Annotated in this window: 51 protein-coding genes (2 of these 51 running past the window's edge); 42 read left to right on the forward strand and 9 right to left on the reverse strand. The window is 68.8% G+C overall.

From position 1 onward, the window contains the following. On the reverse strand, window positions 1-1,903 hold the 5' portion of the coding sequence (clpA, locus tag ACP93_RS05660; RefSeq protein WP_048489792.1) for an ATP-dependent Clp protease ATP-binding subunit ClpA. It extends 380 nt beyond the left edge of the window; the window shows 1,903 of its 2,283 coding nt (coding positions 1-1,903); the start codon lies at window positions 1,901-1,903; the stop codon falls past the left edge of the window. Between the two features lie 123 nt (window positions 1,904-2,026). After that, a complete protein-coding gene (clpS, locus tag ACP93_RS05665; protein WP_019796528.1) occupies window positions 2,027-2,347 on the reverse strand; it encodes an ATP-dependent Clp protease adapter ClpS in 321 nt (106 codons plus the stop codon). A 76-nt stretch (window positions 2,348-2,423) separates the two neighbouring features. On the opposite strand from clpS, the gene ACP93_RS05670 reads away from it, so the two are divergent. From ACP93_RS05670 to ACP93_RS05695, 6 genes are all read left to right on the forward strand, one after another. Further along, window positions 2,424-2,927 carry a hypothetical protein gene (locus ACP93_RS05670; RefSeq protein ID WP_048489793.1) on the forward strand — a complete coding sequence of 168 codons (504 nt, stop codon included), beginning with the start codon at window positions 2,424-2,426 and terminating at the stop codon, window positions 2,925-2,927. Further along, the gene (locus tag ACP93_RS05675) at window positions 2,927-3,385 is read left to right on the forward strand and encodes an NUDIX hydrolase (protein WP_048489794.1); all 459 of its coding nucleotides are present in this window, start codon (window positions 2,927-2,929) and stop codon (window positions 3,383-3,385) included. The genes ACP93_RS05670 and ACP93_RS05675 overlap by 1 nt, the downstream gene beginning before the upstream one ends. Then, the gene (gene mnmA, locus ACP93_RS05680) at window positions 3,382-4,524 is read left to right on the forward strand and encodes a tRNA 2-thiouridine(34) synthase MnmA (RefSeq protein WP_048489795.1); all 1,143 of its coding nucleotides are present in this window, start codon (window positions 3,382-3,384) and stop codon (window positions 4,522-4,524) included. The genes ACP93_RS05675 and mnmA overlap by 4 nt, the downstream gene beginning before the upstream one ends. Then, window positions 4,521-5,135, forward strand: a complete 615-nt coding sequence (gene hflD, locus ACP93_RS05685) for a high frequency lysogenization protein HflD (RefSeq protein ID WP_048489796.1) — start codon at window positions 4,521-4,523, stop codon at window positions 5,133-5,135. The genes mnmA and hflD overlap by 4 nt, the downstream gene beginning before the upstream one ends. A 159-nt stretch (window positions 5,136-5,294) precedes the next feature. Then, entirely contained in the window at window positions 5,295-6,485 is a 1,191-nt protein-coding gene (locus ACP93_RS05690) for a methyl-accepting chemotaxis protein (protein ID WP_048489797.1), read from the forward strand. A gap of 131 nt (window positions 6,486-6,616) precedes the next feature. Then, a complete protein-coding gene (locus tag ACP93_RS05695; protein WP_048489798.1) occupies window positions 6,617-6,916 on the forward strand; it encodes a hypothetical protein in 300 nt (99 codons plus the stop codon). Window positions 6,917-7,641: 725 nt separating this feature from the next. Here the strand turns inward: ACP93_RS05695 and ACP93_RS05700 are convergent. The 3 genes from ACP93_RS05700 to ACP93_RS05710 all read right to left on the reverse strand — a co-directional run bounded on the left by ACP93_RS05700 (window position 7,642) and on the right by ACP93_RS05710 (window position 14,046). Then, on the reverse strand, window positions 7,642-8,961 hold the full coding sequence (locus ACP93_RS05700) for an ABC transporter ATP-binding protein (RefSeq protein WP_048489799.1): 1,320 nt from the start codon (window positions 8,959-8,961) through the stop codon (window positions 7,642-7,644). A gap of 16 nt (window positions 8,962-8,977) precedes the next feature. Continuing rightward, window positions 8,978-10,735, reverse strand: a complete 1,758-nt coding sequence (locus tag ACP93_RS05705; protein WP_048489800.1) for an ABC transporter permease — start codon at window positions 10,733-10,735, stop codon at window positions 8,978-8,980. A gap of 521 nt (window positions 10,736-11,256) precedes the next feature. Then, window positions 11,257-14,046 (reverse strand): sensor domain-containing protein, encoded by a 2,790-nt coding sequence (locus ACP93_RS05710; protein ID WP_048489801.1) that lies wholly within the window; start codon window positions 14,044-14,046, stop codon window positions 11,257-11,259. Between the two features lie 162 nt (window positions 14,047-14,208). Here ACP93_RS05710 and ACP93_RS05715 point away from each other — a divergent pair, with 162 nt between their 5' ends. Together ACP93_RS05715 and ACP93_RS05720 are read left to right on the forward strand one after the other, a co-directional pair. After that, the gene (locus tag ACP93_RS05715) at window positions 14,209-16,311 is read left to right on the forward strand and encodes a PAS domain-containing sensor histidine kinase (RefSeq protein ID WP_048489802.1); all 2,103 of its coding nucleotides are present in this window, start codon (window positions 14,209-14,211) and stop codon (window positions 16,309-16,311) included. A gap of 4 nt (window positions 16,312-16,315) precedes the next feature. Continuing rightward, complete coding sequence (locus ACP93_RS05720; RefSeq protein ID WP_010341742.1) at window positions 16,316-18,040, forward strand: EAL domain-containing protein; 1,725 nt, start codon at window positions 16,316-16,318, stop codon at window positions 18,038-18,040. A 172-nt stretch (window positions 18,041-18,212) separates the two neighbouring features. On the opposite strand, the gene ACP93_RS05725 is transcribed toward ACP93_RS05720, so the two are convergent. The 4 genes from ACP93_RS05725 to flgA form a co-directional block, all read right to left on the reverse strand. Next, window positions 18,213-19,430, reverse strand: coding sequence for an ATP-binding protein (locus ACP93_RS05725; RefSeq protein WP_048489803.1), 1,218 nt, complete (start codon window positions 19,428-19,430; stop codon window positions 18,213-18,215). A gap of 84 nt (window positions 19,431-19,514) precedes the next feature. Continuing rightward, complete coding sequence (locus ACP93_RS05730) at window positions 19,515-19,859, reverse strand: flagella protein (protein ID WP_048489804.1); 345 nt, start codon at window positions 19,857-19,859, stop codon at window positions 19,515-19,517. After that, a complete protein-coding gene (gene flgM / locus ACP93_RS05735) occupies window positions 19,856-20,173 on the reverse strand; it encodes a flagellar biosynthesis anti-sigma factor FlgM (RefSeq protein WP_048489805.1) in 318 nt (105 codons plus the stop codon). Before flgM ends, ACP93_RS05730 begins: the two co-directional genes overlap by 4 nt. Window positions 20,174-20,239: 66 nt before the next feature. Continuing rightward, window positions 20,240-20,884 carry a flagellar basal body P-ring formation chaperone FlgA gene (flgA, locus tag ACP93_RS05740; protein WP_048489806.1) on the reverse strand — a complete coding sequence of 215 codons (645 nt, stop codon included), beginning with the start codon at window positions 20,882-20,884 and terminating at the stop codon, window positions 20,240-20,242. 113 nt (window positions 20,885-20,997) lie between these two features. Here flgA and ACP93_RS05745 point away from each other — a divergent pair, with 113 nt between their 5' ends. The 34 genes from ACP93_RS05745 to fliE all read left to right on the forward strand — a co-directional run. Next, window positions 20,998-21,945, forward strand: a complete 948-nt coding sequence (locus ACP93_RS05745) for a chemotaxis protein (protein ID WP_048489859.1) — start codon at window positions 20,998-21,000, stop codon at window positions 21,943-21,945. 160 nt (window positions 21,946-22,105) lie between these two features. Next, window positions 22,106-22,504: a flagellar basal body rod protein FlgB gene (flgB, locus tag ACP93_RS05750; RefSeq protein WP_048489807.1), complete on the forward strand. Its 399-nt coding sequence runs from the start codon at window positions 22,106-22,108 to the stop codon at window positions 22,502-22,504. Between the two features lie 2 nt (window positions 22,505-22,506). Next, a complete protein-coding gene (gene flgC / locus ACP93_RS05755; protein WP_048489808.1) occupies window positions 22,507-22,914 on the forward strand; it encodes a flagellar basal body rod protein FlgC in 408 nt (135 codons plus the stop codon). Window positions 22,915-22,955: 41 nt separating this feature from the next. After that, on the forward strand, window positions 22,956-23,633 hold the full coding sequence (locus tag ACP93_RS05760) for a flagellar hook capping FlgD N-terminal domain-containing protein (RefSeq protein WP_048489809.1): 678 nt from the start codon (window positions 22,956-22,958) through the stop codon (window positions 23,631-23,633). Window positions 23,634-23,663: 30 nt separating this feature from the next. Next, on the forward strand, window positions 23,664-24,887 hold the full coding sequence (gene flgE, locus ACP93_RS05765) for a flagellar hook protein FlgE (protein WP_048489810.1): 1,224 nt from the start codon (window positions 23,664-23,666) through the stop codon (window positions 24,885-24,887). A 148-nt stretch (window positions 24,888-25,035) separates the two neighbouring features. After that, on the forward strand, window positions 25,036-25,791 hold the full coding sequence (locus ACP93_RS05770; protein WP_048489811.1) for a flagellar basal body rod protein FlgF: 756 nt from the start codon (window positions 25,036-25,038) through the stop codon (window positions 25,789-25,791). Window positions 25,792-25,893: 102 nt separating this feature from the next. Next, complete coding sequence (gene flgG, locus ACP93_RS05775) at window positions 25,894-26,679, forward strand: flagellar basal-body rod protein FlgG (protein WP_048489812.1); 786 nt, start codon at window positions 25,894-25,896, stop codon at window positions 26,677-26,679. A gap of 23 nt (window positions 26,680-26,702) precedes the next feature. Beyond that, entirely contained in the window at window positions 26,703-27,404 is a 702-nt protein-coding gene (gene flgH / locus ACP93_RS05780) for a flagellar basal body L-ring protein FlgH (RefSeq protein ID WP_048489813.1), read from the forward strand. Window positions 27,405-27,412: 8 nt separating this feature from the next. Further along, window positions 27,413-28,531, forward strand: coding sequence for a flagellar basal body P-ring protein FlgI (locus ACP93_RS05785; RefSeq protein WP_017908576.1), 1,119 nt, complete (start codon window positions 27,413-27,415; stop codon window positions 28,529-28,531). A gap of 1 nt (window position 28,532) precedes the next feature. Continuing rightward, window positions 28,533-29,741: a flagellar assembly peptidoglycan hydrolase FlgJ gene (flgJ, locus tag ACP93_RS05790; RefSeq protein ID WP_048489814.1), complete on the forward strand. Its 1,209-nt coding sequence runs from the start codon at window positions 28,533-28,535 to the stop codon at window positions 29,739-29,741. 11 nt (window positions 29,742-29,752) lie between these two features. After that, window positions 29,753-31,627, forward strand: coding sequence for a flagellar hook-associated protein FlgK (gene flgK / locus ACP93_RS05795; RefSeq protein WP_048489815.1), 1,875 nt, complete (start codon window positions 29,753-29,755; stop codon window positions 31,625-31,627). Next, entirely contained in the window at window positions 31,624-32,829 is a 1,206-nt protein-coding gene (gene flgL / locus ACP93_RS05800) for a flagellar hook-associated protein FlgL (protein ID WP_048489816.1), read from the forward strand. The genes flgK and flgL overlap by 4 nt, the downstream gene beginning before the upstream one ends. 334 nt (window positions 32,830-33,163) lie before the next feature. Continuing rightward, window positions 33,164-34,351 (forward strand): flagellin, encoded by a 1,188-nt coding sequence (locus tag ACP93_RS05805; protein ID WP_048489817.1) that lies wholly within the window; start codon window positions 33,164-33,166, stop codon window positions 34,349-34,351. 932 nt (window positions 34,352-35,283) lie between these two features. Next, window positions 35,284-36,471 carry a flagellin gene (locus ACP93_RS05810; RefSeq protein ID WP_048489818.1) on the forward strand — a complete coding sequence of 396 codons (1,188 nt, stop codon included), beginning with the start codon at window positions 35,284-35,286 and terminating at the stop codon, window positions 36,469-36,471. A gap of 95 nt (window positions 36,472-36,566) precedes the next feature. Beyond that, window positions 36,567-37,754, forward strand: a complete 1,188-nt coding sequence (locus tag ACP93_RS05815) for a flagellin (protein ID WP_048489819.1) — start codon at window positions 36,567-36,569, stop codon at window positions 37,752-37,754. Window positions 37,755-37,951: 197 nt separating this feature from the next. Beyond that, window positions 37,952-39,274: a flagellar filament capping protein FliD gene (gene fliD / locus ACP93_RS05820; protein WP_048489820.1), complete on the forward strand. Its 1,323-nt coding sequence runs from the start codon at window positions 37,952-37,954 to the stop codon at window positions 39,272-39,274. A 146-nt stretch (window positions 39,275-39,420) separates the two neighbouring features. Further along, entirely contained in the window at window positions 39,421-39,840 is a 420-nt protein-coding gene (fliS, locus tag ACP93_RS05825; RefSeq protein ID WP_010341674.1) for a flagellar export chaperone FliS, read from the forward strand. Next, entirely contained in the window at window positions 39,837-40,136 is a 300-nt protein-coding gene (locus tag ACP93_RS05830; protein WP_048489821.1) for a hypothetical protein, read from the forward strand. The genes fliS and ACP93_RS05830 overlap by 4 nt, the downstream gene beginning before the upstream one ends. Beyond that, the gene (locus ACP93_RS05835; RefSeq protein ID WP_048489822.1) at window positions 40,133-40,711 is read left to right on the forward strand and encodes a PilZ domain-containing protein; all 579 of its coding nucleotides are present in this window, start codon (window positions 40,133-40,135) and stop codon (window positions 40,709-40,711) included. Before ACP93_RS05830 ends, ACP93_RS05835 begins: the two co-directional genes overlap by 4 nt. A gap of 89 nt (window positions 40,712-40,800) precedes the next feature. Further along, window positions 40,801-41,433, forward strand: a complete 633-nt coding sequence (locus ACP93_RS05840; protein WP_048489823.1) for a response regulator — start codon at window positions 40,801-40,803, stop codon at window positions 41,431-41,433. A 267-nt stretch (window positions 41,434-41,700) separates the two neighbouring features. Beyond that, the gene (rpoN, locus tag ACP93_RS05845; protein ID WP_048489824.1) at window positions 41,701-43,104 is read left to right on the forward strand and encodes an RNA polymerase factor sigma-54; all 1,404 of its coding nucleotides are present in this window, start codon (window positions 41,701-41,703) and stop codon (window positions 43,102-43,104) included. A 15-nt stretch (window positions 43,105-43,119) separates the two neighbouring features. Continuing rightward, window positions 43,120-43,503: a response regulator gene (locus ACP93_RS05850; protein WP_048489825.1), complete on the forward strand. Its 384-nt coding sequence runs from the start codon at window positions 43,120-43,122 to the stop codon at window positions 43,501-43,503. Next, window positions 43,500-44,987 carry a sigma-54 dependent transcriptional regulator gene (locus ACP93_RS05855; RefSeq protein WP_048489826.1) on the forward strand — a complete coding sequence of 496 codons (1,488 nt, stop codon included), beginning with the start codon at window positions 43,500-43,502 and terminating at the stop codon, window positions 44,985-44,987. Before ACP93_RS05850 ends, ACP93_RS05855 begins: the two co-directional genes overlap by 4 nt. Window positions 44,988-45,277: 290 nt before the next feature. After that, window positions 45,278-46,456 (forward strand): DegT/DnrJ/EryC1/StrS family aminotransferase, encoded by a 1,179-nt coding sequence (locus ACP93_RS05860; protein WP_048489827.1) that lies wholly within the window; start codon window positions 45,278-45,280, stop codon window positions 46,454-46,456. Continuing rightward, the gene (locus tag ACP93_RS05865; RefSeq protein ID WP_048489828.1) at window positions 46,453-46,677 is read left to right on the forward strand and encodes an acyl carrier protein; all 225 of its coding nucleotides are present in this window, start codon (window positions 46,453-46,455) and stop codon (window positions 46,675-46,677) included. Before ACP93_RS05860 ends, ACP93_RS05865 begins: the two co-directional genes overlap by 4 nt. A 1-nt stretch (window position 46,678) precedes the next feature. After that, on the forward strand, window positions 46,679-47,719 hold the full coding sequence (locus ACP93_RS05870; RefSeq protein WP_048489829.1) for a ketoacyl-ACP synthase III: 1,041 nt from the start codon (window positions 46,679-46,681) through the stop codon (window positions 47,717-47,719). A 2-nt stretch (window positions 47,720-47,721) separates the two neighbouring features. Next, on the forward strand, window positions 47,722-48,483 hold the full coding sequence (locus tag ACP93_RS05875; RefSeq protein WP_048489830.1) for an SDR family NAD(P)-dependent oxidoreductase: 762 nt from the start codon (window positions 47,722-47,724) through the stop codon (window positions 48,481-48,483). Between the two features lie 14 nt (window positions 48,484-48,497). Continuing rightward, the gene (locus tag ACP93_RS05880; protein WP_048489831.1) at window positions 48,498-49,259 is read left to right on the forward strand and encodes an SDR family NAD(P)-dependent oxidoreductase; all 762 of its coding nucleotides are present in this window, start codon (window positions 48,498-48,500) and stop codon (window positions 49,257-49,259) included. Continuing rightward, window positions 49,256-49,903 (forward strand): NeuD/PglB/VioB family sugar acetyltransferase, encoded by a 648-nt coding sequence (locus ACP93_RS05885; protein ID WP_048489832.1) that lies wholly within the window; start codon window positions 49,256-49,258, stop codon window positions 49,901-49,903. Before ACP93_RS05880 ends, ACP93_RS05885 begins: the two co-directional genes overlap by 4 nt. A gap of 25 nt (window positions 49,904-49,928) precedes the next feature. Beyond that, window positions 49,929-51,068, forward strand: a complete 1,140-nt coding sequence (locus tag ACP93_RS05890; protein ID WP_048489833.1) for an aromatic ring-hydroxylating oxygenase subunit alpha — start codon at window positions 49,929-49,931, stop codon at window positions 51,066-51,068. After that, a complete protein-coding gene (locus tag ACP93_RS05895) occupies window positions 51,065-51,682 on the forward strand; it encodes an acetyltransferase (RefSeq protein WP_048489834.1) in 618 nt (205 codons plus the stop codon). The genes ACP93_RS05890 and ACP93_RS05895 overlap by 4 nt, the downstream gene beginning before the upstream one ends. Before the next feature lie 143 nt (window positions 51,683-51,825). After that, window positions 51,826-53,109: an FkbM family methyltransferase gene (locus ACP93_RS05905; RefSeq protein WP_228135966.1), complete on the forward strand. Its 1,284-nt coding sequence runs from the start codon at window positions 51,826-51,828 to the stop codon at window positions 53,107-53,109. 193 nt (window positions 53,110-53,302) lie between these two features. Continuing rightward, the gene (locus ACP93_RS05910; RefSeq protein ID WP_082143379.1) at window positions 53,303-56,827 is read left to right on the forward strand and encodes a glycosyltransferase; all 3,525 of its coding nucleotides are present in this window, start codon (window positions 53,303-53,305) and stop codon (window positions 56,825-56,827) included. 241 nt (window positions 56,828-57,068) lie between these two features. Beyond that, window positions 57,069-57,164 carry the 5' portion of a flagellar hook-basal body complex protein FliE gene (gene fliE, locus ACP93_RS05915; protein WP_048489838.1) on the forward strand. The gene runs 267 nt beyond the window's last position, so the window shows 96 of its 363 coding nt (coding positions 1-96); its start codon is at window positions 57,069-57,071; its stop codon lies beyond the right edge, outside the window.

Raw genomic sequence — 57,164 nt, forward strand, 5'->3', positions numbered from 1 at the left:
TGATCTCCATCGCATCGGTGGAGTGGTCCTGCTGGGTGAAGCCGATCGAGCGCCGCGAGGCCTGGGTCGCACCGGCATTGGTGGTCATCACCAGGATCACGTTCTTGAAGTTGGCCTCGCGCCCATTGGTGTCGGTGAGCACGCCGCGGTCCATGACCTGCAACAGGATGTTGAAGATGTCCGGGTGCGCCTTCTCCACCTCGTCCAGCAGCAGCACGCAGTGCGGGGTCTTGACGATCTTCTCGGTCAGCAGGCCGCCCTGGTCGAAGCCGACGTAGCCCGGGGGCGCGCCGATCAGGCGGCTGATCGAATGCGGCTCCATGTACTCGGACATGTCGAAGCGCACCAGCTCGATGCCCAGCTGCAGCGCCAACTGCTTGGTGACCTCGGTCTTGCCCACGCCGGTGGGGCCGGCGAACAGGAAGTTGCCGATCGGCTTCTCCGGATTGGCCAGGCCCGAGCGCGCCAGCTTGATCGACGAGGACAGCGTCTCGATCGCCGGATCCTGGCCGAAGATCACCATCTTCAGGTTGCGCTCCAGGTGCTGCAGCACGTCCTTGTCGGTGGCGCTGACCTGCTTGGCCGGGATCCGCGCCATCTTGGCGACGATGGTCTCGATCTCCTCGATGTCGATCAGCTCCTTGCGCTGGCCTTCCGGCAGCAGCCGCTGGCGCGCGCCGGCCTCGTCGATCACGTCGATCGCCTTGTCCGGCAGCAGCCGGTCGCCGATGTGCTTGACCGACAGGTCCACCGCCGCCTGCAACGCGTCGTCGGCGTAGGTTACGCCGTGATGCGCTTCGTACTTGGGCTTGAGGCCCTGCAGGATCTCGAAGGTCTCGCCCACGGTCGGCTCGACGATGTCGATCTTCTGGAAGCGCCGCGCCAGGGCGCGGTCCTTCTCGAAGATGCCGCGGTATTCCTGGAACGTGGTCGAACCGATGCAGCGCAGTTCGCCCGAGGACAGCGCCGGCTTGATCAGGTTGGACGCGTCCATGGTGCCGCCGGAGGCGGAACCGGCGCCGATGATGGTGTGGATCTCGTCGATGAACAGCACCGCATTGGGCACCTTCTTCAGCGAGGTCAGCACGCCCTTCAGGCGCTTTTCGAAATCGCCGCGGTACTTGGTGCCGGCGACCAGCGCGCCCAGGTCGAGCGAGAAGATCACCGCGTCGGCCAGCACCGCGGGCACGCTACCCTCGACGATGCGCTTGGCCAGACCTTCGGCGATGGCGGTCTTGCCGACGCCGGCCTCGCCCACATACAGCGGGTTGTTCTTGCGGCGGCGGCACAGCACCTGGATGGTGCGCTCGATCTCGTCGGCGCGGCCCACCAGCGGATCGATGCGGCCGTTGCGGGCCTGCTCGTTCAGATTGGTGGCGTATTCGGCCAGGGCATCGCCCTTGGGCTCGCCCTCGCCCGCCTCGCCCTTGGGCTCGCCGTCAGCCGGCGCGGCGTGCTCGCCGTCCTCGCCCATCTTGGCGATGCCGTGGGAGAGATAGTTGACGATATCCAGGCGGGTGATGTCCTGCTGGTTCAGGAAATACACCGCATGCGAGTCCTTCTCCCCGAAGATCGCCACCAGCACATTGGCGCCGCTGACCTCCTTCTTGCCCGAGGACTGCACGTGGTAGACCGCGCGCTGCAGCACCCGCTGGAAGCCCAGGGTGGGCTGGGTATCGCGGCCGTCGTCGTCGGCCAGGCGCGCCACCGAGGCTTCGATGGCCTGTTCCAGGTCGCTGCGCAGGCGTTCGACGTCGGCGCCGCAGGCCTTGAGCACGGCCTGGGCGGAGGGATTGTCGAGCAGCGCCAACAGCAGGTGCTCAACCGTCATGAACTCATGACGGGCTTCCCGGGCGCGCTTGTAGCACTGGCCGATGGTCTGCTCGAGATCTTTGCTGAACATGGTCTACTCCGACGTCTGTTGCCGACAATATGTGGCTTGAGTTGCGAATTTCCACAACCCTATCGGATCAGTGTGTTCACACCGCGTTAGTCCGGGCAAACCGGTGACCGACGCCTCCCACTATCAGGCTTTTTCCATCGTGCACAACAGGGGATGCTGGTTCATCCGCGAGAACTCGTTCACCTGAGCCACCTTGGATTCAGCCACCTCGCGGGTATAGACCCCGCAGACGCCGCGGCCGCGGGTATGCACATGCAGCATCACCTGGGTGGCGCGCTCCAGGTCCAGGGAGAAGAACTGCTGCAACACGGTCACCACGAAATCCATCGGGGTGTAGTCGTCGTTCAGCAGCAGCACCTGATACATCGGCGGGCGGGCGATTTCCGGCTTGCCGGTCTCCACCATGACGCCATGATCGTGCTCGGGGGAATTCTTGCGGGGCATCCGCCCATTATATACGGGGGCTGCCGGCGCGGATTGGACGATCGCCGGTCCTGCCCGCACAATTCCCTTCCTTTCGATGGCGCTGCGCATGCATTCGACGATGTTCCCCAAGGTTCCGCTGCTCGCCGCGTTGCTCGTCGCGGCCATGCCGGCCGCCGCCGAGCCGCCGGACGCGGCGCTGGGCAAGCGCCTGCAGGCGCTGGGCTACGACGTGCAGGCCGACGAGGACGGCGATTACCAGGTGCTGTTCGGCCTGCGCGACCAGGGCCGCGAGCGCAAGCAGCTCACCTATGTGCGCTCGCCGGTGGAGACCTTCGGCAGTTACCGCATCCGCGAGGTGTGGTCGCCGGCCTACCAGGCGCAGGGCGACAGCCTGCCCGCCAAGGTCGCCAACCGGCTGCTGGAAGACGCGCAGTCGGACATCCTCGGCGGCTGGGTGCGCCAGGGCGGCACCGCGGTGTTCGTGGTCAAGATCCCCGCCGATGCCGACGATGCGGCGTTGCGCGAGGCGCTGGAGGCGGCCGCACGCGGCGCCGACGCGATGGACGCCGAACTCAACGGCGGCAAGGACCTGTTCTGATGACGGCGGCCGCAGAACCCTGGCAGCCGGATGTGACCGTGGCCACGGTGGTGGTGCGCGACGGGCGTCTGCTGCAGGTCGAGGAAGCCATCGCTGGCGCGCTGGTGTTGAACCAGCCGGCCGGCCACCTGGAGCCGGACGAACGCCTGATCGAGGCCGCGGTGCGCGAGACGCTGGAGGAAACCGGCTGGCAGGTGCAGCCGACCGCCTTCATCGGCGCCTACCAGTGGAAGGCCGACACCGGTCGCCACTACCTGCGCTTCGCCTTCGCCGCCGACCCGGTCGCACACGACCCGCAGCGGCCGCTGGACACCGGCATCGTGCGCGCGCTGTGGATGACCCCGGCCGAACTGGAGGCCGCCGCGCCGCGCTGGCGCAGCCCGCTGGTGTGGCAGGTGGTGGCCGATTTCCTGGCCGGGCGCCGCTACCCGCTGGACATGCTGCGGCAGGTGGCATGAGCGGCGCAGCGGTCATGGTCGGGGTCTCCGGTGGCGTGGATTCGTCGGTGGCGGCCTGGCAACTGGTCCAGCAGGGCGCAGCGGTGTCCGGCCTGTTCATGCAGAACTGGGCCGACGACGGCAGCGGCGAGTGCCGCGCCGATGACGACCGCCGCGACGCGGTGGCGGTGTGCGGGCGGCTGGGCATCCCGTTCCATTTCCGCGATTTCTCGCAGGCGTACTGGCAAGGCGTGTTCGCGCACTTCCTGGCCGAGTACGCCGCCGGGCGCACGCCCAACCCGGACGTGCTGTGCAACCGCGAGGTCAAGTTCAAGCATTTCCTGGACGCGGCGCGCGAACTCGGCGCCGAGCGCATCGCCACCGGCCACTATGCGCGGGTGGACAGCGTCGGCGGCCGCTGGCGGCTGCTGCGCGGGCTGGACCGCAACAAGGACCAGAGCTACTTCCTGCACCAGTTGGGTCAGGCGCAACTGGCCGCGACCCTGTTCCCGGTCGGCGAACTGCCCAAGGAGCAGGTGCGCCGCATTGCCCGCGAGGCCGGCCTGCCGACCCACGCCAAGAAGGATTCCACCGGCATCTGCTTCATCGGCGAACGCGATTTCCGCGAATTCCTGGGCCGTTACCTGCCGGCAAAACGCGGCGAGATCCGCGACCCGCACGAGCAGGTCGTGGCCGAGCACCCGGGGGTGTTCTACTTCACCCTGGGCCAGCGCGAAGGCCTGAACATCGGCGGGGTGCGCGGACGCGCCGCGGCACCGTGGTACGTGGTCGGCAAGGACGTCGCCCGCAACGTGCTGTACGTCGACCAGGATCGCGACAGCCCCTACCTGATGGCCAACTGGCTGCAGTCCGAGACTGCCCACTGGATCGCCGGCGCGCCGCCGGCACGGCGTTTCGACTGCACCGCGCAGACCCGCTATCGCCAGGCCGACGAGCCGTGCACGGTCGCGGTCGGCGACGACGGCACCCTCTCGGTGCGCTTCGCGCGTCCGCAGCGCGCCGTCACCCCCGGGCAGTCGCTGGTGCTGTACCAGGGCGAGGAATGCCTGGGCGGCGCCGTGATCGCCACCACCGATGCCCCGCTGGAGCGCCGCCTGGCGCAGCACGCACCCGTCGCACACGAGGACACCATTCGATGACCGATTCCATGGACGCACGCATGCTGGCGCTGGCGGGCCTTGCCCAGGCCCTGCAGCAGGTGCGGCGCATCGCCGAGACCGGCCAGTCGGAGGCGTCGCTGGTGCGCACCCTGCTCGACAGCGTGTTCCGCATCGACGCGCCCAGTCCCGAGGCGGTCTATGGCCGCCGTGCCGACCTGGCGCCGGGTCTGCGCCTGCTGCACAACTATTTCCGCAACCAGGGCCAGGACGAGGTGCTGCCGCGGCTGGCGCTGGCGGTGATCCAGCTGGAACGGCGCTTCGCCGGCGATGCGGACACGGATGCCAAGGTCGACGCCGGCCTGGCCCGGATCGCGCCGGTGCTGGAGCGTCACGGCGACAGCACCCACCCGGAGGTGATCGCCGCGCTGGGCCAGCTCTACGCCGACACCATCAGCCACCTGCGCCCGCGGGTGATGGTGCAAGGCAATCCGCACTACCTGGGCCAGGCCGGGGTGGTGGCGGAGATCCGCGCGCTGCTGCTGGCGGCGGTGCGCGCGGCGGTGCTGTGGCGGCAGATGGGCGGCAGCCTGTGGGATTTCCTGCTGGCCAAGCGGCGCATGCGCGAGACCGTGGACCGCGCGCTGCGCTGAGCCCGTGGGGGCCGACGCGGGTCGGCAGAGCGCCGCCCGCGGCCGTTCTGCGACGCAGATCGTACGAATGTCGGCAGGTTTCGATGATCCGCTCACCGCGTTGCTAAAGACCCGGGGGGGACGGCCGATACAGCAATCGTGAATCTGCCGAGAACGTCCATGTACTCACGCCTCCTGATCCGTCTGGCCGCCCCGCTCGCCCTGACGCTGCTGTTCCCCATCGCCGCCGGCTTCGACTGGCCGGCCCCGGTCCGTTGGGCCATCCTCACCACGATGACGCTGAGCTGGCTCGGCTTCGCCGGCTGGACCGCGTACAGCCAGACCCGGCGCTCGCCGGAGCAGGCCAAGGTCATGCGCGAGCAGGACCACCTGCTGAACGAGCTGCGCAGCTTCGTCGGCAACGAGATCGAGGGCTCCCGCTCCGAGATCGAACGTGCCCGCGAACTGATCCGCCAAGCCGTCAGCGGCCTGGGCGGCAGCTTCGAGGCGATGAACCGCAAGTCGCGGCAGCAGAGCGTGGCGCTGGCCCGCATCGTCGACCGCGCCGGCGAAGACGGCGGCGCCGGGGTGGACGTGGCCCGCTTCGCCCAGCATGCCAGCCAGCGCATGGAGCAGCTGGTCGAGGCGCTGGAGCAGGTCAGCGGCCAGAGCAGCACCACGGTGCACTACATCGACGACATGTCCCAGCACCTGGACGGCATCTTCGCCCTGCTGGAGGACGTCAAGTCGATCGCCGACCAGACCAACCTGCTGGCGCTGAACGCGGCGATCGAAGCGGCGCGTGCCGGCGAGGCGGGCCGCGGCTTCGCGGTGGTGGCCGACGAGGTGCGCAACCTGTCCGAGCGCTCGACCACCTTCAACGAGCAGATCCGCAAGCTGGCGCACAGCTCCAAGGACGCCATCGCCAAGGTCCGCGAGACGGTCTCGAACATGGCCTCGCGCGACATGGACCGCTCCCGCGAGGCGCGGGCCGAGGCCGAGGCGATGCTGGACAACGTGGCCGCGATCAACCACTCGCTGGGCGACGGCATGCGCGAGATCTCCGAGTGCGGCCGCGCCATCGACAGCAGCGTCGCCGAAGCGGTGCGCGCCCTGCAGTTCGAGGACATCGCGACCCAGGCCCTGGGCGGCGTGCATACCCACCTGGACCGTCTGACCGCGATCAACCGCGAGGCCGTGGCGCTGCAGGAACTGCTGCACCGCAATGGCGGCGTGTTCGACCACGAACTGATCGACGCCCTGCAGCGGGTCGGCAACCGCCTGCGCGACATGCGCACCGAGTGGGAGCGCCCGCCGCACAAGCCGGTGGCGCAGCAGAGCATGGGCGCCGGCACGGTCGAGCTGTTCTAAAGCCCGCCTTGTCGTCCTCCTTGCCATGAACCGACGAGTCCCCGGCCCCTGCCGGGGCTTGTCGTCTCTGCCCTTCCCGTCCGGCCCCGTCGATGTCGATGCCTCTCCAGTCCTTGTCCCGAGTTGCGGCCATGTCCTGCGATGAAAGCAGCAGCACGCACGCGCCCTCGTCCGAGCCGGTGGCCGATGCCGGCTTGCGGCCTGTGACCGCGCCGCGCCAGCCCGGCCACGCGCTGCGGCGGCTGGAGACGCTGGCACAGGACGAACTGCGGCAGTTGCTGGTCGTGCGCGCGCCGGCACAGCAGGACGCGCGTATCGACGACCCGGTCTGGGCCGGCCTGGCCTGGGACATGGGCCTGAACGGCAGCGCGGTCGCTGCCGCCGGCACGCCGGCGCCGCTGGTGCACTTCCCGCTTTACGACGGCGACTGAGTCGAGCGCCGCTGCCGCGATTGCGGGCGGCGAGCGGAGCCTGGCGCGGGGCCGCGTTCAGGGCACTGCAAAAATTTCCCCCCTCGCCTCGCCACCTTCGATTTCGCTTGATGCATAAGGCCGAGCCGAACATTCGCGCGCCGCATCCGTAGGAGCGGCTTCAGCCGCGACAGGCGGTCTCGGTCATGCTTCGTCGCGGCTGAAGCCGCTCCTACAAGGCGACGCCTGGGCTCGCTGGACCACTGCGAAGGCAGCGGTGCGGGATGCCGTTCGGTCGCGACGAACGAGCGACGCATGCCTGGCCGGCCGTCTGCAGTCGGGACTGAAGTCCCTCCCACAACTGCCGCGATCACCTCGCGATGTCTGCGATGTAAGGGCGGATTCGGCGGCGAGATGCGGCACATCGACCGACATTCGCATCCAGGCGCACGCCGGAAGCCGCTTCCGCAATGTCGGGCGTCGGGTCGCGGCGAAGCGCCACGGTGGGAGCAAACTTCAGTCGCGACGCACGACGCCATCCGGCGCGTTGATGCTCCTGCAGTCGGGACTGAAGCCCCTCCCACAACCGGCCTCGCGCGTGGGGACTGCCCGCTTTAACGTCGTGCCATCCGTCGCAGCCCAGACCACCGTGGATGCCGGATCGCGACTGACGTCGCCCCGGCAATATTCGGCGTCGGGTCGCGGCTGAAGCCGCTCCTACGCACAGCCTGCAATGCTTCCCCCGGCTAGCTCGGATTCTCCAGCGAGAACAGGTCCGCTTGCTTGTCGTAGGCGAAGTATTCGGCGTAGCGCGCCCAGCTGGTGACCGCCTGCACCGTCTCCGCCGCATAGGCCTCGGACATGTGGTCTTCCAATTCGTCGCGGAAGCGGCGTGCCGGGGCGTGATGCGCCGGGCGCTCGTCGAGCACGCGGCGGATGTGCGCGGCCAGCGGCACGTAGGTGGCCAGGTGCTGGGCGAACAGTTGCTTGCGCGCGTCGGTGCCCAGCTCGGCGAAGCGCTGACCGGCCGGGGTCAGCTGCAGGTCGCCCTGTTCGAACACGGCAAAGCGCAGCAGTTGCAGGGTCTCGGCGATCGGGAACAGTTCGTCCACTTCCAGCTGCAGGCCGGCGGCCAGCGGCGGCAGGTCGGCGCGGCCGTGGTAGGGCTCGGCCGCCACCGCTTCGATCAGGCCGGCCAGCAGGTTGCTCGACACGCGCGGCAACACCATGGCGATGCCGCTGCCCGGGAACACGCCCTCGCGGGTCTGCGGCCGCTGCGGGCTGGCGGTCATGCGCGCGTAGATGTCGTCGACCAGGGCGCGGAACGCCGGCGCCAGGCGGTTGCGCGGCTGCGGCAGGGTCACCTCGATCTCGCCGATCACCCGCCCAGGATTGGCGCCGAAGATCACGATGCGGTCGCACATCAACACCGCTTCTTCGATGTTGTGGGTGACCATCAGGATCGATTCGATCGGCATGCGCCCTTCCGACCACAGGTCCAGCAGGTCGGTACGCAGGGTCTCGGCGGTCAGCACGTCCAGCGCCGAAAACGGCTCGTCCATCAGCAGCAGCTTCGGCCGTACCACCAGTGCCCGCGCCAGGCCCACGCGCTGGCGCATGCCGCCGGACAGTTCCTTCGGGTAAGCGCCCTCGTAGCCGTCCAGGCCGATCAGGTCGATCGCCGCCAGGGCGCGCCGGCGGCGCTCGTCGGCCGCCACGCCGCGCGCCTCCAGGCCCACTTCCACGTTCTGCAGCACGGTCAGCCACGGGAACAGGGCGAAGCTCTGGAACACCATGGCGATGTCGTCGGCCACCTGGCCCGGCGCGGCATCGCGGAAGGCGATGCTACCGGCGCTGGGCTGCAGCAGCCCGGCGATGGCGCGCAGCAGGGTCGACTTGCCCGAGCCGGAACGGCCGAGCAGGCCCACGATCTGCCCCGAATGCAGGGTCAGGTCGACGTCCTCCAGCACCACCAGCGGCGTTGCCCCGCCCTTGTCGTAGCTCTTGCGCACGCCCTGCACGCGGACCAGCGGGGCGCGCTCGGGCACGCTTGCGGAATAGCTCATGGTCGGTCTCCAGGAATCAGTCGAAACGCAGGCGGCGTTCGGCGAACACGTACAGGCGTCGCCAGACCGCGCGGTTGAAGAGGGTCACGAACAGCGACATCACCGCCACCCCGAGCAGCACCCGCGGGCCGTCGCCGGCGGCGGTGGCGCGGGCGATGTAGGCACCGAGGCCGTAGGCCTGCACCTGGGTGTGGCCCCAGCTGGCCAGCTCGGCCACGATGCTGGCGTTCCAGGAGCCGCCCGACGCGGTCAGCGCACCGGTGATGTAGTACGGGAAGATGCCGGGCAGGATCACCCGCCGCCACCAGGTCCACGAGCGCAGGTGGTAGATGGTCGCCGCCTCGCGCAGATCGGTGGGAAACGCGCTGGCGCCGGCGATCACGTTGAACAGGATGTACCACTGGGTGCCGAGGATCATCAGCGGCGACAGCCAGATGTTGGGATCGGCACCGGTACTGACGATGGCCAGCACCGCGAACGGGAACAGCACGTTGGCCGGGAACGCGGCCAGGAACTGCGCCAGCGGCTGCACCCGCTGCGCCACCTTCGGCCGCAACCCGATCCACACCCCGATCGGCACCCACACCACGCTGGCCAGGGCGATCAGCACCACCACCCGCAGCAGCGTGGCCAGGCCGCCACCGAAGGCCTCGGCCAGATCGTGCAGGCCCAGATGGCGGCGGCCGTAGTCGTAGGCGAACCAGGCCGCGGCCGCGCCGGCCACGGCCAGCGCCGCGCTCCACAGCCGATCGCCCCACACCCCGCTGCGGCCGGATGCGCGCGGCGTCGCCACGGGCTGCGGCTGGTGCCGCGGCACCCAGCGCACCAGCATGGCGCGCTGCCACACCCAGGCCAGCGGCGCGACCAGGCGCTTGGCCAGGCGCGTGCGCCGCAGCAGGTCGTACAGCCACGACTGCGGCTTGTCCTGCGAGGCGGTGAGTTCGGCGCGGAACTTGTCCGACCAGGCCACGATCGGACGGAACAGCAACTGGTCGTACAGTGCGATCAGCACCGCCATTGCGACGACTGCCCAGCCGACCGCGGCGAAGTTGCGCTGCGCGATCGCCAGCGCCAGGTACGAGCCGATGCCGGGCAGTTCCAGGGTGTGGTCGCCGACGCTGATCGCCTCGGAGGCGACCACGAAGAACCAGCCGCCGGACATGGACATCATCATGTTCCAGATCAGCGAGGGCGTGGCGTACGGCGCCTCCAGCCGCCAGAAGCGCTGCCAGGCGCTGAGCCCGAAGCCGCGCGACACCTCGTCCAGGTCGCGCGGCACGTTGCGCAGCGACTGGTAGAACGAGAACGCCATGTTCCAGGCCTGGCTGGTGAAGATGGCGAAGATCGAGGCCAGCTCGGCGCCGATCTGGCGGCCTGGGAACAGGCCCAGGAAGAAGGTCACGGTGAAGGTGAGGAAGCCCAGCACCGGCACCGACTGCAGGATGTCCAGCGCCGGCACGATCACCCGCTCGGCGCGCCGGCTCTTGGCGGCCAGGGTCGCCACCACGAAGGTGAACACCAGCGAGGCGGCCATCGCCGCGAACATGCGCAAGGTGGTGCGCAGGCCGTACTCGGGCAACTGCCACAGATCCAGCGACACCGCGGCGGTGCCGGCCGGCGGCAGCGGCGCGCGCATGTCGGACGCACCGTGCAGTAGCAGCGCGCCCAGGCCCAGCAGCAGCGCGAACACCGCCAGATCGTGCAAATTGGGCAGCACGCCGGGACGTGCGGCGAGCTGTCCGGGCGCGGAGCGGTCGCGGGCGAATGGCAGCATGAGGAAATCCGGCAGGAGCGGCAGCGTGCGCCGCAGGAGAAGGACGCTGGCGCGGGTCGCGAAGCGGACCGCCCAGTGTGACCGGGGAAGATGTACGCCGTGCGTCAGCCGCTGCCGGCCGCGCCGGCATGTACCGGCTGCATGGCGCACGCACGCCGTCGCCGCGCCACGCAATCGCGCAGCGAGCGATGAATCAAGGACGATGGCGATGGCAGGCGCATGGGCGGCTCCGACGATGGGCAACGCCAGGGGCTACGCTCGGAGTCCTCGCGGATCGGGCTTGCGCATTCTCGGAATCAAGGCCAGCGCCGCGAAGGGCTGGCGAACGATCCCGTCCTGAGCGGACGGGACCCATCTGGGACGACCCAGACCGTGGCGGTCCTGTCAGCTCTGTCGCTGCAGCGTCGGTCTAGGATGACTGTCCAAGGAAGGTGGCCTCTGGCCGGAAAACGATGGGCGCGCGCAGTATAGCCAGCTGCTGCGCCGCCGCAAGTCCGCGCGGCGTGCGCCGCGCCGCGCATTCACTGCGCAGCCAGCACCAGCCGCGGATGGGTCGCCGGCGCCACCTGCTGGCGCGCGCGCAACCAGGCGGCCAGCTCGCGCGGCGGCAGCGGCCGCGAGTGCAGATAGCCCTGGATCTCGTCGCAGCCCTGCTCGCGCAGCAGCGCCTCTTCCTGCACCGTCTCCACGCCCTCGGCCACCACCTGCATGCCCAGCGCGTGGCCGAGCTGCACGATCGCCTGGGTGACCTTGGCGGTGCCGCTGTCGTGCAGCATGTCCTGCACGAAGCTGCGGTCGATCTTCAGGCGCTGCACCGGGAAGCGGTTGAGGTAATGCAGGTTGGAGAAACCGGTACCGAAATCGTCCACCGCCAGCAGTACGCCTTCCTGCTCGAACAATTCGAAGCAGCGGCGCAGCGACTCGCTGTCGCGGATCAGCGCCGACTCGGTCAACTCCAGCTCCAGCCGCTTCGGCGACCAGCCGTTGCGCTGGCACAGGTCGATCACCCGCTCGGCGAAGCCGCGGTCGCGCAACTGCATCGCCGAGACGTTCACCGAGACACGATCGAAGCTCAGCCCCGCCGCATCCCAGGCTGCGGCCTGGCGGCAGGCCTCGCCGATCACCCAGTCGCCCAGGCGCACGATCTCGCCGCATTCCTCGGCGATCGGAATGAATTCGGCCGGGTTGCAGTGGCCGTGGCCGGGACGGTGCCAGCGCAACAGCGCTTCCACCGCCGGCGCCCGTTCGCCCGCCGCATGCACCAGCGGCTGGTACACCAACGAGAACTCCTCGCGGTCCAGCGCGCCGTGCAGCGCGTGTTCGATCTCCAGGCGCCGCTGCGCGCGCAGCAACACGTCCTGGCTGTAGTAATGGCAGGTGTTGCGCCCGGATTCCTTGGCCGCGTACATCGCCGCATCCGCTGCGCGCAGCAGGCCATCGAAGTCCTGGCGCCCCTCCTCCATCAGCGCGATGCCGATGCTGGCGCCGATCTTGATCACGTTCTCGCCGCTGTGCAGCGGCTCGGCCAGCGCCGCGATCAGCTTGCGCGCCACGTGACCGGCGTCGCCGGGCTCGGCCAGGTCGCGCAGCACCACGACGAACTCGTCGCCGCTGAAGCGGCCGAACAGGTCGCTGGTGCGCAGTTGCTGGTGCATGCGGGTGGCCGCCAGCTTCAGCAACGCGTCGCCGGTGGCGTGGCCGAAGGAATCGTTGATGCTCTTGAAGCCGTCCAGGTCGACGAACAGCATCGCCAGCGTGGTGCCGCGCTCCACCGCCTCGTTCATCGCCTTCTCGGCCTGCTCGCGCAGCAGCTGCCGGTTCGGCAGGCCGGTCAGCAGGTCGTAGTGGGCCAGCAGCTCGATGCGCTCGCTGGCCTCGCGCTCGCGGGTGATGTCGCGGAACAGCACCACGAAGCGCGGCGGCAGGCCGTCGCGTTCGTCAAGCTCGATCAGCACCTGCACCCAGATGCGCTGCCCGGACGGGCGGTGGAAGCACAGGTCCAACTGCTCCGGCAGGCCGCCCTCGGTGATGCGCACCAGCGCCGACTCGAACGCATCGCGCGAGTCCTGGGTATACAACGCCAGCGCGTGGTCCAGATCGATGGCCTCCTTGCGCAGGCCATGGATGCGGTAGCACTCCTCGGTCCACTGCATGCGCCGGGTGCCGACCTCGATCTCGCAGCCGCCGATCTTGCCCAGCGCCGAGACCCGGTTGAGCAACTCGGTGCGCCAGCGGATCAGCGCGTCGGTCTGGCGCTGCTCGGTGATGTTCTGCACCTGGCCGAGCACGCGCTGGATGCGGCCGTCGGCCTCCACCTGCGGCTGCGCCCACACCCGCAGGTGCAGCGGTGACTCGCTGCCACGCACCAGCTCGACCTCGAAATTGGCCGGCTTGGCCTCGCGCGCCATGCGCCGCCAGATCGAGATCAGCTGCGCCATCGAATCGCGGCTGAGCAGGCGCAGCCAGCCGCGGCTGCTCGGCGCCTGCTGCTCGTCCAGGCCGGTGACGCGCAGGAACTCGCGCGAGCACCACACCCGGTCGCGCAACGGGTCCCAGGACCAGCTGCCCATGCGGGTCATGCGCTGCGCCTCGCGCAGCAGGGTCTGCTGGTCGCGCAGGCGCTGCTCGAGCAGCTTCTGCTCGTGGATGTCGGTATGCGTGCCGATCATGCGCAGCGGGCTGCCGTCGGCAGTGCGCGCGACGATGCGGCCGCGGTCCAGGATCCAGTGCCACTGCCCGTCCTGCCGGCGCAGGCGGAACTCGCACATGTAGGTTTCGGTGCGGCCCTCGAAATGCGCGCGGATCGCCTGGCGCAGGCGTTCCTGATCGTCGCCGTGGACCAGCGGCAGCAACGCGTTCAGGCCGTCGGCCGGGGCATCGCCGGCGTAGCCGAGCATGCGCTTCCAGCGCTCGGAGCGGAAAATGGTGTCGCTGGGGATGTCCCAGTCCCACAGACCGTGCTCGGCGCTGTCCAGGGCGATCTCCCAGCGGGTCGCGCCGTCGCTGCCGACCGGTTCGGGCACGCTGAGGGTGTAGGCCAGCAGGCCGCCGCTGTCGTCGCGGACCGCGCGCAGCCAGCCGTCCAGGCGCCGTCCGGCGGTACCGGGCAAGGCGCAGGCCAGCATGGTCTCGCCGCCGAGCAGGCGCTCGCGGGCCGCACGCAACAGCTCGGCGTACGCCTCCACGGTGCGCGGCAGCTCCAGCGCCTGCGCTGCCCGGTTCGCTGCCAGCGGCCTGCCATCGGCGTCCAGCAGGACGAGCGCCGAGGTGAGCGGGTGCTGCAGCAAGCTTGCGATGACGCCTTGATCCACGCCGAGATACTCCGTTTCGCCGCCCTGAAGGCCAGCGGTCGAAGGTGATAACGGCATCCGGTGGCATTAATTGAGCGCTCGCACCGCCCGGCGATGGGCCGCGGCAGTCGTAACGGCTAAGATGTCCGCCGGACACGGACCACCGCAGCAGGCTGCCGGGGCATGCAACCACAACGCGACAGTTCCCTGCCCATGCAGGCGACCTCCGGCATGCGCCTGGCGCAACGCCTGGACCGCGGCATCTGGCGCGTGGTGCTGCTGTACGTGCTGCTGGGGCTGGCACTGTCGATTGGCAGCGACCTGGTTTTGGCGCATTTCGTAGACGATCCCGGCACGTTGATCGCGCTTCAGCTTGCCAACGACGCTCTGTTCCTGGCCCTGACCGCAGTTGCCCTCTACTACCTGCTGCGCCCGCTGGTGCGTGCCGCGGTGCAGGCGCACACCCGCCTGGCGCTGTCGGAGGCCGGCTACCGGCAGATGTTCCACGCCAACCCCAGCCCGATGCTGGTCTACGACCTGGAGAGCCTGCGCATCCTCGATGTGAACCCCGCCGCGGTCGCCTTCTTCGGCTGGTCGCACGACGAGTTCGTCGGCCTGGAGCTGGCCCGGCTGTGGCCGCCTAGCGCCAGCGCCCGCCTGGCCGAGGTGATCGAGACGATCCGGCAGACCCCGTCCAAGACCTGTGTGGTGGCCGAGCCGCTGCGCCTGCGCGACGGCAGCCAGTGCATGGCCGAGGCGCGCAGCACCAGCCTGGACTACCACGGCCGGCAGGCGCGGCTGGTGGTGATCAGCGACCGCAGTGCCGAGTACGACGCGCAGCGCCGCCGCGACCAGGCCCTGCAGCATCTGCAGGAAGCGCAGTCGATCGCGCGGCTGGGCTCCTGGCAACTGGACCGGGCCAGCGGCCTGGGCAGTTACTCCGAGCAGGTCTACCGGATGCTCGGCCGGCGCGTGCCGGAGCAGCCGCGCCAGCACCGCCTGGAAGAGCTGCTGGTGCCGCCCGACGTGCCGTCGCAGGCACGCATCCAGCGGGTGATCGAGGACCTGTGCGGCAGCGCGCCGCTGCAACTGGACATGTTGTTGCCGGTGCTGGCCGCCGACGGCCAGGCGCGCATGCTGCACCTGCGCGCCGAATCCTCCAGCGACGACGCGGGCAGTGCCTGCGTGCACGGCACCCTGCAGGACGTGACCGAGCACGAGCGCTCGCGGCGCCTGCTGCACGAGCGCGAGGAACAGTTCCGCGAACTGGTGCGGGTGCTGCCGGACGGCGTGGCGATCCTGCACCAGGAGCACGTGCTGTACGCCAACGCCGCCTGCGCCGGACAGTTCGGTTTCGAGGGAGAGAACCTGCTCGGCGAGCCGCTGCAGGGCCTGGTCGACAGCGCCGACCTGGCGCTGGTGCGACAGCGGATGGGCGCGGCCGGGGCCAAGGGCGAACGCGGCGCCACCGCACGCATGTGCCGCCGCGACGGCTCGCTGTTCCACGCCGGGCTGTCGTTCGGCAACGTCCGCTACAGCGGCCGCGACTGCAAGCTGCTGATCGTGCGCGACCTCAGCGAACCGGAGCGCATGCGCGATGCGCTGGCGCAGAGCAACCGCGAACTGCAGGCGATGGCACGGCGCCTGTTCTCGCTGCAGGAAGACGAACGCCGCGCGATCTCGCGCGACCTGCACGACGACATCGGCCAGGCGATCACCGCGATGAAGCTGTCCGCGCACGCGGCGCTGGACGAGACCGACGCCGAGCGCCGCCGCGAGGACCTGAGCGAGATCGTGAATCTGGCCGACAGCAGCATCACCAAGCTGCGCAACCTCTCTACCCTGCTGCGGCCGCCGCAGCTGGACGCGCTGGGCCTGGAAGCGGCGCTGCGCTGGCAGGCCGGCATGCTGTTCCGCGCCTCGCCGGTGCACCTGCACCTGGACATCGCCGCCCTGCCCGAGCGCCCCAGCGGGGAGGTCGAGCAGGCCTGTTTCCGCATCGCCCAGGAGAGCCTGACCAATGTGCTGCGCCACGCCAGCGCCGGCGAGGTGCGGATGACCCTCGGCGACGAGGAGCGCCAGCGCCTGCGCCTGGAAGTGGTCGACGATGGCGACGGCTTCGATCCGGCCGGGCCGCGCGGCCTGGGCCTGATCGTGATGCGCGAGCGCGCGCAGAGCGCCGGCGGTACCCTGCAGATCGACACCGCCCCCGGCGCCGGCACCCGGGTGACGCTGTGCCTGCCCTACACCACCGCGGCACCGCCGTCGCCCCCGCCTGGAACCTGAGCCGATGTGGAATCCCGCCAGCGCCGTACCCGTGGACGACGAACTGCCGTCGCGCCTGGGTGCGGGCCATCCCGCCCTGACCGGCATGATCGCCGAGGCCTTGGCCGGCGGGCCGGGGGTGATGCTGCTGCACATCGACATCGACCACTTCGCCTCGATCAACGAGAACATGAGCCCGGAAGTCGGCGACCAGGCGCTGGCGCTGCTCGCGCACCGGCTGCAGGCGCACCTGCGCGGCCGCGGCCTGCTGTGGCGCCACGGCAGCGACGAACTGGTGATGGCGGTGCCGCGCACCGCCGACGTACCGCCGCCGGAAGCCTTCGCCGAGGAGATCCGGCAGCAGATCGAACTGCCGCTGTCGGTGCTGCCGTACACCCTGTTCATGACCGGCAAGATCGGCGTGAGCCTGTGCCCGGAACATTCCACGCGCCTGTCGACCCTGCTCGACTTCGCTGAGGACGCGGTCTACCAGGCCGCGCGCGAAGGCGGCAACCTGGTGCGCCTGTACGCCGCCGACGGCCCGCCCAGCGCGCACAGCGAGAGCATCATCTCGCGGCAGATCGTCGATGCCATCCCCAACGGCGAGCTGCGCCTGCGCTACCAGCCGATGGTCAGCGCCCGCGACGGCCGCGTGGTCGGCATGGAATCGCTGCTGCGCTGGCAGTCGCCGACCCTGGGCATCCTGGTGCCGGAACGTTTCATGCGCACCGCCGAACGCCTTGGCGTGATCGTGCAGATCGGCACCTGGGTGATGGAAGGCGCACTGCGCCAGGCGCGGCTATGGCGCGACCAGGGTTTCGACGACTTCACCATCGCGGTTAACGTCTCCACCCTGCAGCTGCTGCGCCCGACCTTCTTCAACGAGGTGATGTCGGCGCTGCAGGCGGCCGGGGTGCCGCCGCAGATGGTGGTGCTGGAGATCAACGAAAGCGCGCTGACCAACAACGTCAACTTCGTCCACGAGACCCTGGCCAACCTGTGCCGCGAAGGCATCAGCCTGAGCCTGGACAACTTCGGCACCGGCGATTCCAGCCTCAGCGCGCTGGTGCGCTACCCGGTGGACAAGCTCAAGATCGACCGCAGCTTCATCAAGAGCGCGCCGGCCGGCAACCGCGAGGCGGCGATCGCCCGCGCGATCATCGCCATGGGCCACCAACTGGGCATGGTGGTGATCGCCAACGGCGTCGAATCGCAGGCCCAGCTCGGCTTCCTGCGCCGCAACGACTGCGACATCTTCCAGGGCTACCTGTTCGGTGAACCGATGTCGGCCGAAGCCGCAGGCATGGCCCTGCGTCGGCGCTATCTGCGCCCGGAATCGTTCACCGAGACCCGCCCGGACCGCACCCTGCTGCTGCTCGACGACGAAGAGAACGTGTTGCGCTCGCTGGTGCGGCTGTTCCGCCGCGACGGCTACCGCATCCTCGCCGCCGGCAACGTCCGCGACGCCTTCGACCTGCTCGCCACCAACGACGTGCAGGTGATCCTGTCCGACCAGCGCATGTCCGACATGAGCGGCACCGAGTTCCTGGGACGGGTGAAGATGCTCTACCCCGACACCATCCGCCTGGTCCTGTCCGGCTACACCGACCTGGCCACCGTCACCGACGCGATCAACCGCGGCGCGATCTACCGCTTCCTGACCAAGCCGTGGAACGACGACGAACTCCGCGAACACATCCGCCAGGCCTTCCGCACCCACGACGAACAACGCCGGGACGCGGGGCCCTGAGAAGCCGGGATTCGGCATTGGGGATTGGGATTCGCTCAAAAGCCGGGATTGGGGATTGGGGATTCGTAAAAGCGCGGTGTCGGCATTTCATTGACATGCATGGACGGGACCAGCAAACGCAAAACTGCTTTTGCCAATCCCGAATCCCCACTCCCAAATCCCAGCCTCTCAGCTACTTCGGCTGCCTCACCGGAATCAGGATGCGGAACGTGGACCCTTCGCCCACGACGCTGCTGACGTCGATGCGGCCGTGGTGCTTGTTGACGATGCCGTAGGAGATCGACAGGCCCAGGCCGGTGCCGCTGCCGACCGGCTTGGTGGTGAAGAACGGGTCGAAGATGCGCTGCAGCAGGTCCGCCGGAATGCCGGCGCCGGAATCCTTGAACTCGATCCACACCTCTTCGCCGTCCTGGCCCGTGCTGACCACGATGGTGCCGCGCTCGCCGATCGCCTGGCCGGCGTTGAGCAGCAGGTTCATGTACACCTGGTTGAGTTCGGACGGCAGGCACTCCACCAGCGGCAGGTTGCCGTAGTGGCGCTCCAGGGTGACCTTGTACTTGAGCTCGTTCCAGATGATGTTGATCGTGGATTCCAGGCCCGAGTGCAGGTCCACCAGCTTCCACGACTCCTCGCGACCGGAGTAGGAGAAGTCCTTGAGGTCGCGGACGATGCGGGTGACCCGCTCGATGCCTTCGCGCGACTCGGCCATCAACTGCGGCAGGTCGCGGCTGATGAAGTCGATGTCGAAGCGGTTGCGGATGTCGTCGATCTCCGGGATCAACGCCTTCGGATCGGGCGCGCGCAGGGCGCGCTCGTAGGCCTCGATCAGGGTGAACAGGCTGCGCAGGTACTCCTGCAGGCTGCCCAGGTTGGAGTGGACATAGCCGATCGGGTTGTTGATCTCGTGGGCGACGCCGGCAGCGAGCTGGCCGATCGAGGCCATCTTCTCCGACTGCAACAGCTTTTCCTGGGCACCATTGAGGCGCAGGTAGGCCTGGCGCAGTTCGGCATGGCGCTGCTGCAGTTCCTGTTCGTAGTCCTGCTGGCCTTCGATGCCCTGGATGAGCATCAGGTAATGGCCGCCGCTGGCATCGGCATGGAAGTACAGGTGCGCCAGCACCACATGGTGCTCGGTCGGCAGGCTGCCGCTCCAGCGGCCGCTGGAGCGCGCCTGCGACAGCGCATCGCTCGGCAGCCACTGCGCCAGATGCGCAGCCAGGCCGGCGTCGGCGCCGGAAAGATGGCGGCGCGCGGCGCTGTTGGCCATCAGCAGCTGGCCATCGGCGCGGAACAGCACCACGCCTTCGTACAACAGTTCGCTCAGGGCGAGCAGGTGCTCGCGCGCGGGCAGGACAAGCGCTTCGTTGGGATTGATTTCGGCGAAATTCACGACAGGCGGCGGGCGATCGATGGATGCCCAATATACGCCGTTGCCGCCGGCGGATGCGCGCCCCGCACTGGGACGCGCTGCGGCTTACGCCACTGCCAGGGGACGCTGCGCGAGCGGCGTGCTGGACTCGCCGTTGGCGTCGTAGGACGACGCGCTCTCGCTGCGGCCGAGGTGGCGCAGTGCCCAGTTGACCTCGCGTCGGCGCCGCGACAGCAGCGCGCCATTGGCGCGGTTGGCGTCGGCCAGCTCGCGCAGGCGCAGTTCGGCCTCGGCGCCGGCGGGCACATCGGCCTCCAGTGCGCGCAGTGCCGCCAGCTTGGCGCTGGTCGCCTGCATGAGACCTTCCACGTTGTGATCCAACAACGCCTGGCGCTCGCCGGCGAGCGCGTCGCTGAGCTGCTGCAGGGGGTTGGTCACGGACGTGTTCATGCGCCGAGTTGCCGATCCATGTCGATCATGCGGCTGGCGATCGCGTCGGGGTTGATCTTGTAGCTGCCGTTCTGCAGCGCACTGCGCACCGCATCGACGCGGCTGCTGTCCACCGCCGGAGCGGCCGAGAGCTGGCGTTGCAGGGTCTGCAGGCCGGAGGCCTCGCCGGTCAGGCGCAGGCTGTCGGTTGCAGCGGCCGCACCGACCGCACGGTCCTTGCCTTCCTCGGACGCGCCGGAGGCGGCCTTGGTCGAGACGGACGACGTGCGAAGGGTGGCCGGGCTCGGCAAACTCCCTTCAATTTTCTGGGTCATGACGGACATCCTGTTACGGGTTCGGTGTAGGTAACGGCACAGCGTCGGAGAACTTTAGCCGGGATCTTAGCGCGTCACTAAAACGTCGCCATTTTGTGACACAGTTCCCTGAACGATACGCCGGGACGACAGGTTTTCGACGGTCACCCGCTCGTTTTCGCCCGCATCGCCCAGTGCACGCCCGGCCATGCGCACTTCCAGGCCGCCGCTGCGTGCCACCAGCGCCACATTGTCGCCGCGCCGGACCAGCCGCGGCGCCACCAGGTCGGTGGCGGACAACAAGGTGCCGGCCGGCAGGGTCCGCCGCACCACCTTGCCGATCGCCAGCTCCGGCTCGGTCATCGCGGCGCCGACGATGCGCGCCGCGTCGCGTTTCTCGGGGACGATATCGGCGGCGCCGATGGTTTCTCCAGCGGACAGGCCACGCGCCAGTACCAGCACGTGCTGCATGCGCCGCACCTTGACCGGCACGAACAGCCGCCAGCCGGTGTCGCGCGGGCAGCTCACTTCCACGGTCGTGGTGCCGGTCGGCTGCGCCTGCAGCGGCACCGGGCACAACGGCACCCGCACCGACGGGTCCAGGGTCGCCTCGGCATCGGCGTCGGCACCGGCCAGGGACAGCGCCGCGGCACGGATCGAGTCCACCGACTGGAAGTCCGCGGCCCAGGCCGGCGTCGCCGCCAGCAGGACCAGCAATAGGATCGGGCGCATCGCCGTCTCTCTCGGAAAGGTCGCCGACACGATGCAAACGCCGTGCCGAAAACCGTGCGCCCGATCCGCGCCGCGCCCTCAAGTTCCGCCGCGACAGCGCCGATATGAACGCCATGAGTCATGACCTCCTCAACCGAATCGACCAGCGCACCCGCTTGGCGGGCCACAACCGGCTTGCCCTGCTGTTGTTCCGGCTGGGCGGTCGTCAGCTTTTTGGCGTGAACGTGTTCAAGGTGCAGGAAGTGCTGCGCCGACCGGAACTGTTCCAGGTGCCCGGGCTGCCGCTGCAATTCTCCGGCGTCGCCGACGTGCGCGGGCGCTCGGTGCCGGTGCTCGACCTGGGCCTGGCCATCGGCCACCCGGAGCGCGAGCCGAACGCGGACACCGCGCCAGGCTATCTGGTGGTCACCGAGTTCAACCGGTCCGTCCAGGGCTTCCTGGTCAGCGGCGTGGAGCGCATCGTCAACATCGCGGTGGAGGACATCCATCCGCCGCCGGAACTGGGCGCCGAGTCCAGCTACCTGACCGCGGTGACCCGCTTCCAGGGCGAGCTGATCCAGGTCATCGACGTGGAAAGCGTGCTGGCCGACATCGCCCAGACCCGGGTCGAGGCCAACCTGGACCCGTCGCTGGCGCTCACCGGCCCGCAGTTGCAGGTGCTGGTGGTCGACGACTCGCGGGTGGCGCGGCAGCAGATCCGCAGCGTGCTGGACCAGCTCGGCGTCGCCGCGACCCTGCTGTCGGACGGCCGCCAGGCCCTGGACCATCTCTTGCAGATCCACGCCGCCGGCGAGAATCCGGCCGAGCGCTACGCCATGGTGATCTCGGACATCGAGATGCCGGCGATGGACGGCTATACGCTGACGACGGAAATCCGCCGCCATGCCGGCCTGTCCGGCCTGTACGTGCTGTTGCACACGTCGCTGTCGGGCGTATTCAACAATGCGATGGTCGAGCGCGTCGGCGCCAATGCCTTCGTGGCCAAGTACAGCCCCAACGAGTTGGCCGAGTACGTGCTGACCCGGTTGCGGGTCGTGGCAGCCGCCGCACAGGCGGCCTGACCCAGGCGCCCCGCCCCGCCGCGGGGCCTGCCTGACGCTCTCTGTATAGCGCGGACGGGGCCCCCGCACCTGCGGCCAACCCCCTGATCTCCCGGGCGCTGCGCCCGGCTTTGGCACGCGCCTTGCCTGTGGTTTCGGCAACGAACCGCGGGATCGTGCCATGTCCAATCCGATCACAGCCTACTTCGGCGTCCACGGCGATGCCCTGCCGCTGCGCGAGCAGCGCATGAAGCTGATCGCCAGCAACCTCAGCAACGTCGACACGCCCGGGTACAAGGCCCAGGACCTGGATTTCGACGCGGCGATGCGTGCCGCGCAGGGGCAGCGCGAAGGGACCCAGCTCGCGGTCGACGACAGCCGCCACATCGCGGTCGGCGGCGATGGCCTGAACCCGTTCCAGGTCACCCGTGCCGCCAGCCAGCCCAGCCTGGACGGCAATACCGTCGATCCGGATGCAGAACGCGCCGCCTACGGCCGCGCCGCGCTGGAGTACCGCGCCTCGCTGAGCTTCGTCGAATCCAAGGTGCGCAGCATGCTCACCGCGATCACGGGGCAATAAGCATGAGCAACCTGCCGATCTTCGGCGTCGCCGGCTCCGCGCTGCATGCGCAGTCGGTGCGCATGAGCACCATCGCCAGCAACCTGTCCAACGCCGATTCGGTGGCCGGCTCGGCGGAGGCGGCCTACAAGCCGATCGAGCCGATCTTCCAGGCGGTACGCAACCCGCACGACAGCAGCCTGACCTCGGTCAACGTCAAGCAAATCGCCACGACCAACGCACCGCCGATCAAGCGCTACGAACCCGGCCATCCGCTTGCCGACGCCGACGGCTACATCTATTCGCCCGATGTGGATCCGGTCTCGCAGATGGTCAACCTGATCTCCGCCTCGCGCAATTACCAAGCCGGCGTGGAGGTCCTCAACACCGCCAAGGAACTGGCGCTGGCCACTCTGACCATGGGCCGCTGAGCCGCCCTCCTTCCGCCGCGTCACGTCCCAGGACCGCTTCCATGACCAGCGTCACCAACTCCACCGACACCACCTATTCCAGTCTGGGCCTGAGCGCCTCGAGCAATACCAGCACCACCAAGAACAAGGCGCTGCAGCAGGCCGACTTCCTGAAGCTGATGACCGAGCAGCTGCAGCACCAGGATCCGCTCAAGCCGATGGACAACAGTCAGATGGTCGCGCAGATGGCGCAGCTGTCCACCGTGCAGGGCATCGGCGACCTCAACAAGACCGTGACCGCGCTGTCCTCGTCGATGAGCACCGACCAGGTGCTGCGCGGCGCCAACCTGATCGGGCACAAGGTGCTGGTGCCGTCGGCATCGCTGCCGCTGGGCGCCGAGGGCAGCACCGGCGGCCTGGTCGCGGCCAAGGCCGCGGGCGTGGTGGACGTCACCGTCAGCGACGCCAACGGCCAGCCGATCAAGAAGATCAGCCTGACCGCCGACAAGGCCGGCCAGCTCGATTTCGCCTGGGACGGCACCGACGCCAGCGGCAAGCGCATGCCGGCCGGCAGCTACAGCATCACCGCTGGGCAGACCGATGCCCAGGGCAACCAACTGTCCCTGTCCACCTACGTCCAGGCGCCGGTCGAGAGCGCCATCATCGGATCGGACGGCATCTATCTCGATCTGACCGGGCTCGGCACCACGCCGCTGACCAACGTCCTCCGCGTCAGCTAACGCCACGCCGACCATCCACAGGAGTCCACCATGGGTTTCAATACATCGCTGTCCGGCCTCAGGGCGGCCAATACCGACCTCAACGTCACCGCCAACAACATCGCCAACGCCAATACCACCGGCTTCAAGGGCTCGCGCGCCGAGTTCGCCGACCAGTTCACGCTCAATGGCTACGGCCTGGCGCGCAACGCGGTGGGTTCCGGCGTGCGCGTCAGCAACGTCGCCCAGCAGTTCTCGCAGGGCACCATCGATCCGACCGGGCGCAGCCTGGACCTGGCCATCTCCGGCTCCGGCTTCTTCACCCTGTCCAACAACGGCGCCCGCGTCTACTCGCGCGCCGGCAACTTCCAGACCGACGCCAACGGTTATGTGGTCAATCCGCAGGGCGGCCGGCTGCAGGTGTTCCCGCCGGCCAGCAACGGCAACGGCTTCGCGGCCGGCACCCTGACCGACCTACAGCTGCTCACCACCGACAGCCCGCCCAAGCAGACCAGCACGGTCAATCTGACCTTCACCCTGCCCGGCAACACCCAGCCGCCGACGGTGACCACGTTCGATCCGAACGACGCCAACAGCTACAACAACTCCAGCGGCGGCACCACGGTCTACGACTCGCTGGGCGTGGCCCACGTGCAGACCTCGTACTTCGTCAAGACCTCCACGCCCAACCAGTGGACCGTCTACAACTACGTGGACGGCGTTGCCGCCGGCGGCGCCAGCACGCTGCAGTTCTCCAACAGCGGCGCGCTGGTGAGCCCGGCCGACGGCAAGATCGCGCTGGGCACCTTCACCCCCAGCACCGGCGCCGGCACCCTGTCGCTGAACCTGAACGTGTTCGGCTCGACCCAGTACGGCGAAGCCTTCGCCTTGCGCGGCTCGACCCAGGACGGCTACGCCAGCGGCAAGCTCAACTCGATCAGCATCGACGAGAAGGGCATCGTCTACGCGCGCTACTCGAACAACGCCGACAAGGCGCTGGGCCAGATCGCGGTGACCAACTTCGTCAATCCGCAGGGCCTGAGTTCGCTCGGCGACAACGCCTGGGCGGAAAGCTCGGCCTCGGGCATCGCCCGCACCGGCGCACCGGCGACCTCCGACTTCGGCAGCGTGCAGTCCGGCGCACTGGAATCCTCCACCGTCGACCTGACCGAACAGCTGGTCAACATGATCGTGGCGCAGCGCAACTTCCAGGCCAACTCCCAGGTGATCTCGACCCAGGATCAGGTCACGCAGACGATCATCAATATGCGTTAAGGCCGGGATTGGTGATTCGGGATTGGTGATTCGTCACCGCTGGCGTCCCGTCGACCGGGCGCCAGCTTGAGCCACCACTTCCGATCGTCCGCGGCACTGCCGCTCCTTCGAATCCCGAATCCCTCCTCTCGAATCACGGCCCACACCCATGGACAAAGCCCTCTACGTCGCCATGACCGGCGCCCGCGCCTCGCTGCAGGCGCAGGCCACGGTGTCGCACAACCTGGCCAACGTCGAGACCTCCGGGTTCAAGGCGGCGCTGGACAACACCGAGGCGTATCGGATTCCCGGCGCCGGTTATCCGTCGCGCATCGATGCGGTGCACATCGACCAGGGTTTCAATCGCGCCGTCGGCGCGCAGCACCAGACCGGCAATCCGCTGGACGTGTCGCTGGATACCGATCGCTGGCTGGCCGTGCAGGCCGCCGACGGCAAGGAGGCGTACACGCGCGGCGGCGAATTGGCGCTGACCCCCAATGGCCAACTGGTCACCGCCAGCGGTCATGCGGTGCTCGACGACCAGGGCAATCCGGTGGCGATTCCGCCGCACCAGTCGCTGGAGATCGGCAACGACGGCACGGTGTCGATCGTGCCGCTGGGCGAGGCGCCCACCGCCATGAGCACCATCGCCACGCTCAAGGTGGTGCAGGCGCCGCCGGACCAGCTCACCCGCCGCCCCGACGGTTTGATGCGCAACGTCAGCGACGACCCGGCAAAGGCCTTCGCGCCCGCCACCGGCGCCTCGCTGCACACCGGCGTGCTGGAAGGCAGCAACGTCGATGCCGCCGGCGCGCTGGTGCAGATGATTCAGCTGCAACGCCAGTTCGAAATGCAGGTGAAGGTCATCAAGAACGGCGACGAGAACGCGCAATCGGCCAACACGCTGCTGCGTCTGAACGGCTAAGGCACGCCGCGGCGCCAGCGGCGCCGGTTTGGCACGGCACGTGCATCACTCCCTGCGCCCCCGGCGCGTCGTGCCGGGGCCACCATCAGAGGAATTCGGGTCATGAATCAGGCTTTGTGGGTCGCCAAGACCGGACTGGATGCGCAGCAGACGCGCATGTCGGTCGTCTCCAACAACCTGGCCAACACCAATACCACCGGTTTCAAGCGCGACCGCGCCAACTTCGAGGACCTGCTGTACCAGCAGGTGCGGCAGCCCGGCGGCGCCAGCTCCTCGCAGACGCAGCTGCCCTCGGGCCTGCAGATCGGTACCGGCGTGCGCGTGGTCGCCACCGCCAAGGATTTCGAACAGGGCAGCCAGCAGCAGACCGGCCGCGCCCTGGACGTGATGGTCAACGGCCGCGGCTTCTTCGAAGTGCAGATGCCGGACGGCACCACGGCCTACACCCGCGACGGCAGTTTCCAGATCGATGCGCAGGGCCAGTTGGTCACCAACAGCGGCTACGCGATCCAGCCGGGCATCCAGATCCCGGAAGGCGCGCAGTCGGTGACCATCGGTGCCGACGGCACGGTCAGCGTGCAGGTCACCGGCACCGCTGCCGCGCTGCAGGTCGGCTCGCTGACCCTCACCGACTTCATCAATCCCTCCGGCCTGCAGGCCCAGGGCCAGAACCTGTACGTGGAAACCGCCGCCTCCGGCCCGGCGACTAACGGCACGCCCGGCCTCAACGGCCTGGGCAAGATCGCGCAGGGCGCGCTGGAAGGCAGCAACGTCAATGTGGTGGAAGAGCTGGTCAGCATGATCGAGACCCAGCGCGCCTACGAGATGAACGCCAAGGCCATCTCCACCACCGACTCCATGCTCGGCTATCTGAACAACAACGTCTGATCCCCTCGCCTCCGGAATCCGCCATGTCGCGCCTGTCCTCTCTCTCCTTCTCCGCCGCGCTGCTGCTGCCGGTCCTGCTCGGCGGTTGCGCCGGCCTGGGCGTGGCCGCCGGCGACGTGCGTCCGTACGCGCCGATGGCGCCGATCACGCCGGTGATGGCGCCGCAGGCGCAACCCACGGCCGGTGCGATCTACGCCGCCGGCCCCGGCCTGCAGCTGTATTCGGACCGCCGCGCCCGCGACGTCGGCGACCTGCTGACCATCACTCTGGTCGAAAGCACCAACGCCAGCAGCACCGCCAACACCAGCATCAGCAAGAAGGATGCGGTGACCATGGCCACGCCGACCCTGCTCGGCGCGCCGCTGACCGTCAACGGCACCAACATCCTCAACAATTCCACCAGCGGCGATCGCAGCTTCGCCGGCAAGGGCAACACCGCACAGAGCAACACCATGCAGGGCAGCATCACCGTGACCGTGATGCAGCGCCTGCCCAACGGCAACCTGGTGATCCAGGGCCAGAAGAACCTGCGGCTGAACCAGGGCGACGAGCTGGTGCAGGTGCAGGGTGTGGTGCGCGCCGCCGACATCGCCCCGGACAACACCATTCCTTCCAGCAAGGTGGCCGACGCGCGCATCGCCTACGGCGGCCGCGGCGCGGTCGCGCAGTCCAACGCGATGGGCTGGCTGAGCCGCTTCTTCAACTCACGCATCTCGCCGTACTGAGGCCCGCCATGACTCTCCTGTCCCTGCCCTGCCGCCTGCTTGCCGCCGTCGCCCTGTGCGCAGGCCTGGCTGCCCCGGCCGCGGCCGAACGCATCAAGGACCTGGCCCAGGTCGGCGGCGTGCGCAACAACGCGCTGGTCGGCTACGGCCTGGTGGTCGGCCTGGACGGCAGCGGCGACCGCACCAGCCAGGCGCCCTTCACCGTGCAGAGCCTGAAGAACATGCTCGGCGAGCTGGGCGTCAACGTGCCGGCCAACGTCAATCCGCAGCTGAAGAACGTCGCCGCGGTGGCGATCAGCGCGCAGTTGCCTGCATTCGCCAAGCCCGGCCAGACGATCGACATCACCGTCTCCTCGATCGGCAACGCCATCTCGCTGCGTGGCGGCACGCTGCTGATGGCGCCGCTGAAGGGCGCCGACGGCCAGGTCTACGCGGTCGCGCAAGGCAACCTGGTGGTCGGCGGCTTCGGCGCGCAGGGCAAGGACGGTTCGCGGATCTCGGTGAACGTGCCCAGCGTCGGCCTGATCCCCAACGGCGCGACGGTGGAACGTGCGCTGCCGGACGTGTTCGGCAACACCGGCGAGATCACCCTGAACCTGCATCAGCCCGATTTCACCACCGTCTCGCGCATGGTCTCCGCGCTGGAGAGCACCTTCGGCCCGGGCAGCGCACACGCGGTGGACGGCTCCACCGTGGCGGTGCGTTCGCCCACCGACCAGAGCGCGCGCATCGGCCTGCTGGCGCGCATCGAGAATGTGGAACTGTCGCCGGGCGCGGCGGCGGCCAAGGTCGTGGTCAATGCCCGCACCGGCACGGTGGTGATCGGCTCGCAGGTGCGGGTCAGCCCGGCGGCGATCTCGCACGGCTCGCTGACGGTGACCATCAGCGAAGGCACCCAGGTCAGCCAGCCGAATGCGCTCAGCGGCGGCCAGACCGTGGCCACGCCCAAGTCCACCATCACCGCCACCAACGAAGGCAGCCGCATGTTCAAGTTCGAGGGCGGCACCTCGCTGGATCAGATCGTGCGGGCGGTCAACGAGGTCGGCGCCGCTCCTGGCGACCTGATCGCGATTCTGGAAGCGCTCAAGCAGGCCGGTGCCCTGAGCGCGGAGCTGGAGGTGATCTGACATGCGTATCTCGGCCGCTCCCTTCGACCTGCACGCCTCTACCCAGAACGATCCGGCCAAGATCGACAAGGTCTCGCGCCAGCTCGAAGGACAGTTCGCCAACATGCTGGTCAAGAGCATGCGCGAGGCCAGCTTCGGCAATTCGCTGTTCCCCGGCGAGAACCAGACCTTCCGCGACATGTACGACCAGCAACTGGCCAAGGGCCTGACCGACGGCAAGGGGCTGGGCCTGGCGGCGATGATCTCCAAGCAGCTGGGCGGCGGGCAGCCGGCCGCGGCCACGCCCACCAATACGTCGCTGGGCGCGGCCAAGGCGGCCAAGGCCTATTCGCTGGTGTCCGGCCAGTCCGGCAACGCTCCGATGCCGCTGCAGGGCGAAGCCGCGCTCGGCGCCGGTGCCGCAGCAGGCGCTGGCGTCGGCCCGTGGAGCGGTGCCGAGACGGCCACCGCCCCGCAGCAGCAGGTGTTGGACATGATCGCCGGCCGCGAGAGCAGCGCCATGCATCAGGCCATCGGCAGCAGCCCGGCCGACGGCAGCGCCGGGATGTCCTGGGCCGGCGCCGACGACCGCTGGTCGAACGTGCAGGCCGCCGCCGACAGCGGCACCGCCATCGATCCCGGTGCCGCGGCGGCCGCCAACGCCGCGGCGGCCAGCCTCGGCGAGCGCACTCCCGAAGGCTTCGTCGCCAAGATCTGGAACCATGCGCAGAAGGCCGCGCAGGAACTGGGCGTGGACGCACGCGCCCTGGTCGCGCAGGCCGCGCTGGAAACCGGCTGGGGCCGACGCGGCATCTCCCGCGGCGACGGCGCCAGTTCCAACAACCTGTTCGGGATCAAGGCCACCGGCTGGAGCGGGGAGCGCGTGACCACCGGTACCCACGAGTACGTGGACGGGGTCAAGCAATCGCAGACCGCCGATTTCCGTGCCTATTCCTCGCCGGCAGAGAGCTTTGCCGACTACGTGCGCCTGCTGAAGACCAATCCGCGCTACCAGCAGGCGCTGAAGGCCGGCACCGACATCCGCGGCTTCGCCCAGGGCCTGCAGCGCGCCGGCTACGCCACCGACCCGGCCTACGCGGCCAAGATCGCCGCCATCGCCGGCGGCCCGACCATCGGCCGCGCGGTCGCCGCGATCGGCAGCGCTGCCGCCGGCGGCATCGAGCGCGTGCTGGCCAGCACCGTCGATTCGTCCGGCCTCGTGCGCCGTTGAGGTAGCCGCCCATGTCCATCCTCTCCACCGGTACCGGCGCCCTGCTCGCCTTCCAGCGGGCGCTGTCCACGGTCAGCCACAACGTCGCCAACATCAATACCGACGGCTACAGCCGGCAGCGGACGACGTTCGCGACCACGGTCCCCAGCCAGTACGGCAGCGAGTTCATCGGCAACGGCACCCAGATCACCGACGTCTCCCGCGTCGCCGACCAGTTGGCGATCTCGCGCCTGTTCGACAGCACCGGCGAAGTCGCGCGTCTGAAGCAGCTGTCCAGCCTGTCCAGCCGTGTCGACGGCCTGTTCTCGGACAAGGCCACCAGCATCGCCGGGCAGTGGTCGAACTTCTTCGACGCCACCAGCGGCCTGTCCTCCAACGCCTCGGCCAGCGCCAACCGGCAGAACCTGCTGGACGCCGGCAATTCGCTGGTCACCCGCTTCAAGCAGCTCAACGGCCAGCTCGATTCGCTTGGCAGCGAGGTCAACAACGGCCTGCTGGCCGGCACCGCCGAAGCCAACCGCCTGGCCACCGAGATCGCCAAGCTCAACGGCCAGATCGGCTCCAACGCCAATGCCGCCGCGCCGGACCTGCTCGACCGCCGCGACCAGATGATCGGGCAGCTCATCGGTTACACCGGCGGCAGCGTCATCCAGCAGGATGGCGGGATGATGAACGTCTACACGTCCGGCGGCCAAGCGATGGTGGTCGGCACCAACGCCTCGACGCTGGTCGCCAGCCCCGATCCCTATCAGCCGGAGCGGCTGCAGATCGCGGTGAAGACCCAGGGCGGCTCGACCCCGCTGAGCGAAAAGGCGCTGGGCGGTCAAATCGGCGGCTTCCTGGAGTTCCGCAGCACCGTCCTGGACCCGACCAAGGCCGAACTCGGCCGCATCGCCACCGGCGTGGCCAGCAGCTACAACCAGCAGCACCATGCCGGCATGGACCTGTACGGGCAGATGGGCGGCGACTTCTTCAATCTGCCGCCGCCGACCGTGGACGGCAGCAGCGCCAACACCGGCACCGCGGCGTTCACCGCCAACGTCAGCGACCTGAGCAAGCTCGACGGGCAGAACCTGCTGCTGACCTACAACGGCACCGCCTGGAGCGCGAGCCGCGCCGACACCGGCGCCAGCGTCCCCATGACCGGTTCCGGCTCCAGCGCCGACCCGTTCGTGGTCAACGGCGTGACCCTGCAGGTGTCCGGTACCGCCGCCAGCGGCGACAAGTTCCTGCTGCAGCCCACGGCCAACGCCATCAGCAAGCTGTCCGTGGCCATCACCGACCCTTCGCGTATCGCCGCGGCGACGCCGATCCAGGCCAGCGCCACGCTGAGCAACCTGGGCACCGGCAAGGTCAGCAATGTCACCGCGACCAACGCCAGCAACGCCAACCTGCTGACGCCGGCGAACATCGCCTTCATCGATTCCTCCCATTACTCGATCAACGGCGGCGCGCCGCAGACCTACACCGCCGGCCAGACCATCAGCGCCAATGGCTGGAGCCTGACCATGGACGGCGTGCCGTCGGCCGGCGACAGCTTCGCGGTGGGCCCGACCGGGGTCGGCTCGAGCAACAACGGTAACGCCCTGCTGCTGTCCAACCTGGACGACAGCAAGGCGTTCAACGGCGGCACCATCACCCTCAACGGCGCGGTGGCCGGCCTGACCACCACCGTCGGCTCGGCGGCGCGCCAGGCCAAGTACGCCGCCGACGCCCAGGACGTGATCCAGAGCAGCGCCCAGGACGCGCGCGATTCGCTGTCCGGCGTCAACCTCGACGAGGAGGCGGCGGACATGCTGCGGCTGCAGCAAGCCTACCAGGCGGCCTCGCGCCTGATCTCCACCGCCGACACCCTGTTCCAGTCCATCCTGAGCGCGGTCCGATGAGCAATCGCATCTCCAGCGGCATGATCTTCAATCAGTCGCTCAACACCATGCTCGGCAAGCAGGCGACGATCTCGCACCTGCAGCAGCAGCTGTCCACCGGCCAGCGCATCGTCAGCGCGGCCGACGACCCGGTTGCCGCGGGCACCGCGGTCAGCCTGGATCGCACGGTGGCCGCGCTGGCGCGCTTCGGCGACAACGCCACCAACGTGCAGAACCGGCTCAACTTGCAGGAGAACTCGCTGTCGCAGGCCGGCGACCTGATGGCCCGGGTCAAGGATCTGACGGTGGAAGCCAATAGTTCGGCGCTGACCACCCCCGACCGCAAGGCCATCGCGGCGGAGCTGAAGACCCTGCACGACAGCCTGCTGAGCCTGTCCAACAGCACCGACGGCTCCGGCCGCTACCTGTTCGGCGGCACCGCCGACGACGCCGCGCCCTTCGCCGTGGTCGCCGGCAACGTGGTCTACAGCGGCAACCAGACTCAGCGCAGCGTGGAAGTAGCCCCGGACACCAAGGTCTCCGACACCCTGCCCGGCAGCGAGATCTTCATGCGCGTGCCCACCGGCGACGGCACCGTCGACGCGCACGCGGCCGCCGGCAACACCGGCACCGGCCTGCTGCTGGATTTCAGCCGCGACGGCTCCGGCAGCGCCTGGAACGGCGGCAGCTACAGCGTCGTGTTCACCGCCGCCACCACCTACGAGGTGCGCGACAGCGGTGGCACCGTGGTCAACACCGGCACCTATGCCGCCGGCGAGAGCATCGGCCTGCCCGGCCTGAAGATGCGCGTGGACGGCGCACCGGCCGCCGGCGACAGCTTCCAGATCGGGCCGTCGACCACCAAGGACGTGTTCTCCACCATCAGCAACCTGGTGAACCTGCTCAACACCGATCCGATCACCCCCGCTGCCAAGTCGGCGCTGCAGAACGGCCTGCAATCGTCGATGCGCGACATCACCCAGGCCTCGTCGAAGATGATCGACGCGCGCGCCGCCGGTGGCGCCCAGCTCGCGGCGATCGACAACGCTACCGACCTGCGCGCCGCCAACGACGTGACCCTGAAGACCACCCTGTCCTCGCTGCGCGACCTCGACTACGCGCAGGCCATTTCCCAGTACCAGCTGGAACAGTCGGCGCTGAAAGCGGCACAGACCATCTTTACCCAGATGCAGAAGATGTCGCTGTTCGACCGGCTCGGGTAATCAAGCGATAAACCGGATATACCAAAAGGCCCGGAGCGCGGCGACGCCTCCGGGCCTTTTGCGTTATACAAAAAGATCGCCATCGCCGCTGGATGAGTAGACAACTCGCACGAAGCACTAAAGTTTGCAGGACCGCGGCCGAGAAAGGCTCTCCGCCGTGTTCCAGGCCGCTTGCGAACCGCCGGAACGGCAAATTATCTGCAGTAAATCGCTAAAGGTTGCGCGCCTGTCGCCGTTACTTATATCACCAGCCGCACTGGCCAATTGATGGCCCCCTGCGGAGACTCCAGGCACCAACCGGTTGCCGGACAAATCGCTTAGAGGAGATATCAAAATGGCACAGGTCATCAATACCAACGTAATGTCGCTGAACGCTCAGCGCAACCTCAACACCACCAGCACCAGCCTGGCGACGACGATCCAGCGCCTGTCCTCGGGCCTGCGCATCAACAGCGCCAAGGACGACGCCGCCGGCCTGGCGATCTCCGAGCGCTTCACCACCCAGATCCGCGGCCTGGACGTGGCCTCTCGCAATGCCAACGATGGCATCTCGCTGGCGCAGACCGCCGAAGGCGCGATGGTCGAAATCGGCAACAACCTGCAGCGTATCCGCGAACTGGCGGTGCAGTCGGCCAACGCCACCAACTCCAGCACCGACCGCGGCGCGCTGAACTCGGAAGTCAAGCAGCTGGCCTCGGAAATTGACCGCGTCTCCAGCCAGACCAACTTCAACGGCACCAAGCTGCTGGACGGCTCGTTCTCCGGTGCGCTGTTCCAGGTCGGCGCCGACGCCGGCCAGACCATCGGCATCAACACCATCGTCAACGCCAGCGCCGCCGCGCTGGGCAAGTCCGGCTTCGCCGCCACCCAGACCGGCTCGGCCGCCCTGGCCTCCGGTACCGCGACCGCCAGCGGCAGCTTCTCCGGCATGGTCGTCAACGGCGTCAGCATCGCCTCGGTTGCCGTGGCCAACGGCGACGCCGGTGCGGATGTCGCCAAGAAGATCGCCTCGGCGATCAACGACAAGCTGGCGCAGACCGGCGTGTACGCCTCGATCGACCCGACCACCAGCGCGCTGAAGCTGGAATCGGTCAAGGGCGGCCAGGACTTCTCGTTCACCGCGGGCTCGGCCACCGGCGCCACCGGCATCACCTTCAGCAACGCCGGCATCGCCGCCAGCGCCACTGCCACGGCCGGTACCACCAACTACCTGGCGGACGTGGACATCTCCACCTTCCAGGGCGCGCAGAAGGCGATGAGCATCATCGACAACGCGTTGACGGCGGTGAACTCCTCGCGCGCCGACATGGGTGCGATCCAGAACCGCTTCACCTCCACCATCGCCAACCTGAGCTCCACCTCGGAGAACCTGTCGGCCTCGCGCAGCCGCATCCGCGACACCGACTACGCCAAGGAAACCGCCGAGCTGACCCGCACGCAGATCCTGCAGCAGGCCGGCACCGCGATGCTGGCCCAGGCCAAGCAGGCGCCGCAGAGCGTGCTGAGCCTGCTCCAGGGCTAAGCGTCGCCCGCCGCAACGACCACCAAGGCCCCTCCGCAAGGAGGGGCCTTTTTTGTTCCCTCTTTCCGCCACGGGCCGTCGCATCCCGGATGAACAGCCATCGCCGCGCGCTGCAGTCCTCGACGCCGAAAGCGAAACCTGCCCTGCCTGGTCGGGCGATGGCGAGCTGACGGCGTGGCCATGCGATCCGCGGTGATCCCGTGCATGCGATCCGTTATGCGGGATCGACGGAAGACGGCCACGGCCACCGACTGCCGGGGCTGTTGCGCGACAGGATGGCGTGCAGCAGTTGGCGGTGACCGCCGCCGCGCTCCAGGACCGCCTGCAATGCTTGGTCGTCGATGCGAAGCACACGCGAGTGCTGTGGTGGGCAGGCCGAGACCGTACGTGGTCGAGATCATGTCCTTCTTCGAACGGCGGACGCCCAGCTTTGCACGCAGAGGCATGACGATGAGCACGAACACAATGCACGACCTGAAAGCCCCCCGGCATGGCCCACATCGCCGGACGAGCGACACCCTTCCAGTTCATCGCCAAGGACAGTCGGAAAGCGATCAGACAGATAGAAGCAGAGATGGCCAAGCCGTTGCGCCACGACACGCTGCATGCCGGCAGGTCAAGCGTTCGCGTCGGCGACGCGACACACGATCGAGAGCATCGAGCACATCGCCCTCGACGAGATCCGGGCCGCTTTTTCCCGGACTTGGGCGAGAAGCCTAAAGTTTGCCAACGCGCGGCCGAAACAAGCCTTTCGCCACGATTCTGGTGTCGCGCAAATCGCCGGAACGCCAAATTTTCGGCAGTAAATCACTAAAGGTTGTGCGCCGGCCGCCGTTACTTGTATCAGCAGCGGCACTGGCCAATTGATGGCCCCCTGCGGAGGCTCCAGGCACCAACGGGTTGCCGGACAAATCGCTTAGAGGAGATATCAAATGGCACAGGTCATCAATACCAACGTAATGTCGCTGAACGCTCAGCGGAACCTCAACACCACCAGCGCCAGCCTGGCGACGACGATCCAGCGCCTGTCCTCGGGCCTGCGCATCAACAGCGCCAAGGACGACGCCGCCGGCCTGGCGATCTCCGAGCGCTTCACCACCCAGATCCGTGGTCTGGACGTGGCCTCGCGCAACGCCAACGACGGCATCTCGCTGGCGCAGACCGCCGAAGGCGCGATGGTCGAAATCGGCAACAACCTGCAGCGTATCCGCGAACTGGCGGTGCAGTCGGCCAATGCCACCAACTCCACCACCGACCGCGGCGCGCTGAACTCGGAAGTCAAGCAGCTGGCCTCGGAAATCGACCGCGTCTCCAGCCAGACCAACTTCAACGGCACCAAGCTGCTGGACGGTTCGTTCTCCGGTGCGCTGTTCCAGGTCGGCGCCGACGCCGGCCAGACCATCGGCATCAACAGCATCGTCAACGCCAGCGCCGCCGCGCTGGGCAAGTCCGGCTTCGCCGCCACCCAGACCGGCTCGGCCGCCCTGGCCTCCGGTACCGCGACCGCCAGCGGCAGCTTCTCCGGCATGGTCGTCAACGGCGTCAGCATCGCCTCGGTTGCCGTGGCCAATGGCGACGCCGGCGCGGATGTCGCCAAGAAGATCGCCTCGGCGATCAACGACAAGCTGGCGCAGACCGGTGTGTACGCCTCGATCGACCCGACCACCAGCGCGCTGAAGCTGGAATCGGTCAAGGGCGGCCAGGACTTCTCGTTCACCGCAGGCTCGGCCACCGGCGCCACCGGCATCACCTTCAGCAATGCCGGCATCGCCGCCAGCGCCACCGCCACGGCCGGTACCACCAACTACCTGGCGGACGTGGACATCTCCACCTTCCAGGGTGCGCAGAAGGCGATGAGCATCATCGACAACGCGCTGACGGCGGTGAACTCCTCGCGTGCCGACATGGGTGCGATCCAGAACCGCTTCACCTCCACCATCGCCAACCTGAGCTCCACCTCGGAGAACCTGTCGGCCTCGCGCAGCCGCATCCGCGACACCGACTACGCCAAGGAAACCGCCGAGCTGACCCGCACGCAGATCCTGCAGCAGGCCGGCACCGCGATGCTGGCCCAGGCCAAGCAGGCGCCGCAGAGCGTGCTGAGCCTGCTCCAGGGCTAAGCGCAGCAAACCGCGATGCACCGCCTAGGGCTTCTACGCCATTAGAAGCCCTCGCGGCGGAAGCCATATCACACGTTAAAAATTAAGGTATCCAAATGGCACAGGTCATCAACACCAACGTAATGTCGCTGAACGCTCAGCGGAACCTCAACACCACCAGCGCCAGCCTGGCGACGACGATCCAGCGCCTGTCCTCGGGCCTGCGCATCAACAGCGCCAAGGACGACGCCGCCGGCCTGGCGATCTCCGAGCGCTTCACCACCCAGATCCGTGGTCTGGACGTGGCCTCGCGCAACGCCAACGACGGCATCTCGCTGGCGCAGACCGCCGAAGGCGCGATGGTCGAAATCGGCAACAACCTGCAGCGTATCCGCGAACTGGCGGTGCAGTCGTCCAATGCGACCAACTCCACCACCGACCGCGGCGCGCTGAACTCGGAAGTCAAGCAGCTGGCTTCGGAAATCGACCGCGTCTCCAAGCAGACCAACTTCAACGGCACCAAGCTGCTGGACGGTTCGTTCTCCGGCGCGCTGTTCCAGGTCGGCGCCGACGCCGGCCAGACCATCGGCATCAACAGCATCGTCAACGCCAGCGCGAGCGCACTGGGCAAGGCCGGCTTCGCCGCCACCCAGACCGGCTCGGCCGCCCTGGCCTCCGGTACCGCCACCGCCAGCGGCAGCTTCTCCGGCATGGTCGTCAATGGCGTCAGCATCGCCTCGGTCGCCGTGGCCAATGGCGATGCCGGCGCGGATGTCGCCAAGAAGATCGCCTCGGCGATCAACGACAAGCTGGCGCAGACCGGCGTGTACGCCTCGATCGACCCGACCAGCAGCGCGCTGAAGCTGGAATCGGTCAAGGGCGGCCAGGACTTCTCGTTCACCGCGGGCTCGGCCACCGGCGCCACCGGCATCACCTTCAGCAACGCCGGCATCGCCGCCAGCGCCACCGCTACCGCCGGCACCACCAACTACCTGCAGGACGTGGACATCTCCACCTTCCAGGGCGCGCAGAAGGCACTGAGCATCATCGACAACGCGCTGACCTCGGTGAACTCCTCGCGTGCCGACATGGGTGCGATCCAGAACCGCTTCACCTCCACCATCGCCAACCTGAGCTCCACCTCGGAGAACCTGTCGGCCTCGCGCAGCCGTATCCGCGACACCGACTACGCCAAGGAAACCGCCGAGCTGACCCGCACGCAGATCCTGCAGCAGGCCGGCACCGCGATGCTGGCCCAGGCCAAGCAGGCGCCGCAGAGCGTGCTGAGCCTGCTCCAGGGCTAAGCGTCCCCGCCGCACCGCACCACCAAGGCCCCTCCGCAAGGAGGGGCCTTTTTTTTGACGCCTCGCCGCGGCACAGGATTTGCATTGCCAGGGGAGCCGTCGCGACGCGCGGACGACGCTCAAGAAGCGTCCCCGCGCGCCGATACTCCCCTCAGCCGCTGGCGCATCGCGCGCCGGCCACCTCAAGGACCGCCACCATGTCCACCACTGGAATCGGCTCAGGCCTGGACATCCCGACCTTCGTCGCCAAACTGGTATCGAAGGAACGCCAGCCGCAGGAAGACCGGATCAATCGCGACGGTACCGCCTCCAGTGCGCAGCTGTCGTCCTTGAGCACGATCAAGAGCGCGCTGTCCAACCTGCAGACGGCGATGAGCACGGTGTCCGACAGCGCCGACAAGGGCGCCTACAAGGCGACCATCGACGACGGCGCCGGCTATACCGCCACCGTCACCTCCAGCGCCAATGCCGGCCGCTACGGCATCGAAGTGGTGAAGCTGGCGCAGTCGCAAAAACTCACCTCGTCGGCCTACGCCAGCGGCGCCGTCGTCGGTGGCGGCACCCTGACCATCGCCTACGGCAGCACCACGCTCAACGTCAACGTCGATGCCGGCAGCAAGCTCAGCGACGTGGCCGCCTTCATCAACAAGGCCGCCAACGGTGCCGGCCTGACCGCCAGCGTGGTCACCGCCGACGATGGCGACCACCTGGTGCTCAACGCGGTCGACACCGGCACCAAGGGCGCGCTGACCATCACCACCTCCGGCGGCGACGGCGGCCTGGCCAATCTCACCTACCCTGCCGGCAGCAGCGGCGGCCTGACCCAGACCATTGCCGCCGCCGACGCGGTGGTGAAGGTGGACGGCTTCCAGCGCACCTCCAGCAGCAACACCATCGCCGACCTGGTGCCCGGTGTGGCGATCAACCTCACCAAGGCGGTGGCCGGCACCACATTCAATCTCAACATCACCAACGACAACACCCCGCTGAAGGCCAACCTGACCGCCCTGGTCAGCGCCTACAACTCCGCCAACAGCGTGCTCAAGTCGTCCAGCGCCTACGACGCCACCAACAAGAAGGCCTCGCCGATGACCGGCGATGCGATGGTGCGCGGCCTGCAGCAGTCGCTGCGCCGGCTCGTCAGCGACAACGTCAGCGGCCTGATGGCGATGGGCGTGACCATCGACAAGGACGGGGTGATGAGCTTCGACAGCGCCAAGTTCGATACCGCCGCGGCCGCCGATCCGTCTGCGGCCAAGACCTTGCTCGGCAACAACGGCAGCTTCGGCACCGGCATGAGCACCCTGCTGAAGAGCAATCTGGACAGCACCAGCGGCACGCTGACCCAACGCACCGACGCGCTCAACAAGCACATTTCCGATCTGACCGACCAGCTCAGCGATCTCGACAAGCGCATGCAGACCCTGACCGACCAGTACACCGCGCGCTTCACCGCAATGGAGACGTTGGTGACGCAGATGCAGAGCGTGAGCGACGGCCTGACCAAGCAGTTCAGCTGACGCGCACGCGGCCGCACGGCTCAAGTCGAGACGCGTTGCGGCCGATAGAAGAGTATCGACAGTCATTACGGATTGGCCGCAGCAACCACAGCGTCGCCGCTCACCGGCACGGCGCGGAGGCCAGCCGATCCACCGAGGAGTTTTCCATGTACGGTTCCAGCCGCCAGTACGCCGAGCAATATCGCAAGATGGGCATTTCCACCAGCGTCACCGATGCCGATCCGCACAAGCTGGTCGCCATGCTGTTCGCTGGTGCCTGCCAGCGCATCCGCCAGGCCCAGGCCTGCCTCGCGCAGGGCGACCAGGCGCGCAAGGGCAAGGCGATCGGCGAGGCCTGCGCCATCGTCGGCCACCTCAACGGCTCGCTCGACCACGAGGCCGGCGGCGAGATCGCCGGCAACCTGTCGGCGCTCTACGACTACGTGATGCACCGGCTGACCGAAGCCAACCTGCACAACGACGACGCCGCGCTGACCGAAGCGCTGGAACTGCTCAGCGAGATCGACGCGGCCTGGGCCGCCATCCCCGCGCAGCAGCGCGAACTGGCCACGGCGAACGCGTCGTGAGCATCCAGCTCGCCGACCTGCATGACGACCTGCACGAGTTGCGCGAGGTCCTGCGTGGCGACGACTACGCACTGGCGCAAGCCATGATCGCCGACCACGAGCGGCGCCTGCAGGCGTATCTGCAGCAGGACGGCGCCGACCGCTCGCGCGAAGCGCTCAAGCCGCTGCTCGCCCTGCAGCAGGCGGTGACCGCGCAGATGCGCATGGAGCGCGACCATGCCGCGGCCTGGCTGCGCAGCAGTCGCCAGTCCAGCCATGCAGCGCGGCTCTATTCGCAGGCCGGACTGCTGGGATGAACACCGGCTCGGACGGCGCCGGGCAGCATCCGGCCGACGCCGAACTGTTCCATGACACCCTCAGTTGCGAACTGGCGTTGCCGGCGGATTTCCGCCTGGGCAACGGCGCCGGCCGGCTCGCTGCCGGCGAGGCGCTGTTGCGCAGCCTGGCGCAGATCGAGGATCTGCGCGGCGAGGACGGCAGCGACGACCGCAACGAAGCCACCGCGCAGACCCAGCGGATGGAGGCCAAGCTCGACCTGATGCTGGTGCTGCTGGGCCGGCTGGCCCGCCAGCACGAGGATGCCCTGCCGTTGCGACCGCTGTGCTGGTCGCGCCGGGGAGTGCGGCTGGACCTGGGCGCGCGCTCCGGCGCCAGCGCCGGCGCCGCCGGCCTGCTGCGCCTGCAGCCCTCGGACTGGCTGCCGGACCACCTGGAACTGCCGGTACGGGTACTGGCCGAGGCCACCACCGCCGGCGTCGTGCAACTTTGGCTACGGTTCGAGACACAGCCGCCAGGCCTGGAAGAGGCCCTGGAACGGCACCTGTTCCGGCTGCACCGCCGGCAGATCGCCGACAGCCGGCGCGCACGCTGAGCCGGCTCCCGCCGCCCCGGCCACCGCGACGAGGTTGGCGGCGGCGAGCGGCTCGGCTAAGGTGCGGATCTGAATAGAAGGACCTCACCGTGCGAGTCATCATCGTCGACGATCACACCCTGGTACGCGCCGGCCTGAGCCGGCTGCTGCAGACGTTTGCGGACGTCGACGTGGTCGCCGAGGCCAGCAACGCGCAGCAGGCCGTGGACCTGGCCACCCTGCACCGCCCCGATCTGGTGCTGATGGACCTGTCCCTGCCCGGGCGCAGCGGCCTGGACGCGCTCACCGACGTGCTGCACAGCTCGCCCAAGACCCGGGTGGTGATGATGTCGATGCACGACGACCCGGTGCACGTGCGCGACGCGCTGGACCGCGGCGCCACCGGCTTCGTGGTCAAGGACGCCGCCCCGTTGGAACTGGAACTGGCGCTGCGTGCGGCCAGCGCCAACCAGGTATTCCTGAGCCCGCAGATCTCCTCCAAGATGATCGCGCCGATGCTCGGCCGCGAGCGTCCGGTGGGCATCGCCGCCCTGTCGCCGCGGCAGCGCGAGATCCTGCGCCCGATCGGCCGCGGCCAGAGCAACAAGGAAATCGCCTCGGACCTGGGCATCAGCGTCAAGACCGTGGAGACCCATCGCGCACGGATGATGGAGTCCCTGGGCTGCCGACGCGCCAATGACCTGGTCCTGCTGGCCGCGCGCCATCAGGGCGAACTGAGCTGAACTGGGGACGACATCCCGACACGGGACATTGGCATGGCGTTTGCCTTAACCGGTCAGCAGGGGGGCCGCTCCCGGTGATGCCCGCCAGATAAGGCATTGCGCCGTCGACTGTCCGGCGCTCGCCACCCGCATGTCGGAAAATTCCTGACACCCTGTCGGGAATTTACCCACTCTACTCAGGAACCCCCTGATTCTGTTACCGTCGGGCGACAAGCAGTATGCGTTCCACGGGCGCCAGAGGGTTGGCGCCGAACCGAGGGAGTCCGCATGAAGCCGACCGTTTCCGCCCAACTGGGCCAGCAACTGCATCTGACCCCGCAACTGCTGCAGTCGATCCGGCTGCTGCAGCTCGACGGCATGCAACTGGAACTGGAAATCCGCCGCGCGCTCGAGACCAATCCGCTGCTCGAACTGGAAGAGCCCGAGGGCGTGATCGAGCCGCTGGTGAAGCACGAGGATGCGGCACTGGAAACGGCGGCGTTCGACGAACTGCCCGAATCCTCGATGTGGGACATCCCGGCCGCCGGCTGGAACGACGGCGAAGACGACCGCATGCAGCGCATCGCCGCCGGCGAGTCCACCGATCCGCACCTGCGCGTGCTGCAGCGGCTGGCCCTGGAGTTGCCGGCACTGGAGTTGGAAGCCGCCGCGTTCTGGCTGGAACATTGCGACGATGCCGGCTACCTGGACGGCCCGCTGGACACCCTGCAGCAATTGGCCAGCGCACGCCTGGGCCTGCCCGTGGCGCAAGCCGAAGCGGTGCGCCAGCGCCTGCTGCACGCCGACCCGGCCGGCCTCTGCGGCTGCGACCTGCGCGAGTGTCTGCAGGCGCAGCTGAGCGACCTGCCCGGCCGCGTGCCCGGCCGCCATCTCGCCGCGCGCATTCTAGAGGGCGACCTCAACCTGCTCGCCAGCCACGACTACGCCCTGCTTGGGCGCCAGCTCGATGCCGAGACCGACGACGTGCGCGAGGCGGTGCGGCTGATCCTGTCGCTGCAGCCGCGGCCCGGCGACAGCCTGCAGCCGCAGGACGCCGGCCATGTGCTGCCGGACGTGGTCGCCTGGCATGCCGACGGCACCTGGCGGGTGGCGCTGAACCCGGCCACCACCCACCGCGTCACCGTCAACCCGATGCACGTGCGCGCCCTGGCCGAGGCCGGCGACGCCGCGCAGCCGCTGCGCGAAATGCTGCAGGAGGCCCGCTGGCTGACCCGCGGCCTGTCGATGCGCTACGAGACCCTGCTGCGCACCACCCGCGCCATCGTCGAGCGCCAGTCGGCGTTCCTGGTCAAGGGCGAGGAAGCGATGGCGCCGTTGACCCTGAAGGAAGTGGCCGAGGCGATCGGCATGCACGAGTCGACCATTTCCCGCATCACCACCGGCAAGTACCTGCAGACCCCGCGCGGCACCTTCGAGCTGAAGCACTTCTTCGCGGTGCGCCTGGAAGGCGCCGCGGTGTCCGGGCAGGCGGTGCGGGCCATGGTCCGGCGCCTGATCGAATCCGAGCCGGCCGGGCGGCCCCTGGCCGACGAGGCCATCGCCGGGCTGCTGTCGCGACAGGGCGTAAACGTGGCAAGGCGCACAGTTGCCAAGTATCGTGAACAATTGGACATCGCTCCCGCACGCGAACGCCGCCGCGGCAGCAAACCGCTGCTGGCCCGTGTGGGCTAAGGAAAAACGACGCATATGAACAAACTGTCCGTGCTTCTGGTCGACGACCACGAAGGTTTCATCAACGCCGCCATGCGCCACTTCCGCAAGCTGGAGTGGATGGAAGTGATCGGCAGCGCCGCCAATGGGCTGGAAGCCATCGAGCGCTCCGAGTCGCTGCGGCCGCAGGTGGTGCTGATGGACCTGGCCATGCCGGAGATGGGCGGCCTGCAGGCCACGCGCCTGATCAAGACCCAGGACCAGGCGCCGTACATCGTGATCGCCAGCCATTTCGACGATGCCGAGCACCGCGAGCACGCCATGCGCGCCGGCGCCGACAACTTCGTCAGCAAGCTGTCCTACATCCAGGAAGTGATGCCGATCCTGGAGGGGCTTCGGACCGAAGGGGTGCCGGCATGAGCGAATCGCGGATCCTGGTGATCGATGACGACGCGGTGCGCGCCGAGCGGACCGTGAGCCTGCTCGAATTCATGGACCTCAACCCGCGCTGGGTCACCGATGTCGCCGACGTGCAGCCCGGCCGTCACCGACAGACCGAATGGATGGCGATCCTGGTCGGCGGGCTCGACGACCAGGAGCAGGCCGATGCCTTCTTCGGCTGGGTGGCACGCAGTTCGCTGCCGCCGCCGGTGCTGCTGCTCAACGGCGATGCGCAGGCCTTCGCCCAGCGTCACGGTCTGCACGAAGCCAACGTGTGGCAACTGGAAGCGCCGTTGCGCCACGCGCAACTGGAAACCTTGCTGCGCCGCGCCAGCCTCAAGCGGCTGGATGCCGAGCACCAGGCCGGCGCCGCACAGGACAACGGCCCGACCGGCACCAGCGCGGCGGTCACCCGCCTGCGCCGGCTGATCGACCAGGTCGCCGCCTTCGACACCACCGTGCTGGTGCTGGGCGAGTCCGGCACCGGCAAGGAAGTGGTGGCGCGCGCGATCCATCAGCAGTCGCCGCGCCGCGACGGCCCGTTCGTGGCGATCAACTGTGGCGCGATCCCGCCGGACCTGCTCGAGAGCGAGCTGTTCGGCCACGAGAAGGGTTCGTTCACCGGCGCGCTGAGCGCGCGCAACGGCCGCTTCGAGATGGCCGAAGGCGGCACCCTGCTGCTCGACGAGATCGGCGACATGAGCCTGCCGATGCAGGTCAAGCTGTTGCGCGTGCTGCAGGAACGCAGCTTCGAACGGGTCGGCGGCAACGTCACCATCCGCTGCAACGTGCGGGTGATTGCCGCCACCCACCGCAATCTGGAAGAGCGCATCGCCGGCAACCAGTTCCGCGAGGACCTGTTCTACCGGCTCAACGTGTTCCCGATCGAGATGCCGGCGCTGCGCGAGCGCAGTGACGACCTGCCGGCGCTGGTGCACACCATTGCCGCGCAGTTGGCGCGGACCGGACGCGGCGAAGTGCGCTTCTCCGAAGAGGCCTTGCAGGCGCTGCGCAGCTACGAGTGGCCGGGCAACGTGCGCGAGCTGACCAATCTGGTCGAGCGTCTGGCGGTGCTGCATCCGGGCGGTCTGGTGCGCGTGCAGGACCTGCCGGCGCGCTATCGCGGCGACTTCGCCTCGTCCATCGACGTGTCCGCGCCGCCGGCGCCGATCGCGGCCGATGCGCGCCGCGTGCCCAATGTGGTGGACCTGCACGCCGGCGGCAAGCCGGGCGGCGCGGATGCCGATGCGCCTGCCGCGGCCGCGGCGACACTGCCGGAAAGCGGCCTGGACCTGCGCGGACATATGGCCAACATCGAGCTGGCGCTGATCAACGAGGCACTGGAGCGCACTCAGGGCGTGGTCGCGCATGCGGCGCAACTGCTGGGACTGCGGCGCACCACGCTGGTCGAGAAGCTGCGCAAGTACGGCATCGACCGCGACCAGACCGAATTGGCCAGCTGAGTCGGCGCACGGCGCCGGGTGCGGCCGCACCCGGCGCGCCAGCCTCCAGCGCGGCGCAACGCCTTTCCCTGTCATCGATCCCCGCGGCGGCACGACCGGCGCATCGTGGGCGCTGCCGCGCACCCCGCGATCACCGTTCGCCACGCGGCACGTTGTCCTGCCAGTCGCTGCCTCCCGGGAGGCGTCACGGCAGTAGACAGCCTCTTTGGCATGTGGCTTGCTTCACGTTTCCATAGCACCGGGCGGCGCGTTCCGCACCGGGGACTTCCACCCGTCGCCAGGCAGGTCCCATGTCCATCCCCGTCACCAGCCCGCTGCTGCCGCCCCTGGAGGCGTTCGTCCCGTATCTGGAGCAGATCTGGCGCAGCCGCATCCTGACCAACGGCGGCGACATGCACCGCGCGCTGGAGAAGGCGCTGGCCGAGTACCTGGGGGTGAACCATCTGGCGCTGCTGACCAACGGCACGCTGGCGCTGCTGACCGCGCTGCAGGCGCTGCGCATCACCGGCGAGGTCATCACCACGCCGTACTCGTTCGTCGCCACCGCGCATTCGCTGCTGTGGCGTGGCATCAAGCCGGTGTTCGTGGACATCGATCCGCAGACCATGAATCTGGATCCGCTCAAGATCGAGGCGGCGATCACCCCGCATACCACCGCGATCATGCCGGTGCACTGCTATGGCACGCCCTGCGACACCAGCGCGATCGAGCGCATCGCCGACACCTACAACCTCAAGGTCATCTACGACGCCGCACATGCGTTCGGGGTCAAGGACGAGGGCGGCTCGATCCTGCGCCATGGCGACCTCAGCGTGCTCAGCTTCCACGCCACCAAGGTGTTCAACACCTTCGAGGGCGGCGCCATCGTCTGCCCGGACGCCAAGACCTACCAGCGCATCAGCCGCCTGAAGAACTTCGGTTTCGTCGACGAGACCACGGTGGTGGCGACCGGCATCAACGGCAAGATGAGCGAGATCAACGCCGCCTTCGGGCTGCTGCAACTGCAGCACATCGACGCGGCGCTGGCGCAGCGCGGGGCGATCGACGCGCAGTACCGGCGGCGCCTGGCGCAGGTGCCGGGGATCCGCTGCCTGGCGCCGCGGGCGCCGGCGCTGTCCAACTATGCCTCGTTCCCGATCCTGGTCGAGGATGCCTTCCCGCTGGCCCGCGACGAACTGCACCGGCTGCTGCGCAGCCACGACATCCTGGTGCGCCGCTATTTCTATCCGCTGATCAGCGATTTCCCGATGTACCGTGGCCTGCCCTCTTCCGCCCCGGCCGGCCTGCCGGTGGCGCGGCAGATGGCCGACCGCGTGCTGTGCCTGCCGATCTTCCCCGGACTGGCGGCCGAGCAGGTGGACGCCATCGTCGACCTGATTGCCGCAGCGGGCGGCGTCATGCCCGCGTCCGATTCCTCCAGCACCCTCGCCCCTCCCTCCTTCGCCCAACCCGTGGAACCCGCAGCATGAGCCAAGAGACGTTTATCGAGAATTTCCTGTCGGCCACGGATTTCCAGAATCCGGTCGAGGTGACCATGGACACCGTGCTGCGCGAACTGCCCGAGTGGGATTCGCTGGCCGCGCTGGGCGTGATCGTGATGTTCGACATGGAGTACGGCAAGACCATCACCGGCGAGCACCTCGCCGCCGTGGTCACCCTGGGCGATCTCTACCAGCTGACCGGGGCGTAGCATGCCGACCTCCACGCTGCACAACGTGCGCTTCGCCGGCATGGCGACCTGCGTGCCCAAGCGCGTCGTCTCCAACCTCACCGATTGCCGGCCGCAGATCCGCTCCGAGCGCGAGCGGCTGGTGCGCAACATCGGCATCGAGACCCGGCGCATGGCCGCGGACTGGCAATGCTTCTCCGACCTGGCTTTCGACGCGGCGCAAGTGCTGCTGGAGCGTCTGCAGTGGCAGCGCGAGGAGGTCGACGCGCTGATCGTGGTCACCCAGTCGCCCGACTATCCGATCCCGGCCACCGCGATCATCCTGCAGGACCGCCTGGGCCTGTCGCACGCCACCGTGGCCTTCGACGTCAATCTGGGTTGCTCGGCCTACCCGTTCGGCATCAACCTGCTCGGCTCGATGATCGCCGCCGGCGGGGTCAAGAAAGGCCTGCTGCTGGTCGGCGACCGCAGCGCCAACTTCGACGACCCGATCTTCTCCGATTCCGGCACCGCCACCGCGCTGGAGTTCAGCGCCGATGCGGCGCCGATGCATTTCGATCTCAACAGCGACGGCAGCGGCTACCGCGCGATCATCCTGCCGGTCGGCGGCCACCGCGAACCGGTCGGGGTGCAGCACCTGATCCCGTACCGCGCCGACGAGAACGACCACTGGCACCGCGGCGTGGACCTGCAACTGGACGGCGTGGCGGTGTTGAGCTTCTCCACCCAGCGGGTACCGCCGGCGGTGCAGAAGCTGCTCGACTACAGCGGCGTGTCCAAGGACGAGATCGACTACTTCGTGTTCCACCAGGCCAACCGGATGATCAACGAGACCATCCGCAAGAAGCTCGGCCTGCCGCCGGAAAAGGTGCCCTCCACGCTGCGCGATTTCGGAAACACCAGCGGCGCCTCGCTGCCCGTCACCATGACCGCGCGGATCAACAAGGAACTGGAACAAGGCCGCAAGCGCGTGCTGCTGTGCGGCTTCGGTATCGGCCTGTCCTGGGGCACCTGCCTGGTCGATATCGACGGCGCGGTGTTCCCCGACCTGATCGAGTCCTGACGATGGCGTTCTCTGCAACGACCGATGCCTTCGGGCTGCAGGGCAAGACCCTCCTGGTGACCGGTGCCTCTTCCGGCATCGGCGCCGCCGTGGCCGGTCTGTGCGCGCGCCTGGGCGCGACGCTGGCGCTCAACGGGCGCAACGCGGAACGTCTGCAGGCGGTCGCCGAGGCACTCCCTGGCGAGGGCCACCGCAGCGTCGTCGGCGACCTCACCGAGGACGCGACCCGTACGCGCCTGCTGGAGGCGGCCGAGCGCTATCACGGCCTGGCCTCGTGCGCCGGCATCGCCGCGCTGGTGCCGTTCCGGATGGCCGCCGAGAAGCACCTGCAGCAGATGCTGTCGGTGAACTACCTGGCGCCGGTCATCCTGACCCAGCAGTTGCTGGCCAAGCGCAAGCTGCACGAAGGCGCCTCGCTGGTCTACGTCTCGGCACTGACCGCGCGCGCCGCGCCACAGGCCAGCGCCGGCTACGCCGGATCCAAGGCGGCGCTGGAGGCCGCGGTGCGGTCCTTCGCGCTGGAACAAGCCCGGCACCGCATCCGCGCCAACTGCATCGCCCCAGGCTACGTCGACACGCCGATGCTGAGCAGGCTGGGCAGCACCGCCGACATGGACGACAAGATCGCCCTGACGCCGCTCGGCCGCATCGACCCGGCCGATGTCGCCAACGGCGCGGCCTATCTGCTGTCCGACGCCAGCCGCTGGATCACCCGCAGCACCCTGACCATCGACGGCGGGCTGTCCCTGCCGATTCGCCTATGAGCCCGGAGACCCCCATGTCCGTTGCGGAAACGCCCGCCGCGCTGCTACAGACGCTGTACGGCGTGCACGGCAAGCGCATCCTGGTCACCGGCGCCTCCAAGGGCATCGGCGAGGCGGTGGCCAAGGCCTGCGCCGGCGCCGGTGCGCACCTGCTCGTGGCCGGCCGCGACCTGCCGCGGCTGCAGGCCCTGCTCGACGCCTTGCCCGGCGACGGCCATCGCCTGTTCGCCGGCGACCTGTGCGATGCCGCCACCGTGCAGCGCCTGGCCACCGAGAGCGGGCCGCTCGACGGCGTGGTGCACAGCGCCGGCATCCGCGGCCTGTCGCCGATGAAGCTGGTCAGCGAGCGCTTCCTCACCGAAGTGATGACGATCAACTACGTCGCGCCGACGATGCTGACCCGCCATCTGCTCGCGCGCCAGGCGCTGCGTCCCGGTGGCTCCATCGTCTTCCTCGCCTCGATCGCCGCGCTGACCGGCACCGTCGGCGTCGGCCCCTACGCCGGCTCCAAGGCGGCGCTGATCGGCATGCTGCGGCCGTTGGCGCTGGAACTGGCGCGGCGCCAGATCCGCGCCAACGCGCTCTGCCCGGGCCTGGTCGAGACCACCCTGATCAACGAGGACAAGGCCTGGTTCGAGGAGAGCCGCAAGCGCTATCCGCTGGGCATCGGCGACCCCGAGGACGTGGCCCTGGCCTGCCTGTACTTCCTCTCCGACGCCAGCAGCAAGGTCACCGGCCAGGCCTTCAGCATGGACGGCGGCGTGGAGTTCGCATGAGCGATGCGCCGCCGCAACACGTGCTGATCGTCGGTGCCGGCGGCTTCGGCCGCGGCATCGCAGCGATGGCCTGCAACGACGATCCGGGCTACGGCCAGGCTTGGGACATCAAGGGCTTCCTGGACAGCCGCAGCGCGCTCGGCGCCGGCCTGCGCTGGCCGCTGCTCGGCGACCCGGACACCTACCAGCCGGTGCCCGGCGACCTGTTCGTCTGCGCGCTCGGCGATCCGGCCGCGCGCCGCCGCTACAGCCGACCGCTGCTGGAGCGCGGCGCCGACTTCATGGTGTTGCGCCCGCGCCTGCGCGAAGCGTCGGAGACGCCGATTGGGCGCGGCGGCCTGTTCGAGGTCGGCGTGTCGATTGGCGCGGACAGCCGCATCGGCGAATTCGTCACCATCCTCGCCACCACCATCGTCGGCCACGACGTGGTGATCGGCGATTACGTGCAGATCGGCAACTTCGTGTTCATCGGTGGCGGCGCGCGCATCGGCCACGACGTGGTCATCCACCCGCATGCCACCGTGCTGCCCGGCATCGCGATCGGCGACGGCGCGGTGATCGGCGCCGGCAGCGTGGTGGTCAAGGACGTGCCGCCCAACGTCACCGTCGCCGGGAATCCGGCGCGTACGATCTTCAGCCGTTGACCCAGCACCCAGGACGCCGTTCCGCATGACCCGCCACGCCCTCGACGCCGAGCACTACATCAGCCCGCACAGCCTGCGCCTGGAACAACAGCGTCTGTTCGGCAAGCTGTGGATCTTCGTCGGCTTCGCCTCCATGGTGCGCGAGCGCAACCAGTTCTTCGCGCGCCAGGTGGCCGGGGTGCCGGTGCTGGTGCAGCGCACCGAGGCCGGCATCCGCGCCTTCCTCAACCAGTGCCCGCACCGGCAGTCGGCGATCCAGACCGAGTCGCACGGCAAGCGTCCGCTGGTGTGCCCGTACCACGCCTGGTCGTTCGGCGCCGAGGGCGAACTGCGCGGGATGCCCAACTCCGGCCTGTACCAGTTCACCGCCGAGGAAAAGGCCGGCATCTGCCTGACCAAGCTGCAGGTGCAGCAGGTCGGCGAGCTGCTGTTCGTGAACATGGCCGAGCACCCGCTGCCGTTGGAGGAGCAGTTCGCGCCTGCGTTCCTGGAGACCCTGCGCGCCGCGGCATCGCACGTGGATTCGCAGCTGATCTACAGCTGCCATCGCGTGCGCTACAACTGGAAGCTCAACATGGAGAACGTGAAGGATTACAACCATATCCCGTTCATCCATCCCAAGACCTTCAACCCGCTGATGACTGCGGCGCCCAAGCCCTCGGCGCACGTCGAGCGGCCCGCCGAAGTCCCCTCGGTGGTGGAACAACTGCTGCAGGGCGGCGATCCGGTCCCGCTGCATGCGCTGAGCTTCCCGGCCAAGGCCGAGATCGCGGTGCAGGATCATTGGTACCGGCCGCTGTGCGAGCGCTACGGCGAGGATTCGGCGTTCTACAACTGGTTCCTCTATCCGAACGTGAACTTCTACAGCGTGCGTGGCGACTCCTTCGTGCTGCAGCAGTACGACCCGGTCTCGCCCAACGAGACCGACTACCACCTGTGGGTGGCCACCGCCCGGCGTAAAAGCGAGCGGACCGATTTCACCGCCCTGCTCAGCACACTGATGCGCATCGAGCATCAGGTGATCGCCGAGGACACCGCAGTGCTGGAACGCCTGCAGGCCGGCCTGGGTCCGCACTCGCGCTCCTTCATGCACGGCGACTACGAGACCGAGCTGGTGCGCCAGCACCTGTGGTACCGCGCCAATGTGCTGGAGGAACCGGCATGAAGACGCTGGTGCTGATCGGCCAGGGCCATGCGCTGGAGCAGGCGCAACGTACTGCGCAGGCCTGCGGCCTGGCGTACGTGGGCATCGCCCTGGACTCGCCGGACCGCTACAACTTCAACCTGGGCGCCCTGCACGCCAGCCATGCGCCCGCCGCGACCGACGTGTTCGTTGCCATGGACGAACGCGCGGTCAACCAATCGCGGCACAAGCTGCTCGCCGACGTGCGCCTGGCCGGCTACGGCAGCATCGACCTGGTGTGGCCGCAATCGCACGTCGATGACGGCGTGCGCCTGCTCGGCAACGTGCATGTCGGCCCCGGATGCAACCTGGCGGCCGGCAGCAGCATCGGCGCCGGCAGCTGGCTGGAACGCCAGGTGATCGTCGAACAGGACGCGCGCGTCGGCGCCTGCGTCACCCTGCATGCCGGCGTGCACCTCGGCCGCGGCACCCAGGTCGGCCAGGGCAGCACCCTGGGCGGCGGCAGCATGACCCGCAGCGGTGCGAAGATCGGCCGTCACTGCGAATGGCTGCTGCCCGGCACCGTGCCGGACGTGTTGCCGGACCGCTGTTTCTACGACGCACTGATGCCTGGCGGCGCCCGCATCCTGCGTTGATGCCGGCGCGCGCGAATGCGCGTCGTGGTGTTCTTGATCATATGCGTTTCCGCCGGTGACGGGATTGGCGTCGCTGTGCCGACCTCTTCGATTCACTTTGCCCAAAACGGCGCCACGTGCGACAGCACGCCGGGCTGGGATGCATGCACGATCCTGGCGCAGCGGGCTTCGCTAGGATCGCTCGCGGGCGGCGATCGCCGCGCGGCCTGATCGCGCTACGACGCGACACGCCTCTCGCATCCGTCTTCCCAGCATCCGCGCGCCTCCGGTGGCGCGTCCTTTCGAGTGGACCCATGACCGACCATCTGGCCGCGCGTCAGCGCGAAGCCGACCTGATCGATGCCTGCAAGCGCGCTGGCGGCGCGATCTTCCTGGCCCCAAGCTCCCATCTTGGAAAACTTTTCGCGTCCGCTGCGGCCACGGCGCTGCTCGCCAGAGCGCCGGGAATCAGCATCCTCGCGCTGGACGACGTCCTGCATGCGCAGGCCATGCCGGTCGACGGTTTCGACGCGGTGCTGCCGACGGCAGCGCTGCGTCAGGACCCGGAACTGGCCCGCCTGCCGGCGATCAACTGCGGCTACTCGATCCCGACCTGGCTGCACTTTGCGCAGTTGGTGCAACAGGTCGGCGGCCGCGCCGTCGATCTGCCGGAGCTCATGTACGCCCTGGACATGACCCTGATCTACGAGACCGGACCGACGACGCGCACGCAGATGCTGGCGCATGCGCAACGGTTCGACGCCGTGCGCCATCGCCTGGCCGACGCCCTGAGCGTGCGAACGCTCGATGCGGTGCTGCAGATGCGCATGAACGGCGATCGGCGACCCTTGCTGGATGTGCTGTGTCCGGGCGAGCAGGAGTATTTCTCCATGTTCCAGGGCAATCCGCATCCGATCCGGATCGGGGCGAACGAGCACTACGTGGACATCGGCGCCTACGATGGCGACACCGTGCGTAAGTTCCGCGTTGCCGCCCGCGACCGCTATGCGGCCATCCACGCCTTCGAGCCGGACCCGGAGAACTTCGCCGCCCTGCAGCAAGGGCTTGCGGATGACGGCAGCCGCACCACCCTGTACAACGCGGCGGTCGCCGATGTCGCCGGCACCCTCGCGTTCGACGCCCAGGGCACCATGGGCAGCCGGCTCGACGGCAGCGGCGCCGCACGCGTCGCCTGCCTGCGCCTGGACGATGTGCTCGAACGCGCCACCCTGCTGAAAATGGATGTGGAGGGGTTCGAGCCCACGGTGCTGCGCGGCGCCACCGAACTGATCCGGCGCTGCCGCCCGCGCATGGCCATCACCTGCTACCACCACGCGCTCGACCTGCTGGACATCGTCGCCGAACTGGACCGGATCCTGCCGGATGCCAAGCTGCGTCTACGCCATTACTCGCTGTACTTCTACGACACCGTGCTCTACGTGGAATGAGTTGCCCCGACCGCTAGCGGCGCGCTGGCCTCCCTCTGCCGCTTCGCACGGGCAGTAACAAACGGGAACCATCGCGGCGCGGCGGTCCAGCCATGTCAGCTGCAGCCCGGCTGATGAGCGGCATGGTTGTTGCATCCGCGATGGATCGGGCGCGGCGTGCGCTCCGCCCCCCTCCCTACACGGTCCACCGTTCATGCCCCACCCCCCCCTGGTCAGCGTGGCCATGCCGGCCTACAAGCTGCCCTACTTCGAGCAGGCGCTCGACAGCGTGCTGGCCCAGACCTATCCGGCGCTGGAACTGGTCATCTGCGACGACAACCCGACCGAGGCGCTCGCCGAGGTGGTGGAACGCCGCGCGGCCAATGCCCCGTTCCCGATCCGCTACCACCGCAACCCGGAGCGCTACGGCGAACTCGGCAGCACCGCCCGCGGCATCGCCCTGGCCCAGGGCGAGTACGTGAAGTTCCTGCACGACGACGACGTGCTGGCGCCCGATTGCGTGGCCGCGCTGGTCGCGGCGATGCAGTCCGCCCCCGACGTCCTGCTGGCGTCCTCGCGCCGGCAGCGCATCGATAGCCACGGCGCGCCGCTGGAGGACATCCCGGCCACCGCCTTCCCGTTCGCCGGCGATGTACTGCTGGACGGGCCGGAGTTGCTGTCGTTCCTGGCCGACCACACCATCAACTTCGTCGGCGAGCCCAGTTGCGTGCTGTGCCGGCGCAGCGACCTGCTGGAGATCGGCGACGAGCTGATGACGCTGGCCGGCAAGGTCATCAACTGGGTCGGCGACCTGGCGCTGTACGCCAAGCTGCTGCACCGCGGCCACCTGGCGCTGCTGGCGCGGCCGCTGACCCGCTTCCGGGTGTCGGAGGAGCAATACAGCCAGGCCGGCCGCGACCAGCCCGGCATCGGCGACCAGGGTCACGCCAACTTCCGGCAGGGCGTGCGCGCGATGGGCTGGTACCACGGCAATGGCGACGTCCGCCAGGTCACGGTGACGCCGCTGGCCGGCGGCCCGGGCGCGCCGGTGGACCTTCTGCAGGCGATCCAGGACGCCTATGCGCGCGTCTGCGTGCAAGCCGCCCTGCGTGACTGGCAGGCGCGGCGGACAGTGACGCCAGCGCAACGCGACCTGCTCGACGCGCGCCTGGCCGCCCTCGGCGGTGCGCCGCGGCTGGCCGTGCTGGTCGACGCGCGTGGCGCCGAGCGCGCCGCGCTGGCGGCGACCCTGGACAGCCTGCTGCTGGAGGGCGCGGCGTTCGCGCAGGTACAGGCGCTGGTGCTGGGCGACACCTCCAGCGCAGCGTGGCCGGACCCGCGGGTCCGGAGCCTGCCGCCGCTGCCGGCCGAGGCCGATGCCGCGGCGCTGTCCGCCGCGCTGGACGCGTCACCGGCCAGCGACTGGTGCCTGCGCGTGGCGGCCGGCAGCCGTTTCTGCGCGGGCGGCCTGCTGCGGCTGCTGTTGGAACTGGCGCAGCAGCCGCAATGCAACGCGCTGTATGCGGACGAATGGCTGGCCGTGGATGCGGACACCCTCGCGCCGCTGTTGCGGCCCGACCCGGACCTGGACCTGCTGCTGGGCAATCCGCTGGCCACGGCCGGCCACTGGGTGTTCCGCCGCGCCGCGGTGCAGGCGCTGGGCGGCTTCGACCCGGCCTACGATGGCGCCAGCGAACTCGAGCTGATCCTGCGCCTGTTCCTGCGCGACGGCGGCGACGGCATCGCGCACCTGCCCGAGCCGCTGCTGGTCGCCACGCCGGCCAGCGCCGAGGCCGGCGGCCAAGCGCGCCAGCGCGCGATCGCCGCGCACCTGCAGGCCCGCGGCTATCCGCAGGCCACGGTCGAACCGCTGCCGGGCGGCCTGTTCCGCATCGACTACGGCCATCCCGCGCAACCGCCGGTCTCGATCGTCCTGTTGGCACAGGACAACCTGTCGGCGCTACAGCGCGCGGTGGTCAGCCTGCTCGAACAGACCGCCTACCCGGCCTACGAACTGCTGCTGGTGGACAACGCCAGCCAGGCGCCGGAGATCACCGCGTGGATGCAGGCGGTGGCCGAACTGGGCAACGGCCGTATCCGCGTGTTCGCGCTGGAGCAGCGCGTCTCCCTGGCCGAGGCGCACAACCTCGCCGCCACCCAGGCGCAGGGCGAGTACCTGCTGTTCCTGGATGCCGACAGCGCCGCGGTGCAGGACGGTTGGCTGCACGCGCTGATGAACCACGCGCAGCGGCCGGAAGTCGGCATCGTCGGCGCCAAGGGCGTGTCCGCCGACGGCCGCATCACCCACGCCGGCCTGCTGCCAGGGCTGCTGGCCGGTGCCGGCCACGCCTTCGCCGGCGAAGCGATGGCCCAGCCCGGCTACATGGGCCGGCTGCAGGTGGCGCATCGCTACAGCGCAGTGTCGGCGCATTGCCTGCTGGTGCGGCGGGCGCTGTTCGAACACCTGTCCGGATTCGACGCGGCCGGCTTCGCCGAGGGCGGCGCCGACGTGGACCTGTGCCTGCGCGCCGCGGCGGCGGGCACCTGGACCGTGTGGACGCCGCAGGCGCTGCTGCTGCAGCCCGCCCCCGCCACGCGCAGCGACGCGGCCGACGAGGCCCTGCTGCAGCGTTGGCTGCCGGCGCTGGCGCAGGATCCGGCCTATTCGCCCAGCCTGGGCCTGGACCAGCCTGGCGGCTTCCAGCTGACCGAGTCCGAATTCTCCTGGCAGCCGCTGTCGTGGAAGCCGCTGCCGCGGGTCCTCGCCCATCCGGGCGACACCTTCGGCAGTGGGCAGTACCGGGTGATCCAGCCGTTCCAGGCGCTGGCCGCGTCCGCGCAGATCGACGGCCTGTACTACGCACGCCTGCTCGACCCGGTGGAGCTTGCGCGCATCGGCGCCGATGCGGTGGTGCTGCAGCGCCGGGTCGGCGACGCGGAACTGGTGCGCATGGAGCGCATGCGCCGTTTCGGCAAGGCCTTCATGGTCTACGAACTGGACGACTACCTGCCCAATCTGCCGTTGAAGAGCGCGCATCGCGAGCAGATGCCCAAGGACGTGCTGCGTTCGCTGCGGCGGGCCGCCACGCTGGTGGACCGGGTCACCGTCTCCACGCCGGACCTGGCCGAGGCGCTGGCCGGCCTGCACGGCGACATCCGCGTGGTGCGCAACCGGCTGGAGCCGCAGTTGTGGGGGGCGCTGCCGGCACCGGGGCCGTTCGGCTCGGCCAAGCCGCGGGTCGGCTGGGCCGGCGGGCTCAGCCACACCGGCGACCTGGAGCTGATCGCCGACGTGGTGCAGGCGCTGGCCGGCGAGGTGCATTGGGTGTTCATGGGCCTGTGCCCGGAGCGGCTGCGCCGGCACGTGCACGAGGTGCACGCAGGCGTGGACTTCGCCCGCTATCCGCAGGCGCTGGCGGCGCTGGGCCTGGACCTGGCGCTGGCGCCGCTGGAAGACAACTTGTTCAACCGCTGCAAGAGCAATCTGCGCCTGCTCGAGTACGGCGCCTGCGGCTATCCGGTGGTGGCCAGCGACCTGCCGCCCTACCGCGATGGCGGACTGCCGGTGACCCTGGTCAAGAACCGCTTCCGCGACTGGGTCAATGCGATCCGCGCGCATCTGGCCGACGCCGACGCACGCGCTGCGGCCGGCACCGCCCTGCGCGCGGCGGTGCAGCGCGACTGGCTGCTGCAGGGCGACAACCTTGAGGAGTGGCGGACCGCCTGGCTGCCGGACTAGCACCCGCCAACCAGGGTCGCCGCGCCGGCGCCCGACCGTGACGACGCGCACAGCGTCAACCTGCCGACACGCAGCCGCTGCCTATCCGCGGCTTCCATGCTGCCTGCGCCGGGAACCCGTCACCGGCCGCTGGACTCCCCCGCCCCTGCCCGTTCGGGAGCCGCGCGGCACGTGAATGCCGTTTCGGCACACCGCTTGCATTGCATACCGGCAAGCCGCCTCCCGGCAGGGACTTCACCGTATGAGCGACTCCATCAGCTCCATCCTTTCGCAGATCCGCAGCTACCAGGGCCAGGTCGGCCAGGCGGCGCAGACGCGGGTGGGCGATGTCGGCCGC

This window comes from Xanthomonas sp. NCPPB 1128 (genome assembly GCF_001043115.1).
Taxonomy (GTDB): Bacteria; Pseudomonadota; Gammaproteobacteria; order Xanthomonadales; family Xanthomonadaceae; genus Xanthomonas_A.

Bases quoted from the DNA above. Each gene is read 5' to 3' on its own strand.
- clpS (WP_019796528.1), bottom strand. From the start codon at position 2,347: ATGCCCCGCAAGAATTCCCCCGAGCACGATCATGGCGTCATGGTGGAG.
- ACP93_RS05670 (WP_048489793.1), top strand. From the start codon at position 2,424: ATGGCGCTGCGCATGCATTCGACGATGTTCCCCAAGGTTCCGCTGCTC.
- ACP93_RS05675 (WP_048489794.1), top strand. From the start codon at position 2,927: ATGACGGCGGCCGCAGAACCCTGGCAGCCGGATGTGACCGTGGCCACG.
- mnmA (WP_048489795.1), top strand. From the start codon at position 3,382: ATGAGCGGCGCAGCGGTCATGGTCGGGGTCTCCGGTGGCGTGGATTCG.
- hflD (WP_048489796.1), top strand. From the start codon at position 4,521: ATGACCGATTCCATGGACGCACGCATGCTGGCGCTGGCGGGCCTTGCC.
- ACP93_RS05690 (WP_048489797.1), top strand. From the start codon at position 5,295: ATGTACTCACGCCTCCTGATCCGTCTGGCCGCCCCGCTCGCCCTGACG.
- ACP93_RS05695 (WP_048489798.1), top strand. From the start codon at position 6,617: ATGTCCTGCGATGAAAGCAGCAGCACGCACGCGCCCTCGTCCGAGCCG.
- ACP93_RS05700 (WP_048489799.1), bottom strand. From the start codon at position 8,961: ATGAGCTATTCCGCAAGCGTGCCCGAGCGCGCCCCGCTGGTCCGCGTG.
- ACP93_RS05705 (WP_048489800.1), bottom strand. From the start codon at position 10,735: ATGCTGCCATTCGCCCGCGACCGCTCCGCGCCCGGACAGCTCGCCGCA.
- ACP93_RS05715 (WP_048489802.1), top strand. From the start codon at position 14,209: ATGCAACCACAACGCGACAGTTCCCTGCCCATGCAGGCGACCTCCGGC.
- ACP93_RS05720 (WP_010341742.1), top strand. From the start codon at position 16,316: ATGTGGAATCCCGCCAGCGCCGTACCCGTGGACGACGAACTGCCGTCG.
- ACP93_RS05730 (WP_048489804.1), bottom strand. From the start codon at position 19,859: ATGAACACGTCCGTGACCAACCCCCTGCAGCAGCTCAGCGACGCGCTC.
- flgM (WP_048489805.1), bottom strand. From the start codon at position 20,173: ATGACCCAGAAAATTGAAGGGAGTTTGCCGAGCCCGGCCACCCTTCGC.
- flgA (WP_048489806.1), bottom strand. From the start codon at position 20,884: ATGCGCCCGATCCTATTGCTGGTCCTGCTGGCGGCGACGCCGGCCTGG.
- ACP93_RS05745 (WP_048489859.1), top strand. From the start codon at position 20,998: ATGAGTCATGACCTCCTCAACCGAATCGACCAGCGCACCCGCTTGGCG.
- flgB (WP_048489807.1), top strand. From the start codon at position 22,106: ATGTCCAATCCGATCACAGCCTACTTCGGCGTCCACGGCGATGCCCTG.
- flgC (WP_048489808.1), top strand. From the start codon at position 22,507: ATGAGCAACCTGCCGATCTTCGGCGTCGCCGGCTCCGCGCTGCATGCG.
- ACP93_RS05760 (WP_048489809.1), top strand. From the start codon at position 22,956: ATGACCAGCGTCACCAACTCCACCGACACCACCTATTCCAGTCTGGGC.
- flgE (WP_048489810.1), top strand. From the start codon at position 23,664: ATGGGTTTCAATACATCGCTGTCCGGCCTCAGGGCGGCCAATACCGAC.
- ACP93_RS05770 (WP_048489811.1), top strand. From the start codon at position 25,036: ATGGACAAAGCCCTCTACGTCGCCATGACCGGCGCCCGCGCCTCGCTG.
- flgG (WP_048489812.1), top strand. From the start codon at position 25,894: ATGAATCAGGCTTTGTGGGTCGCCAAGACCGGACTGGATGCGCAGCAG.
- flgH (WP_048489813.1), top strand. From the start codon at position 26,703: ATGTCGCGCCTGTCCTCTCTCTCCTTCTCCGCCGCGCTGCTGCTGCCG.
- ACP93_RS05785 (WP_017908576.1), top strand. From the start codon at position 27,413: ATGACTCTCCTGTCCCTGCCCTGCCGCCTGCTTGCCGCCGTCGCCCTG.
- flgJ (WP_048489814.1), top strand. From the start codon at position 28,533: ATGCGTATCTCGGCCGCTCCCTTCGACCTGCACGCCTCTACCCAGAAC.
- flgK (WP_048489815.1), top strand. From the start codon at position 29,753: ATGTCCATCCTCTCCACCGGTACCGGCGCCCTGCTCGCCTTCCAGCGG.
- flgL (WP_048489816.1), top strand. From the start codon at position 31,624: ATGAGCAATCGCATCTCCAGCGGCATGATCTTCAATCAGTCGCTCAAC.
- ACP93_RS05805 (WP_048489817.1), top strand. From the start codon at position 33,164: ATGGCACAGGTCATCAATACCAACGTAATGTCGCTGAACGCTCAGCGC.
- ACP93_RS05810 (WP_048489818.1), top strand. From the start codon at position 35,284: ATGGCACAGGTCATCAATACCAACGTAATGTCGCTGAACGCTCAGCGG.
- ACP93_RS05815 (WP_048489819.1), top strand. From the start codon at position 36,567: ATGGCACAGGTCATCAACACCAACGTAATGTCGCTGAACGCTCAGCGG.
- fliD (WP_048489820.1), top strand. From the start codon at position 37,952: ATGTCCACCACTGGAATCGGCTCAGGCCTGGACATCCCGACCTTCGTC.
- fliS (WP_010341674.1), top strand. From the start codon at position 39,421: ATGTACGGTTCCAGCCGCCAGTACGCCGAGCAATATCGCAAGATGGGC.
- ACP93_RS05835 (WP_048489822.1), top strand. From the start codon at position 40,133: ATGAACACCGGCTCGGACGGCGCCGGGCAGCATCCGGCCGACGCCGAA.
- rpoN (WP_048489824.1), top strand. From the start codon at position 41,701: ATGAAGCCGACCGTTTCCGCCCAACTGGGCCAGCAACTGCATCTGACC.
- ACP93_RS05850 (WP_048489825.1), top strand. From the start codon at position 43,120: ATGAACAAACTGTCCGTGCTTCTGGTCGACGACCACGAAGGTTTCATC.
- ACP93_RS05855 (WP_048489826.1), top strand. From the start codon at position 43,500: ATGAGCGAATCGCGGATCCTGGTGATCGATGACGACGCGGTGCGCGCC.
- ACP93_RS05860 (WP_048489827.1), top strand. From the start codon at position 45,278: ATGTCCATCCCCGTCACCAGCCCGCTGCTGCCGCCCCTGGAGGCGTTC.
- ACP93_RS05865 (WP_048489828.1), top strand. From the start codon at position 46,453: ATGAGCCAAGAGACGTTTATCGAGAATTTCCTGTCGGCCACGGATTTC.
- ACP93_RS05870 (WP_048489829.1), top strand. From the start codon at position 46,679: ATGCCGACCTCCACGCTGCACAACGTGCGCTTCGCCGGCATGGCGACC.
- ACP93_RS05875 (WP_048489830.1), top strand. From the start codon at position 47,722: ATGGCGTTCTCTGCAACGACCGATGCCTTCGGGCTGCAGGGCAAGACC.
- ACP93_RS05880 (WP_048489831.1), top strand. From the start codon at position 48,498: ATGTCCGTTGCGGAAACGCCCGCCGCGCTGCTACAGACGCTGTACGGC.
- ACP93_RS05885 (WP_048489832.1), top strand. From the start codon at position 49,256: ATGAGCGATGCGCCGCCGCAACACGTGCTGATCGTCGGTGCCGGCGGC.
- ACP93_RS05890 (WP_048489833.1), top strand. From the start codon at position 49,929: ATGACCCGCCACGCCCTCGACGCCGAGCACTACATCAGCCCGCACAGC.
- ACP93_RS05895 (WP_048489834.1), top strand. From the start codon at position 51,065: ATGAAGACGCTGGTGCTGATCGGCCAGGGCCATGCGCTGGAGCAGGCG.
- ACP93_RS05905 (WP_228135966.1), top strand. From the start codon at position 51,826: ATGCACGATCCTGGCGCAGCGGGCTTCGCTAGGATCGCTCGCGGGCGG.
- ACP93_RS05910 (WP_082143379.1), top strand. From the start codon at position 53,303: ATGCCCCACCCCCCCCTGGTCAGCGTGGCCATGCCGGCCTACAAGCTG.